Source organism: Spirillospora sp. NPDC052269 (genome assembly GCF_040679435.1).
GTDB lineage: Bacteria > Actinomycetota > Actinomycetes > Streptosporangiales > Streptosporangiaceae > Spirillospora.
The window spans coordinates 166,421-223,520 of the sequence record NZ_JBFAUU010000015.1 but is presented as its reverse complement, the minus strand read 5'-3'; the positions used below and the strand labels follow the sequence as shown (position 1 = coordinate 223,520).

The 57,100-nt window shown below is 72.6% G+C and carries 48 protein-coding genes and 1 tRNA gene (2 of these 49 cut by a window edge); 23 read left to right on the top strand and 26 right to left on the bottom strand.

Translation table 11 applies throughout. The features are described from left to right. Nucleotides 1–75, top strand: the end of a protein-coding gene (locus tag AB0L06_RS30510; protein ID WP_500234565.1) for a metallopeptidase TldD-related protein. Its footprint begins 1,308 nt before the window's first position; 75 of the gene's 1,383 nt are visible here — the last part of the coding sequence; its start codon lies beyond the left edge, outside the window; its stop codon occupies nt 73–75. Between the two features lie 225 nt (nt 76–300). Continuing rightward, nucleotides 301–633, top strand: a complete 333-nt coding sequence (locus AB0L06_RS30505) for a DUF3099 domain-containing protein (RefSeq protein WP_500234564.1) — start codon at nt 301–303, stop codon at nt 631–633. A 480-nt stretch (nt 634–1,113) separates the two neighbouring features. Here AB0L06_RS30505 and AB0L06_RS30500 read toward each other — a convergent pair whose 3' ends face one another. Then, complete coding sequence (locus tag AB0L06_RS30500) at nt 1,114–2,217, bottom strand: calcium:cation antiporter (protein ID WP_500234563.1); 1,104 nt, start codon at nt 2,215–2,217, stop codon at nt 1,114–1,116. 182 nt (nt 2,218–2,399) lie between these two features. Between AB0L06_RS30500 and AB0L06_RS30495 the strand changes: the two genes are divergently transcribed. Continuing rightward, the gene (locus AB0L06_RS30495) at nt 2,400–3,551 is read left to right on the top strand and encodes an acyl-CoA dehydrogenase family protein (RefSeq protein ID WP_500234562.1); all 1,152 of its coding nucleotides are present in this window, start codon (nt 2,400–2,402) and stop codon (nt 3,549–3,551) included. A 151-nt stretch (nt 3,552–3,702) separates the two neighbouring features. On the opposite strand, the gene AB0L06_RS30490 is transcribed toward AB0L06_RS30495, so the two are convergent. Genes AB0L06_RS30490 through icmF form a run of 3 tightly spaced genes read right to left on the bottom strand, consistent with a single transcriptional unit; the run spans nt 3,703 to nt 9,947 of the window. Continuing rightward, complete coding sequence (locus AB0L06_RS30490) at nt 3,703–5,946, bottom strand: TerD family protein (RefSeq protein WP_500234561.1); 2,244 nt, start codon at nt 5,944–5,946, stop codon at nt 3,703–3,705. 27 nt (nt 5,947–5,973) lie between these two features. Next, nucleotides 5,974–6,705 carry a helical backbone metal receptor gene (locus tag AB0L06_RS30485; RefSeq protein WP_500234560.1) on the bottom strand — a complete coding sequence of 244 codons (732 nt, stop codon included), beginning with the start codon at nt 6,703–6,705 and terminating at the stop codon, nt 5,974–5,976. 29 nt (nt 6,706–6,734) lie between these two features. After that, nucleotides 6,735–9,947 (bottom strand): fused isobutyryl-CoA mutase/GTPase IcmF, encoded by a 3,213-nt coding sequence (gene icmF, locus AB0L06_RS30480; protein ID WP_500234559.1) that lies wholly within the window; start codon nt 9,945–9,947, stop codon nt 6,735–6,737. Nucleotides 9,948–10,030: 83 nt separating this feature from the next. On the opposite strand from icmF, the gene AB0L06_RS30475 reads away from it, so the two are divergent. Beyond that, the gene (locus AB0L06_RS30475; RefSeq protein WP_500234592.1) at nt 10,031–10,609 is read left to right on the top strand and encodes a MarR family winged helix-turn-helix transcriptional regulator; all 579 of its coding nucleotides are present in this window, start codon (nt 10,031–10,033) and stop codon (nt 10,607–10,609) included. A gap of 109 nt (nt 10,610–10,718) precedes the next feature. On the opposite strand, the gene AB0L06_RS30470 is transcribed toward AB0L06_RS30475, so the two are convergent. The 3 genes from AB0L06_RS30470 to AB0L06_RS30460 form a co-directional block, all read right to left on the bottom strand. Next, nucleotides 10,719–11,552: a phosphoribosylaminoimidazolesuccinocarboxamide synthase gene (locus tag AB0L06_RS30470; protein ID WP_500234558.1), complete on the bottom strand. Its 834-nt coding sequence runs from the start codon at nt 11,550–11,552 to the stop codon at nt 10,719–10,721. Nucleotides 11,553–11,744: 192 nt separating this feature from the next. Then, entirely contained in the window at nt 11,745–12,725 is a 981-nt protein-coding gene (locus AB0L06_RS30465) for a CU044_5270 family protein (RefSeq protein ID WP_500234557.1), read from the bottom strand. Beyond that, a complete protein-coding gene (locus tag AB0L06_RS30460; RefSeq protein ID WP_500234556.1) occupies nt 12,718–13,326 on the bottom strand; it encodes an RNA polymerase sigma factor in 609 nt (202 codons plus the stop codon). Before AB0L06_RS30460 ends, AB0L06_RS30465 begins: the two co-directional genes overlap by 8 nt. 318 nt (nt 13,327–13,644) lie before the next feature. Here AB0L06_RS30460 and AB0L06_RS30455 point away from each other — a divergent pair, with 318 nt between their 5' ends. Next, the gene (locus AB0L06_RS30455; RefSeq protein WP_500234555.1) at nt 13,645–14,451 is read left to right on the top strand and encodes a tryptophan 2,3-dioxygenase; all 807 of its coding nucleotides are present in this window, start codon (nt 13,645–13,647) and stop codon (nt 14,449–14,451) included. Further along, nucleotides 14,441–15,823 (top strand): FAD-dependent oxidoreductase, encoded by a 1,383-nt coding sequence (locus tag AB0L06_RS30450; RefSeq protein ID WP_500234554.1) that lies wholly within the window; start codon nt 14,441–14,443, stop codon nt 15,821–15,823. The genes AB0L06_RS30455 and AB0L06_RS30450 overlap by 11 nt, the downstream gene beginning before the upstream one ends. A 120-nt stretch (nt 15,824–15,943) precedes the next feature. Here AB0L06_RS30450 and AB0L06_RS30445 read toward each other — a convergent pair whose 3' ends face one another. After that, nucleotides 15,944–18,496, bottom strand: coding sequence for an FdhF/YdeP family oxidoreductase (locus tag AB0L06_RS30445; RefSeq protein ID WP_500234553.1), 2,553 nt, complete (start codon nt 18,494–18,496; stop codon nt 15,944–15,946). 99 nt (nt 18,497–18,595) lie between these two features. Further along, nucleotides 18,596–20,026, bottom strand: coding sequence for an MFS transporter (locus AB0L06_RS30440; protein ID WP_500234552.1), 1,431 nt, complete (start codon nt 20,024–20,026; stop codon nt 18,596–18,598). 168 nt (nt 20,027–20,194) lie between these two features. On the opposite strand from AB0L06_RS30440, the gene AB0L06_RS30435 reads away from it, so the two are divergent. Further along, nucleotides 20,195–20,434: a hypothetical protein gene (locus AB0L06_RS30435; RefSeq protein ID WP_500234551.1), complete on the top strand. Its 240-nt coding sequence runs from the start codon at nt 20,195–20,197 to the stop codon at nt 20,432–20,434. Between the two features lie 75 nt (nt 20,435–20,509). Here the strand turns inward: AB0L06_RS30435 and AB0L06_RS30430 are convergent, their stop codons facing one another. From AB0L06_RS30430 to moaA, 3 genes are all read right to left on the bottom strand, one after another. After that, nucleotides 20,510–21,379: an NTP transferase domain-containing protein gene (locus AB0L06_RS30430; RefSeq protein ID WP_500234550.1), complete on the bottom strand. Its 870-nt coding sequence runs from the start codon at nt 21,377–21,379 to the stop codon at nt 20,510–20,512. Next, nucleotides 21,369–21,677, bottom strand: coding sequence for a DUF3467 domain-containing protein (locus tag AB0L06_RS30425; protein ID WP_500234549.1), 309 nt, complete (start codon nt 21,675–21,677; stop codon nt 21,369–21,371). Before AB0L06_RS30425 ends, AB0L06_RS30430 begins: the two co-directional genes overlap by 11 nt. 61 nt (nt 21,678–21,738) lie before the next feature. Continuing rightward, nucleotides 21,739–22,728 (bottom strand): GTP 3',8-cyclase MoaA, encoded by a 990-nt coding sequence (moaA, locus tag AB0L06_RS30420; RefSeq protein WP_500234548.1) that lies wholly within the window; start codon nt 22,726–22,728, stop codon nt 21,739–21,741. A 147-nt stretch (nt 22,729–22,875) separates the two neighbouring features. Between moaA and AB0L06_RS30415 the strand changes: the two genes are divergently transcribed. Next, entirely contained in the window at nt 22,876–23,697 is an 822-nt protein-coding gene (locus AB0L06_RS30415; RefSeq protein WP_500234547.1) for an alpha/beta hydrolase, read from the top strand. On the opposite strand, the gene AB0L06_RS30410 is transcribed toward AB0L06_RS30415, so the two are convergent. Further along, the gene (locus AB0L06_RS30410; protein ID WP_500234546.1) at nt 23,651–24,286 is read right to left on the bottom strand and encodes a hypothetical protein; all 636 of its coding nucleotides are present in this window, start codon (nt 24,284–24,286) and stop codon (nt 23,651–23,653) included. The genes AB0L06_RS30415 and AB0L06_RS30410 overlap by 47 nt on opposite strands. Before the next feature lie 373 nt (nt 24,287–24,659). Here AB0L06_RS30410 and AB0L06_RS30405 point away from each other — a divergent pair, with 373 nt between their 5' ends. Continuing rightward, entirely contained in the window at nt 24,660–25,472 is an 813-nt protein-coding gene (locus tag AB0L06_RS30405) for a MerR family transcriptional regulator (protein ID WP_500234545.1), read from the top strand. A 40-nt stretch (nt 25,473–25,512) separates the two neighbouring features. Here the strand turns inward: AB0L06_RS30405 and AB0L06_RS30400 are convergent, their stop codons facing one another. After that, nucleotides 25,513–26,319 (bottom strand): hypothetical protein, encoded by an 807-nt coding sequence (locus AB0L06_RS30400; RefSeq protein WP_500234544.1) that lies wholly within the window; start codon nt 26,317–26,319, stop codon nt 25,513–25,515. A 6-nt stretch (nt 26,320–26,325) separates the two neighbouring features. Beyond that, entirely contained in the window at nt 26,326–27,519 is a 1,194-nt protein-coding gene (locus AB0L06_RS30395) for an RtcB family protein (protein WP_500234543.1), read from the bottom strand. A gap of 237 nt (nt 27,520–27,756) precedes the next feature. Between AB0L06_RS30395 and AB0L06_RS30390 the strand changes: the two genes are divergently transcribed. Beyond that, a complete protein-coding gene (locus AB0L06_RS30390; RefSeq protein ID WP_500234542.1) occupies nt 27,757–28,728 on the top strand; it encodes an LAGLIDADG family homing endonuclease in 972 nt (323 codons plus the stop codon). Nucleotides 28,729–28,746: 18 nt separating this feature from the next. On the opposite strand, the gene AB0L06_RS30385 is transcribed toward AB0L06_RS30390, so the two are convergent. From AB0L06_RS30385 to AB0L06_RS30365, 5 genes are all read right to left on the bottom strand, one after another. Then, complete coding sequence (locus AB0L06_RS30385) at nt 28,747–29,133, bottom strand: VOC family protein (protein WP_500234541.1); 387 nt, start codon at nt 29,131–29,133, stop codon at nt 28,747–28,749. Then, nucleotides 29,130–29,417, bottom strand: a complete 288-nt coding sequence (locus AB0L06_RS30380; RefSeq protein ID WP_500234540.1) for an ArsR/SmtB family transcription factor — start codon at nt 29,415–29,417, stop codon at nt 29,130–29,132. Before AB0L06_RS30380 ends, AB0L06_RS30385 begins: the two co-directional genes overlap by 4 nt. A gap of 92 nt (nt 29,418–29,509) precedes the next feature. Beyond that, nucleotides 29,510–31,279, bottom strand: a complete 1,770-nt coding sequence (gene selB / locus AB0L06_RS30375) for a selenocysteine-specific translation elongation factor (RefSeq protein ID WP_500234539.1) — start codon at nt 31,277–31,279, stop codon at nt 29,510–29,512. Next, nucleotides 31,279–32,706 carry an L-seryl-tRNA(Sec) selenium transferase gene (gene selA / locus AB0L06_RS30370; protein ID WP_500234538.1) on the bottom strand — a complete coding sequence of 476 codons (1,428 nt, stop codon included), beginning with the start codon at nt 32,704–32,706 and terminating at the stop codon, nt 31,279–31,281. The genes selB and selA overlap by 1 nt, the downstream gene beginning before the upstream one ends. A gap of 87 nt (nt 32,707–32,793) precedes the next feature. Next, the gene (locus AB0L06_RS30365; protein ID WP_500234537.1) at nt 32,794–33,531 is read right to left on the bottom strand and encodes a MarR family winged helix-turn-helix transcriptional regulator; all 738 of its coding nucleotides are present in this window, start codon (nt 33,529–33,531) and stop codon (nt 32,794–32,796) included. Nucleotides 33,532–33,651: 120 nt separating this feature from the next. On the opposite strand from AB0L06_RS30365, the gene AB0L06_RS30360 reads away from it, so the two are divergent. Continuing rightward, on the top strand, nt 33,652–35,130 hold the full coding sequence (locus AB0L06_RS30360) for an MFS transporter (RefSeq protein ID WP_500234536.1): 1,479 nt from the start codon (nt 33,652–33,654) through the stop codon (nt 35,128–35,130). 550 nt (nt 35,131–35,680) lie between these two features. After that, entirely contained in the window at nt 35,681–37,615 is a 1,935-nt protein-coding gene (locus AB0L06_RS30355; protein ID WP_500234535.1) for a propionyl-CoA synthetase, read from the top strand. Between the two features lie 18 nt (nt 37,616–37,633). Here AB0L06_RS30355 and AB0L06_RS30350 read toward each other — a convergent pair whose 3' ends face one another. Together AB0L06_RS30350 and AB0L06_RS30345 are read right to left on the bottom strand one after the other, a co-directional pair. After that, the gene (locus AB0L06_RS30350; RefSeq protein WP_500234534.1) at nt 37,634–37,906 is read right to left on the bottom strand and encodes a GlsB/YeaQ/YmgE family stress response membrane protein; all 273 of its coding nucleotides are present in this window, start codon (nt 37,904–37,906) and stop codon (nt 37,634–37,636) included. A gap of 181 nt (nt 37,907–38,087) precedes the next feature. Beyond that, nucleotides 38,088–39,590, bottom strand: a complete 1,503-nt coding sequence (locus tag AB0L06_RS30345; RefSeq protein WP_500234533.1) for a peptide MFS transporter — start codon at nt 39,588–39,590, stop codon at nt 38,088–38,090. Between the two features lie 169 nt (nt 39,591–39,759). Here AB0L06_RS30345 and AB0L06_RS30340 point away from each other — a divergent pair, with 169 nt between their 5' ends. The 9 genes from AB0L06_RS30340 (at nt 39,760) to AB0L06_RS30300 (ending at nt 50,665) form a co-directional block, all read left to right on the top strand. After that, the gene (locus AB0L06_RS30340) at nt 39,760–41,595 is read left to right on the top strand and encodes an AMP-dependent synthetase/ligase (RefSeq protein ID WP_500234532.1); all 1,836 of its coding nucleotides are present in this window, start codon (nt 39,760–39,762) and stop codon (nt 41,593–41,595) included. A 19-nt stretch (nt 41,596–41,614) separates the two neighbouring features. Beyond that, nucleotides 41,615–41,707: transfer RNA gene (locus AB0L06_RS30335), tRNA-Sec, on the top strand. Nucleotides 41,708–41,783: 76 nt separating this feature from the next. Beyond that, entirely contained in the window at nt 41,784–42,782 is a 999-nt protein-coding gene (locus tag AB0L06_RS30330; RefSeq protein ID WP_500234531.1) for a GlxA family transcriptional regulator, read from the top strand. Between the two features lie 179 nt (nt 42,783–42,961). Further along, nucleotides 42,962–45,670 carry a helix-turn-helix transcriptional regulator gene (locus tag AB0L06_RS30325; protein ID WP_500234530.1) on the top strand — a complete coding sequence of 903 codons (2,709 nt, stop codon included), beginning with the start codon at nt 42,962–42,964 and terminating at the stop codon, nt 45,668–45,670. A gap of 77 nt (nt 45,671–45,747) precedes the next feature. After that, a complete protein-coding gene (locus AB0L06_RS30320; protein ID WP_500234529.1) occupies nt 45,748–46,722 on the top strand; it encodes an alpha/beta hydrolase in 975 nt (324 codons plus the stop codon). A gap of 245 nt (nt 46,723–46,967) precedes the next feature. Beyond that, complete coding sequence (locus tag AB0L06_RS30315) at nt 46,968–47,924, top strand: alpha/beta hydrolase (RefSeq protein WP_500234528.1); 957 nt, start codon at nt 46,968–46,970, stop codon at nt 47,922–47,924. A 26-nt stretch (nt 47,925–47,950) separates the two neighbouring features. Continuing rightward, nucleotides 47,951–48,697, top strand: coding sequence for an alpha/beta fold hydrolase (locus AB0L06_RS30310; protein WP_500234527.1), 747 nt, complete (start codon nt 47,951–47,953; stop codon nt 48,695–48,697). Further along, complete coding sequence (locus tag AB0L06_RS30305) at nt 48,694–49,404, top strand: alpha/beta fold hydrolase (protein WP_500234526.1); 711 nt, start codon at nt 48,694–48,696, stop codon at nt 49,402–49,404. Before AB0L06_RS30310 ends, AB0L06_RS30305 begins: the two co-directional genes overlap by 4 nt. Before the next feature lie 208 nt (nt 49,405–49,612). Beyond that, a complete protein-coding gene (locus AB0L06_RS30300) occupies nt 49,613–50,665 on the top strand; it encodes an MFS transporter (RefSeq protein WP_500234525.1) in 1,053 nt (350 codons plus the stop codon). Here the strand turns inward: AB0L06_RS30300 and AB0L06_RS30295 are convergent. Together AB0L06_RS30295 and AB0L06_RS30290 are read right to left on the bottom strand one after the other, a co-directional pair. Further along, complete coding sequence (locus tag AB0L06_RS30295; RefSeq protein ID WP_500234524.1) at nt 50,648–51,508, bottom strand: LysR family transcriptional regulator; 861 nt, start codon at nt 51,506–51,508, stop codon at nt 50,648–50,650. The genes AB0L06_RS30300 and AB0L06_RS30295 overlap by 18 nt on opposite strands. 64 nt (nt 51,509–51,572) lie before the next feature. Beyond that, nucleotides 51,573–52,751 carry a carboxylate-amine ligase gene (locus tag AB0L06_RS30290; protein ID WP_500234523.1) on the bottom strand — a complete coding sequence of 393 codons (1,179 nt, stop codon included), beginning with the start codon at nt 52,749–52,751 and terminating at the stop codon, nt 51,573–51,575. A gap of 166 nt (nt 52,752–52,917) precedes the next feature. On the opposite strand from AB0L06_RS30290, the gene AB0L06_RS30285 reads away from it, so the two are divergent. Together AB0L06_RS30285 and AB0L06_RS30280 are read left to right on the top strand one after the other, a co-directional pair. Continuing rightward, nucleotides 52,918–53,766 carry an MBL fold metallo-hydrolase gene (locus tag AB0L06_RS30285; RefSeq protein WP_500234522.1) on the top strand — a complete coding sequence of 283 codons (849 nt, stop codon included), beginning with the start codon at nt 52,918–52,920 and terminating at the stop codon, nt 53,764–53,766. Between the two features lie 37 nt (nt 53,767–53,803). Next, nucleotides 53,804–55,099, top strand: a complete 1,296-nt coding sequence (locus AB0L06_RS30280; protein ID WP_500234521.1) for a glycosyltransferase — start codon at nt 53,804–53,806, stop codon at nt 55,097–55,099. A 79-nt stretch (nt 55,100–55,178) separates the two neighbouring features. Here AB0L06_RS30280 and gad read toward each other — a convergent pair whose 3' ends face one another. Both gad and AB0L06_RS30270 read right to left on the bottom strand, forming a co-directional pair. Continuing rightward, complete coding sequence (gene gad, locus AB0L06_RS30275) at nt 55,179–56,594, bottom strand: glutamate decarboxylase (RefSeq protein ID WP_500234520.1); 1,416 nt, start codon at nt 56,592–56,594, stop codon at nt 55,179–55,181. Between the two features lie 207 nt (nt 56,595–56,801). Next, a protein-coding gene (locus tag AB0L06_RS30270) for a MalY/PatB family protein (protein ID WP_500234519.1) crosses the window boundary here: on the bottom strand, nt 56,802–57,100 show its 3' portion. The gene runs 901 nt beyond the window's last position; only the last 299 of its 1,200 coding nucleotides appear in the window; its start codon lies off the right edge, out of view; it ends in the stop codon at nt 56,802–56,804.

Here is a 57,100-nt window from a genome sequence, read left to right as displayed (position 1 = left end):
TACTTCCAGCGGGCGGCGATGCCGCCCGTCCGGGTGCCGGACTTCAACATGTCCACGGTCTCCCAGGCGTCCTGACCGGGGTCCTTCCGGCGGGCGGCCCTCCCCCTTGTCTTGGGGCCGCCCGCCGAGCCGTCTCCGGGGTGCTCAGGGCGTCCTGGGCGGGTCGGACAGGGGGCTCGCGCCGCCGGGTGCGGGTTTTCCGCGTTTTTGAGGTGCTCTTCAGGATTCGCCCGGGAACGGCGGTGTGTTTTGGCCTGACCTGGTGTCGCCGTTCAGCGGGTTGGGGTCTACCGTTAAAACGTGAAGGTCAAGCACCAGCGCGAGCCGCAGGTCGTCTACACGGTCACCAACGCGCCCCGTCCGCTCTCGGAGGACATCAGCCGCCGGCAGAAGCGCTACCTGCTGTCGATGGGCATCCGCACGGGCTGCTTCCTGGGTGCGGTCTTCAGCGGGGTCGCGGGAGCGCCCCTGTGGGTCGTGGGCCTGTTCGTGGTCGGCGCGGTGTTCCTGCCGTACATCAGCGTGATCGTCGCCAACGGCGGCCGTGAGCCGGTGTCCCGGGCGCGGTTCGAGACCCCCGAGCGCCCCGACCGGAACGAGGTTTCCGGACAGCGACCAGAAATCCGGTCGTGACATTCTCTTGACTCGGGCCGGGGGGTTTCGGTGTACGATTTGTACCGGCGCTCTGGTCCCCCGTCGGGGCGCCCTTGCCGGTGTTCCGGGCCCCCGTCGGAACACCGATGATGCGACGCCGGGTGGATTGCCCCCGTATCCACCCGGCGTCGCTTTTACTTTCCCGAAGGTTCCTCTTGCCTTCCCCCTGCCGCCACCTTGAGTCGCGCTTTGATCGGCCTTGGAGTGTCCGGCGGCCGGAGCGGGCTTCACCTGGGACGGGACGCGGGCCGATATCCGCCCGCCGCCCGGGACGCAAGCCCCGGCTCTGGCCGTATCAGGCCGCCGTCCGAAACCCCGCCCGCACGAACTTCCGCCACGCCCGGGGCGTCCCGCTTCGCCCGTCTCGCTCCCCGGGCCTCTGGAGCGCCCTCCGGGCTCCCGGCGCCCCGGGGTCCCGGCGCACCACCCGGCGCGCGCCCGGATCGTCCCGCTCCGTCCTCAGGGGCTGACGGCGAGGAACAGGAAGGCGGCGAAGACGGCGAGGTGCAGCCCGGCCTGGAGGAGCGTCGCACGGCCCGGGACGACGGTCAGGACGGACACGACGACCGCGATCGCCAGCAGCACCATGTGCACCGGCTCCAGGCCGAGCTTCAGCGGCCCGGACAGCCAGATCGACGCGACCGCGATCGCCGGGATGGTGAGCCCGATGCTCGCCAGGGCCGAGCCGAGCGCGAGGTTCAGGCTGATCTGGAGCCGGTCCCGGGAGGCGGCGCGGACGGCCGCGATGGTCTCGGGCAGCAGCACCAGCAGGGCGATCACGACGCCGACCACGGCCTGCGGGAAGCCCGCCGAGGCCACCGCCCCCTCGATCGTCGGGGACTCGACCTTCGCCAGCCCGACCACGCCCACCAGCGCGACCATGAGGAGCCCCACGCTGAGCAGCGTCTCCCGCCCGGACGGCCGCTCGGCGTGGGCGTCCTCGTCGATGACGTCGCCGCTGCCGCGGTCCACCGGCAGGAAGTAGTCCCGGTGCCGGACGGTCTGGGTGAGCACGAACAGCCCGTACAGCGCCACCGAGGCGACCGCGGCGAAGGCCAGCTGGGCCGGGCTGAACTCGTAGCGGGGGCGGCTGGTGGTGAAGGTCGGCAGCACCAGGCTGAGGGTGGCGAGGGTCGCGACGCTGGCGAGCGCCCCGCCGGCGCCCTCGGCGTTGAACATCACCGTGTGCCTCTGGACGACCCCGACCAGCAGTGAGATCCCGACGATCCCGGTCATGGTGATCATCACGGCGGCGAACACGGTGTCCCGGGCGAGGGTGGCGGCCTTGCCCCCGCCGCCGGAGGCCATCATGCTCACGATCAGCGCGACCTCGATCACCGTCACCGCGACGGCCAGCACCAGGGAGCCGAACGGCTCGCCGACCCGGTGCGCGACCACCTCCGCGTGGTGCACGGCGGCGAGCACCGCCCCGCACAGGAGCAGTCCCACCGCCGCCGCGACGGGGGACGACAGGGCCCGGCCCCAGGTCGCGATCAGCGCCAGAAGTCCCAGCCATGGCATCACCCTGGTCCAGGTGATCTTTCGCCCAGCGACAACGATCATGTACGGATAGTGCCCGCTCCGGGGGACGTCCATCAAAGTCCGCGCAGGTGGACAGGGGTTTTACGGCTTACGTCCAGTAAATTTCCGGCCTGCGCGGGGCGTGGGGCCGGGTGCCCGGGCCGCGGGCGGACCTAACTAGAATCCTGTTCGATGTGATCTTTCCGCCGAGAGAGGGGCCGGCCGTGCGCCGTACGCTGTACAACGAGGACCACGAGGCGTTCCGGGAGACCATCCGGGCGTTCATCGACGCCGAGGTCGCGCCGCGCTACGAGGACTGGGAGAACGCCGGCCACCCGCCGCGCGACTTCTACAACCAGCTCGGCGAGCTGGGCGTGTTCGGCATCCAGGTCCCCGAGGAGTTCGGCGGCGCGGGTGAGACCAGCTTCAAGTACCAGGCGGTCATCGCCGAGGAGTGCGCGCGCGCCGGGGTGGGCTTCGGCGGCTACAGCGTCCACGTGAACCTCTGCCTGCCGTACCTGCTGAAGTACGCGGACGAGGAGCAGAAGAAGCGATGGCTGCCCGCGTTCGTCGCCGGTGACGCCATGTTCGCGATCGCGATGACCGAGCCCGGCACCGGCTCGGACCTCGCGGGCATCGCCACCACGGCCAAGCGGGACGGCGACCACTACGTCCTGAACGGCGCCAAGACCTTCATCACCGGCGGCGTGCTCGCCGACCGGATGCTGGTCGTCGCGCGCACCGCCCCGGCCGACCCGGACAACCGCCGCTCGGGCCTGTCCATCCTGGTCGTGGACACCAGGAGCGAGGGCTACTCGGTCGGCCGCAAGCTGGAGAAGATCGGGCTGCGCTCGTCCGACACCGCCGAGCTGTCCTTCGTGGACGTCCGCGTCCCGGTGGAGGACCTGCTCGGCGAGGAGGGCCGGGGCTTCGAGTACCTGACCCACAACCTGGCCGAGGAGCGCCTCGGCATCGCGCTCAGCTCCTACGCGTCGGCCGCGGCCGCCGTGGACTTCGCCAAGGACTACGTCCAGCAGCGCCAGGTGTTCGGCAAGACCGTGTCGTCCTTCCAGAACACCAAGTTCGTGCTGGCCGAGTGCCAGACCGACGTGGAGGCGGCCCGCTCGCTGGTCGACCGCTGCATCGAGGCCCTGGACGCCGGGGAGCTCACCCCGGCCGACGCGGCCGTCGCCAAGCTGTTCTGCACCGAGGCGCAGGCCCGCGTGGTGGACAAGTGCCTGCAGCTGCACGGCGGCTACGGCTACATCCTGGAGTACCCGATCGCCCGCCTGTACGCGGACGCGCGCGTCGCGCGCATCTACGGCGGCACCAGCGAGGTCCTGAAGACCATCATCGCCAAGGACATGAAGGTCTGACCCGCGCCTCCTCCAGGTGGAAACAGACCGGGCGCGTCCGGCAAGGGACGCGCCCGGTTCCTGAAGGCAGTGGTGAGGAAAGCGAGAGGACTAGAGTCATAAGGAGTGAGAAGGAAGCCCCCTCATGGCCTCACCGCGATCACGCTAACACTCAGGCGGGGATGAGGTCACGCAGGTTTTCCGGGGTGATCACCCGGGTCCCCTCCGGCAGGCCGTCGGGACGTTCGAGGCCCAGGTAGGTGACGGGGCGGTCGTCCGCGGCGAGCACCGGCGCGGCGTCCCAGCGGACGACCTCGGCGCCGCGACCGGCCATCAGGTCCACCAGGTGCCCGACCGTGAGGTACTCGCGGTCCACGAAGGCGCGCAGCAGGGCCGAGACGGTCACGCGGCTGCCCTCGACCTGGTTGTGGCTCAGGCCGCCCGTCAGGTAGAGGTGCAGCCAGCGGGCCGTCCAGGTGCCGTCCTGGTCCCGCTGGAAGACCAGCGGCAGCGCGACCCGGCCGGGGCCTCGCAGGTCGGACTTCATCCGGACGGTGCGCGGCTCGAACGGCCGTCCCGCCTGGTCGAGGTCGCGGGTCATGAACCCGAAGAAGGACTCCTCGACCTCGTCGAACCCCTCGCCCGAGTAGATGTGCACCTGCGGCAGGACGTAGGTCCGGGTGAAGCGGGCGAGCCGCATGTTGATGAACTCGCTCGCGCCGTCCGGGGCGTCGGTGATGTCTCCGGAGTGCTCGCCCGCGCCGTCGGTGAGGTTGGTGAACGAGATCCATGCCGGGTCGCCGAAGCCACTGGTCAGCATGAGCGCCGACAGGTCGTAGTCGGTGCGGTGCGCGCGCTGCCGCCAGTAGACGAAGAAGCGCAGCACCTCGCCGTCGACGCGCGAGCGCGAGCCGCGCGGGAGGACGCCGAGTCCCGCGGGGGCGGCCCGGCCGCTGAGCGGGAGCGCCACGTCCAGCATGTCCGGGTCGACGAGCAGGCGGCCCCCGGCGGGCAGGCGGCGCGCGATCTGCGCGTCGAGGAGGGCGGTGAGCCGCGCGCGCACCGGCTCGGGGATGGGGTACCGGGTCTCCGAGGCCGTCCAGGCGCGTCCATGGCGGTTCACGAACACGCGGTGGCCGCGGTCCTTCGTCTTCTGAGGCTTCTGGACGTCCGAGGCCGCGGGCTGGACGCGGTTGTCGAGGTGTTCGCGGACGGCCAGCAGCACGCGTCCGGACACGTCCTTGGCGGTGCGCTCGGCGGCGGCGAGGACGGCCTCCTGCTCGGCCGGGTCCAGCGGCATGCGCAGGAGCCGGTCCAGGGCGCGGAACAGGCGTCCGGGCATGGTCGCCAGCAGCTCGACCGCGCCGAGGACGTCGCCGGCTTCGAGCAGCGCCTCGATCCGCGCGTCCGGGGTCGGCGCGGGCTTGTCGCCGCGCGCGACGGCGAACACGTCGGCGGCGTGCGGCCAGCGCGGGTACTCGTGCGGGTGGAGGCGTTCGCCGAGGCGCTTCCAGCGTTCGGCGTGGACGCCGGTGTCGGCGAGCTTTGCCGGGCTTCCCGCGACCACGCGGTCGAGTCCGCCGAGCAGGACGCGGCGGATCCGGCGCGGGAACGCCGGGAAGCGGGTCGGCTCCTGGAGGGTGACGTCGCCGTCCCCGAGCGCGCAGGCCAGGCGCAGCACGTCGGTGACGGTGTCGAGGAGCGGTTCGCCGCTCGCGTCCACGCGGGCGCGGTTGACCAGGGCGCGGATCTCGCGCACCGGGATCTGCTCGGGCTGCGGGCCGTCCACGCAGTACGCGGCGAGGTAGGCGAGGTCGCGGGCTTCGTCCTCGTTCAGCGGGGTGGCGCTCCCGGCGAGCGCGAGGTAAAGGTCGCGGCCCTCGGACTCCAGGTCGCCGCCGAGATGCAGGACGGTCACCCGGTCGCGGGCGGACGCGATCAGCTCGTCGTGCCGGGCCAGCATCTCCTCGTAGGTGTGCTGGTAGTTCCCGTAAGTGGAGAGCGTGAGCAGGTTGAGCATGCCCTCGCTGAGCAGGATCTCGGCCTTCTCCTGGTCGGCCGGGTCAGCGAACGTCGCGCGGACGAGGTCCATCCAGAACTCGAAGGTGTCCGGGACGTTGTCCGGGAAGTCGATGAAGTAGGAGTAGAGCCGGACGTGGTCGCCGACCGTTTCCCGGACGGTCGCCAGTGTCCGCACGGCGAGGTTCACGACCGTCTGGCCGTCCAGGCGGGAGAGCGCCGCGAGCAGGTCTCCGGAGAGCTTGTACCCGATGGCCATCAGCGCGGTATCGAACCGGCGCGCCATGGCTGCCCCATCGCCCGCCGTCTCTCTGCCTGCGCCGTCTCCGGCGGGGCCGTCCGGCAGCGGGACGCGCCGGGTTCGACGGACGACGAGGGCCTCCAGGTCGGTCTTCATCCGGCCATCGTGGCAAACCGGGATCGTCTAGGTCATTCGGTTTTCGATCCGGTCGTCGAGTTCGCGCCGCAGCACGGCGGGGGCCTCGGCGAGGGACGGGCCGTACCAGGTGAGGTGGCGTCCGCCGACGAGCGCGCAGGGCACGCCGGGGAACGCCTCCGGGCCGTCCTCGGCGGTGAACGCGTACGGCTCGTCCGGCAGGACGACCAGGTCGGGCCGGGCCGCGTTCAGCTCGTCGACGGGGATCCTCGGGTAGCGGTCGGGATGGCCGTCGTAGAGGTTCTCGACGCCGAGGCGGCGCAGGACGTCGCCGGTGAAGGTGTCGCGGCCGACGACCATCCACGGACGCCGCCAGATCGGGATCACCGCGCGCAGCGGCGGCGACGCCGGTTCGACGGCCGCCCAGGCGCGTTCCGCCTCGTCCAGCCAGGCCGGGGCGGGCAGGCCGCACCCTTCGGTGAGCATCGCGCGGAGCTGGGGGAACGCGTCGTCCACGGTGCGGATGTCGGTCGTCCAGACGCGCAGCCCGGCCGCGCGGAGCAGGTCGAGGTCGGGCGCGCGGTTCTCCTCGGCATTGGCGAGCACCACGTCCGGCTTCAGGGCCCGGACGGCCTCGAGGTCGGGGTTCTTGGTGCCGCGCACCCGCGTGACGTCGAGGTCCGCGGGGTGGCTGCACCAGTCGGTCGCCCCGACCAGGACGCCGGGCGCCGTCGCCGCGACCGACTCGGTCAGCGACGGCACCAGCGACACGACCCGCATGGCGGCCCTTCCCTCGGACGTCCCGCGCCTCAGACGTTCCGGCGGTACTGGCCGCCGACCTCGAAGAACGCGTCGGTGATCTGCTGGAGGCTGCACACGCGCGCCGCGTCCATCAGCACCGCGAAGACGTTCTCGCCGGACCGGGCGGCGTCCTTCAGCGCGGTCAGCGCCGCCTCGGAGTCGCCGTGGTGGGCGCCCTGGAAGCCGCGGACGCGGTCGAGCTGCGAGCGCTTCTCGTCCTCGGTCGCGCGGGCCAGCTCGAGGGACTTGCCGCCCTCCTGTTCCCCGTAGGGGTTGCGGAAGGTGTTGACGCCGACGATCGGCAGCGACCCGTCGTGCTTGCGCTGCTCGTACAGCATCGACTCGTCCTGGATGCGGCCGCGCTGGTAGCCGGTCTCCATCGCGCCGAGCACGCCGCCGCGCTCGCTGATCCGGTCGAACTCGGCGAGGACGGCCTCCTCGACCAGGTCGGTGAGCTCGTCGATGACGAACGCCCCCTGGAGGGGGTTCTCGTTCATCGCCAGGCCCCACTCCTTGTTGATGATCAGCTGGATCGCCAGGGCGCGGCGGACCGACTCGGCGGTCGGGGTGGTGACGGCCTCGTCGTAGGCGTTGGTGTGCAGGCTGTTGCAGTTGTCGTAGATCGCGATGAGCGCCTGCAGGGTCGTCCGGATGTCGTTGAAGTTCATCTCCTGCGCGTGCAGGGACCGCCCGGACGTCTGGACGTGGTACTTCAGCTTCTGGCTGCGCTCGTTGGCCCCGTAGCGCTCGCGCATGGCGACGGCCCAGATGCGGCGGGCGACGCGTCCGATGACGTTGTACTCCGGGTCCATGCCGTTGGAGAAGAAGAACGACAGGTTCGGCGCGAAGTCGTCGATGTCCATGCCGCGCGCGAGGTAGGACTCGACGTAGGTGAACCCGTTCGCGAGCGTGAACGCGAGCTGGCTGATGGGGTTCGCCCCGGCCTCGGCGATGTGGTAGCCGGAGATCGACACCGAGTAGAAGTTGCGAACGCCCTGCTCGATGAACCACTGCTGGATGTCGCCCATCATCCGCAGGCTGAACTCGGTGGAGAAGATGCAGGTGTTCTGGCCCTGGTCCTCCTTGAGGATGTCGGCCTGGACGGTCCCGCGGACGGTCGTCAGGACCCGCGCGCGGATCTCGGCGGCCTCGGCCTCCGACGGCTCGCGGCCGTGCTCGGCGCGGAACGCCTCCACGCCCTGGTCGATCGCGGTGTTCAGGAAGAACGCCAGGATCGTCGGGGCCGGGCCGTTGATCGTCATCGACACCGAGGTGGTCGGCGACGACAGGTCGAAGCCGTCGTAGAGCGCCTTCATGTCGTCCAGCGTCGCGATGGACACCCCGGACGTGCCAACCTTGCCGTACACGTCGGGGCTCTCGCCCGGGTCGCGCCCGTACAGCGTCACCGAGTCGAACGCGGTGGACAGCCGGGTCGCGGGCTGGCCCTCGCTGAGCAGCTTGAACCGGCGGTTGGTGCGGAACGGGTCGCCCTCGCCCGCGAACATGCGGGCCGGGTCCTCGTTGTCGCGCTTGAAGGGGAACACCCCGCCGGTGAACGGGAACCGGCCGGGCAGGTTCTCGCGGCGCAGGAAGCGCAGCAGCTCGCCGTGGTCCTCGTAGCGGGGCAGCGCGACGCGCGGGATGCGGTTGCCCGACAGCGACTCGCGGGCCAGCCGGGTGTGGATCTCCTTGTCCCGGACGCGGACGACCTGCTCGTCGCCGGAGTACGCCTCGACCGTCGCGGGCCACTGCGCGACCAGCTCGGCGGCCTCGGGCGCGACGGCGCCGCGCGCCTCGGCCAGCTTGCCGTCGATCTCGGCGGTGTCGGTCAGCTCGTCCCGGACGAGCTCGAACCGCTGCGCGCGGCGGACGGCGTCGACCTGCTTCTCGGTCTCGGCGTGGAAGCCCCGGACGGTGTCGGAGATGTCCGACAGGTAGCGGACGCGGTTCGGCGGGATGATCTGCGCGGCGCCGGTGGAGACCTTGGTGGTCACCGCGGGCAGCGTGCCCTCCTCCAGGCGCAGGCCGTGCTCGGCGAGCCGTCCGGCGAGGTGCTGGTAGAGGGCGGTGACGCCGTCGTCGTTGAACGTGGCGGCGCTGGTGCCGAACACCGGCATGTCCTCGGGCCTGGCCCCGAACGCCTCGCGGTTGCGGATGAGCTGCCGGGAGACGTCGCGCAACGCGTCCGCGGCGCCGCGGCGCTCGAACTTGTTGATCGCCACGACGTCCGCGAAGTCCAGCATGTCGATCTTCTCGAGCTGGGACGCGGCGCCGAACTCGGGCGTCATCACGTACAGCGAGACGTCCACCAGCGGGACGACCGCGGCGTCGCCCTGCCCGATGCCGGGCGTCTCGAGGATGATCAGGTCGTACCCGGCGGCCTTCACCGCGGTGATCATGTCGGCGGCGTTCTCGGGCAGCTCGCGGGCGCCGCGGGTGGCCAGCGACCGGAAGAACACGCGGTCGCCGTCCAGGGAGTTCATCCGGATGCGGTCGCCGAGCAGGGCGCCGCCGCCGCGCCGCCGGGTCGGGTCGACGGCGATCACCGCGACGCGCAGCTTGTCCTGCTGGTCGGCGCGCAGGCGCCGGACGAGCTCGTCGGTGAGCGAGGACTTGCCGGAGCCGCCGGTGCCGGTGATGCCGAGCACCGGAACCCGCCTTCCGGCCGCGGCCTCGCGGAGCGCGTCGAGGCCGTCGTAGCGTCCGGCCTGGAGGCAGGTGAGGGCGCGGGCGAGGGCGCGGCGGTCGCCGGACAGCACCTCGTCCACGTGGGACGGCTCCTCGGAGAGGTCCACGTCGGCGTCCCGGACCAGCTCGTTGATCATGCCGGGCAGGCCGAGGCGCTGGCCGTCCTCGGGGGAGAAGATCCGCACCCCGGCGTCCGCGAGCCGGTCGATCTCGCCGGGGACGATCACTCCCCCGCCGCCGCCGAACACCTTGACGTTCTCGGCCCCGGCCTCCTTGAGGCTGCGCGCCAGGAACTCGAAGTACTCGACGTGGCCGCCCTGGTAGGAGCTGATCGCCACGCCCTGGGCGTCCTCCTCCAGGACCGCGTCCACGACCTCGCGCACCGACCGGTCGTGCCCGAGGTGCACGACCTCGGCGCCCTGCGCCTGCAGGATGCGCCGCATGATGTTGATGGCCGCGTCGTGCCCGTCGAACAGGGCGGCCGCCGTGACGAACCGCACCGGGTGCACCGGCACGTGCAGCGATCCCGACATCACAACTCCTTGGACATCCAATATTTAGAAGTTAAAGTAATAACCGTGAGCGCATCAGTCAAGGGCGGCGGGTGCCGTACGGTATGCCCGTGACCGGCCAGAAGTCCCACTCCCTCGACCCGATCGCCGAGGCGCACCGCCAGTGGAGCGCCCGGTGGCCCGGCCACGCCGACCAGATGGCGGCCGTGACCTCGGTCATGCGCGCCCAGCAGCTGCTGCTCAGCCGGATCGAGGCGGTGCTGAAGCCGTACGGGCTGACCTTCGCCGCCTACGAGGCGCTGCGGCTGCTCGCCTTCACCCGCACCGGCACCCTCCCGATGGGCAAGATGGGCGAGCGGCTCATGGTGCACGCCGCGTCGGTCACCAACGTGATCGGACGGCTCGAACGGCGCGGCCTGGTCGGCCGCGGCCCCTCCCCCGACGACCGCCGGGTCGTGCTCGCGACGATCACCGGCGACGGGCGCGAGCTGGCCGAGGCCGCCACCGCGGCGCTGCACGAGGCCGACTTCGGGCTGCCGGGCCTCTCCCCGGCCCAGGCGTCGGCGATCACCGCGGCGCTGCACGCCGTCCGCGCCTCGGCGGGCGACCTTCCGCCGGACGACGCGTCCGGCGCGGACGGTTCGGCTCCCGAGGTGCCGCTGAACGGCGTCCCGGGCTCCTGACGACGCGAGATGACCGCGCCCCGGGTGCGGGGCACGGTCATCCGATGAGGCGTGGTCAGCCGGTGGGGTGTGGCCGGCTGACGGGGTGTGGCCAGCCGGTGGGGTGTGGTCAGCCGTTCCAGCGGTCGCCGGTGAGGCGCTCGTACACCTCGACGTAGCGGGCGCGGGTGGCGTCGACGACCTCGGCGGGGATCTCCGGGCCGGGCGGGGTGCGGTCCCAGTCCAGCGTGGACGACCAGTCGCGGACGAACTGCTTGTCCAGCGAGTCCTGGGTACGGCCGGGCTGGTAGGTGTCGGCAGGCCAGAACCGGGACGAGTCGGGCGTCAGGACCTCGTCGCCGAGGACGAGCGTCCCGTCGGCGGCGCGGCCGAACTCCAGCTTGGTGTCGGCGATGATGATGCCCCGCTCGAGGGCGAGCGCCGCACCGCGCCGGTACACCTCCAGCGTGGTCTCGCGCAGCTCGGCGGCGGTGTCCGCGCCGATCTCGGCGACCATCTCGTCGTAGGTGATGAACTCGTCGTGGCCCTCGGTGGCCTTGGTCGTCGGGGTGAAGATCGGCTCGGGCAGCCGGTCCGACTCGACCAGGCCCTCCGGCAGCCGGACGCCGGAGACCGCGCCGTCCTTCTGGTACTGCTTCAGGCCGAGGCCGGTGAGGTAGCCGCGCGCGATCCACTCGACCGGCAGCATCTCCAGGCGCCGCACGCGCAGGGCCCGTCCGACGAACTCGGCGGGCACGTCCGTGGCGGAGATCACGTGGTTCGGCACGACGTCCGCGAGCCGCTCGAACCACCACAGCGAGAGCTGCGTGAGGATCTTCCCCTTGTCGGGAACCTCGGTCGGCAGCACCACGTCGTACACGCTCACCCGGTCGGTGGCGACCAGGACCAGGTCGTCCCCGTCGGCGTAGACGTCGCGGACCTTGCCCGAGTGGATCAGTTCCATGCGGATCGTTGCCTCAGCTCTCGTTACCCCAGGTCGACCGTACCGGAGTCGGCCGACCTGGAGTGTATCGAGACGCCCCGGTCCCCCGAGGCCGGGGCGTCCCGCCGATCGGTTCGGCCCGATCCGGCCGGCCCGGTCAGCCCGGCCCGGTCAGCCCGGCCCGGTCAGTTCGGCCCGGTCAGTTCGGCCCGGTCAGTTCGGCCCGGTCTTGTCCGGCAGGGTGTCGGTCCACTCGGCGATGATCGAGACGGTCTTCCCCGGCTCCATGATGAGCAGTGACCCGCTGAAGTCGACGTAGCTGCGGGAACCGCGCAGCCGGCCGGTGGCCGGGTCGAGCACCACGTCCAGCCCGGCGGGGTCGTGGAACACCGGGATGTTCAGCCGCACTCCGCCGTTGACCCGGCCGCGGCTCTTCACCTCGGGGGCGTCCGCCAGAGCGCGGAAGGCCGCCGCGCGGACCTTCTGGGTCACCGGGCTCTGGGTCGACAGCACGAACAGGTCGTTGAGCACCTCGGTACGCCGCTCCTGGGCGGTCAGCTGTCCGGCGCTCGTCCGGATGTGCGCGGCCTCGACGTACCGTGCCAGCCGGGCGACCAGCGCGTCGGGGGCGGACGGCAGCGCGCGGAGCTCCTCGAACGTCAGGACGGGCCCGCCGATGCTGAAGCCGGGCTCCTGCTTGGGCGGGAGGAACGGCTTGAAGTCGGTCTTCTCGCCGCTGGTGTAGTGGCGTCCGTCGTGCCGGAACCACTCGTCGTAGCTGTCGCCCTTGACCTCCACACCCTGGGCGTCCTGGGAGAGCGTGCGCAGGTGCCAGTACTTGCCGATGCGCTCCGGGGCCTGGGCTGCGCTGTGGGCGGCGGCGAGGAACACCTGACGGGCGCTCATGGGGTCCCCGGCCTGCCCGGACGCCGTGCCCGGCTGCTGGGACGGGCCCGCCCGGTGGGTGGACGTGCCGGTCGAGCCGGTCGCGACGGCGATCGCGACGGCCGCGGCGGCGACCCCGGCGGTGAGGCCGGTGCCGCCGAGGGCCCAGTGGACGCGGCGGCGGCCGCGGGCGGGTGCGGCGCCTCCGCGCATGGTGTTCTGGAGCTGGTGGCGGCGGCGGTCCACGACATCGGCGCCGGGGTCGGGCTTGGCGAGCGTGTCGGCGAGGATGCGCAGGTCGTCATCCATGGAAGTCCTCCTTGGCGATGGTCTTGTGGAGCTTGGCGCGGGCGCGGCTGAGCCGGGATCCGACGGTGCCGTAGGAGACTCCGAGCGCCTCGGCGATCTCCTCGTGGCTGAGCTGCGCCAGCGCGACCAGCAACAGGACGTCGCGTTCGCCCTGGTTGAGGGTCGTCAGGGCGCGGGCCAGTTCGGGCCGCATGCGGCGGGCGGCGACGGCGGTGACGACGCCGTTCTCGTGACTGCCCTCCACCGGATCGGCGCCGCCGCGCGCGAGCGCCTTGTAGTGGCGGGCCTCGCGACGCCGGTGCCGGGCGATGAAGTTGGTCGCGATGCCGAACAGCCAGGGCCGCAGCGCGCCGCGCTCGGGGTCGAACCTGTCCCGGGACGCGAACGCCGCACAGAACGTCTCCGCGGCGATGTCCTCGCCGGCCTGGGTGTCGAGGCGTCCCGCCGCGTACAGGTAGATGTCGCGGAAGTACCGGTCGTACACGGCGGTGAACCGGTCGGGATCGCGCCGGAAGGCCGCGGCCAGTTCCGCGTCCGTGGGCGGCGCGGCCGGATGCTCCCGCTCGTCCGCGTCGGCCGGTGGGGCCAGGTCGGCGGTCACGCGATCAGATCCAACATGGGCGTCTCCGCATGGGGGTCGGTGATCGGACACCCATGCTTCACCGGTCGGGCCGATCACTTTCCCGGCTTTTCGGCGGAGATGGACGACGGAGTGCGGGGTGGGCCGGGTTCGTGGCATAACGAGATGGGTATAGCTCAAGGAGAAAAGGGTTGAGCTCCTCCTCTGACATGCCGTCCGCCCGCCTTCATAGAGTCTGCGGTATATCCACCCGTTGATGCCGCTACGCGGCGTCGTACCCCGGCACACCGAGGTGCCGGGAAGCGCGGGCACGGAGCGGGGACGAAGGAGGACGAGGCGATGGGCGAACCGGCCCCCGAAGCCCTCACCTACGGCGGCTACCTGCGGCTGGACAAGCTGCTGGACTGCCAGGAGCCGCGGACCGGCGCGCACGACGAGCTGCTGTTCGTGGTCATCCACCAGGTGTACGAGCTGTGGTTCAAGCAGATCCTGCACGAGGCGGACCTGCTGCAGCGGCGGCTGGAGGACGGCGACAGCGCGGGCACGCTGAGCACCGCCCGCCGGATCGTCAAGATCCTCAAGACCGTGGTCGGCCAGCTGGACGTGCTGGAGACCATGACGCCGCGCCAGTTCGCCTCGTTCCGGGACGCCCTCGGCACGTCCAGCGGGTTCCAGTCGGCGCAGTTCCGGCAGATCGAGGCCGTCCTCGGACGCCGCAGGTTCCCGGCGTCCGACCTGCGCGACGACGAGAACCTGAAGGCGGTGATCGCGCGCCGGTCCCTGATGGACTCGCTGATGCGGTACCTGTCCGTCCACGGGTTCGCGGTCCCGGAGGCGGCGCTGGAGCGCGACCCGTCCGAGGCGTGGCAGGCCGACCCGGGCGTCCAGGACGCGCTGCTGAAGGTGTACTCCGACGAGAGCGGCCCCGCCGTCGAGGTGTGCGAGGCGCTCGTCGACATCGACGAGGGCATCCAGGAATGGCGGTACCGGCACGTCAAGATGGTCGAGCGGACCATCGGCGCCAAAATCGGCACCGGCGGCTCCGCCGGGGCGGACTACCTGCGCTCCACCCTGTTCACCCCGGCCTTCCCGGACCTGTGGGAGGTCCGGTCGCAGATCGAGGAGACCGTCGTCCATGACCGCTGAACCGTCCCGCGCCCCGCAGTCCCCGGCGCCGGAGTCCCAGGCGCAGCGCGTCGCCGTCGTCGGCGCGGGCCTGGCGGGCGCGCTGCTCGCGACCCTGCTGGGCCGGCGCGGCGTCCCGGTGACGGTGTACGAACGGCGCCCGGACCCGCGGGTCGCCGGAGCCGAACGCGGCCGGTCCATCAACCTGGCGATCTCCGCGCGCGGCCTGGCCGCGCTCGAGCAGGTGGGACTGCGCGAACTGGCGCTGGGGCGGGCGCTGCCGATGCACGGCCGCATGGTCCACCCGGGCAACGGCGCGACCAACTTCCAGTCCTACAGCGCGGACGGCACGCGCGCGATCAACTCGATCAGCCGCGCCGAGCTGAACGCCGCGCTGCTCGACACCGCCGAGGCCACTCCCGGCGTGACGCTGCGGTTCGGGCTCAAGGTGACGGGCGTGGACACCGCGTCCGGCAAGCTCACCCTGGACGGCCCGGACGGCACCGTCACCGAGCCCGCCGACATCGTCCTGGCCGGGGACGGCGCGTACAGCGCGGTCCGGCGCGGCGTCGGGCCCGGCGGCGCGTTCGGCGCCGACACCGACTTCCTGGACCACGGCTACAAGGAGCTGACGATCCCGCCGCGCGACGGCGACTTCGCGCTCGACCCCGACGCCCTGCACATCTGGCCGCGCGGCACCGCCATGATGATCGCGCTGCCGAACCTGGACCGCTCCTTCACCTGCACGCTGTTCTGGCCGAAGGGCGACTTCGAGGCGCTCGGCACGCCCGAGGCGGTGACCGCGCACTTCCGGCGGCACTACCCGGACGTCGCCCCGCTGATGCCGGACCTCACCGACGACTTCGCGCACAACCCGATCGGGTCGCTGGTGACCGTCCGGGCATGGCCGTGGGTGCGGACCGGCGAGGGCGCGTCGGTGGCACTGCTCGGCGACGCCGCGCACGCCATCGTCCCGTTCTTCGGGCAGGGCGCGAACTGCGCGTTCGAGGACTGCGTCGAGATCGACCGCTGCCTGGACGAGACGAACGGCGACTGGACGGCCGCGCTGGCCCGCTACCAGGAGCGCCGCAAGGCCAACACCGACGCGATCGCCGAGATGGCGCTGGAGAACTTCGTGGAGATGCGCGACAAGGTCGCCTCCCCGGTGTTCCGGGCCAAGCAGGCGGCCGCGCACGCGCTCGAGCGGCGGCTCGCCGGACGGTACGTGTCGCGGTACGAGCTGGTGTCGTTCTCGACGCTGCCGTATGCGGAGATCCCGGCCCGGATCAGGCGTCAGAACCTGGCCGTCGCGGGCGCGGCGGCCGCCGGGACACTGCTCGCCGCCGGAGCCATCCGCACCGTCCGGGCCGTCCGCAGACGCTCCCGCCGATAGGCGGCCCGCGGCGCAGGCCGTGCGAGGCGCACGCGCCCGAAGGGCCGGTGAGCAGCGGCTCGCGCGCCGTGTCGGCGGCGGGACGTACGCGGATGCTCCCGTCGCTGGGCCGGGCCGTGGTCAGGCGGGAGCGGGGCGGACGGGGGCCGAGAGGCGCTCGCCTGAGGGCGTGCGTTCGGCCGTCCGGCTGCGGACGACCTCGACGGTGATCTGCTTCATCAGCGGCTGGTCGCTCTGCGGGCTGAAGTCGCCGATCGGGCACAGCACGTTCAGCTCCGGCATGTAGCCGGTCGCGCAGCCGCGCGGGATGTCGTAGGCGATCGCGCGGTAGCCGTGGACCGAGCGTTTCGAGCCGTCCTTGGCGATGGACGTGATGTCGACGAGGTCGAGCTCCTTCAGCCCGCGGTCGTCCATGTCGGCGCGGTTCATGAAGACGAGCGTGCGCAGGTTCCGGACGCCCCGGTACCGGTCGTCGTCGGAGTAGATCGTGGTGTTCCACTGGTCGTGCGAGCGGACGGTGCTGAGCATGAGCCGTCCCACGCCCGGGGTGACGTCGCCGAGCGCGGCCAGGGAGAACTCGGCGGCCCCGGACGGCGTCCCGAACACCCGCTCGCGCGCGGCCTGCCGCAGCCGGAACCCGAGCGGCTGGCGGACGCGCCGGTTGAAGTCCTCGAACCCCTCGAGGCACCGGGCCATGGCGTCCCGGATCCGGTCGTAGTCCTCGGCGTACTCCTCGTAGGGGGTGGTGCTGCCCGGCAGCGTCGCCCGCGCCATCCCCGCGAGGATCGCGATCTCCGAACGCAGCCGCCCCGACGCGGGCCGCTTCATGCCCGTCGACCGGTGCACCATGCTCATCGAGTCCTCGACCGTGAGGCTCTGCGGGCCACTGGCCTGCCGGTCCCTCTCGCTGCGGGTCAGCGCCGGCAGGATCAGCGCCTTCCTCCCGTGGACCAGGTCGCTGCGGTTCAGCTTCGTCGAGACGTGGACGGTCAGGTCGCAGCGGCGCAGCGCCTCGAAGGTGTAGGCGGTGTCGGGGCAGGCGAGCGCGAAGTTCCCCGCCAGCGACACGAACACCTTCACCTGCCCGTCGTGCATCGCCTTGACGGTCCGGACGACGTCCAGGCCGGGCTTGCGGGGTGGGGTGAAGTCGTAGATCTCGTCCATCCGGTCGGACAGGAACGGCGGCGGATGGTGGTCGATGCCGCAGGTGCGGTTGCCCTGGACGTTGCTGTGCCCGCGCACCGGGCAGACGCCCGCGCCCTCGGTGCCGATGTTGCCGCGCAGCAGCAGCACGTTCACGATCTCGCGGATGGTGTCGACGGCGTGGTCGTGCTGGGTGATGCCGAGGCACCAGGCGACGATCGTCCGCTTGGACCGCAGGCACACCGCGGCCAGCTCGCGGATCCGCGCCTCCCGGACGCCCGACACGCGCTCCAGGTCCGCCCACGCGGTGTCCTTGACGATCTTCGCGTACGCCTCGAACCCGGCGGTGTGCCGGTCGAGGAAGTCACGGTCGATCGCGCGCGGGTCGGTCTCCGCCTTCTCCAGGACGGCCTTGGCGACGCCGCGCAGCAGCGCCATGTCGCCGCCGATCCGCACCTGGACGTCCATCGTCCCCGTCGGGGTGGACTTGTTCAGGCCCATCGACACGAACTCGTGCGGGACGATCGTCCGCCGCGCCGCCCCCTCCACCAGCGGGTTGACGTGGACGATCGCCGCGCCCCGCCGGTACGCCTTGGCGAGCGCGGTCAGCATGCGCGGCGCGTTGGACGCGGCGTTGTTGCCGAGCAGGAGGACGGCGTCCGCCATGTCCCAGTCGTCCAGGTCGACGGTGCCCTTGGGCGTGCCGAGGGACGCGTTCAGCGCCAGCCCGGTCGCCTCGTGGCACAGGTTCGAGCAGTCCGGCAGGTTGTTGGTGCCGAACTCGCGCACCCACAACTGGTACAGGAACGACCCCTCGTTGCTGAGCCGCCCGGAGGTGTAGAACGCCGCCCGGTCCGGGTCGTCCAGGTCGCGGAGGGCGCGCCCGACCAGCTGGAACGCCTGCTCCCACGAGATCGGGACATACCGGTCGGACGCCTCGTCGCACACCAGCGGCTCGGTCAGCCGCCCGGCGTCCTCCAGCGCGAAGTCGCTCCAGGTCGAAAGCTCGGACACGGTGTGCGCGGCGAAGAAAGCGCGGTCGGCGCGTTTGTGCGTCATCTCCCACGCGACGTGCTTGATCCCGTTCTCGCAGATGTCGAGCTTCAGGCCGTCGCGCGCGTCCGGCCAGGCGCAGCCCGGGCAGTCAAACCCGCCGTCCTCGTGGTTCATCCTCAGCAAGGCACGCGGCAGCTCCGTGAACTCGCGCGTCTCGGCGACCGCCTCACCGACCCGCCTGGCCGCGCCCCAGCCGGCGGTCGGGTGCGTGTACGGCACGCGGGACGGCGGCCCGCCGCTCCCCGGCCCGAGCCCGCGCGCGGGCACGCCCGGCGCGCCCTGGCTCCTCACCACGTCCCGGCTCCTGACCGCTGCCGGGCCCCTGTTCGCAGCCCGGCCCGAACCCGCGTCCGGGCTCTTGTTCGCGGCCGAGCCCCCACTCGCGTCCCGGCCCGAACCCGCGTCCCGGCCCGTGCCCGCGTTCCGGCTCCGGTTCGCGTCCCGGTCCCTGGACGAGTCCTGGTCGTGCGCCATGAGCTGCCCCCTTCTCGGGAACCCTTGCCGGGCGGTGTTCCGGCTAGTCCCCGTCCCCGGTCCACGTTCGGTAAACCACCCGGCGCGGCCCCGGCCGGGTCAGCCGGCGTGCCGCCGGACGGCCGTCTTCCAGGAGTGGCCGAACAGGTCGAGCAGGCTCAGCGCGAACGCCGCGAGGACGAACCCGAGCACGACCACCAGGCCGTCCCGGAACGCCGCCGCCCAGTCCCCGCGGAGGTTCGCGACCGTGGCGAAGAACACCGCGCCGACGCAGGCGATGCCGACCGCCGTGCCGACCCGCTGCCCGGTCTGGAGCACGCCCGCGGCGCTGCCGCCCTCCTGGAACGGCACCTCCGACAGCGTGATGGTCTGGTTCGGCGAGATCACCAGGCCGCTGCCGAGGCCCGCGAACAGCAGCGGGACCGCCGTCCACCAGGCCGCGCCCCCGCCCGGGTGCACCGCCACCGCGATCCACGTCAGCACCAGCCCGACGGCGACCACCGCCAGGCCGCCGCACACCAGCGGGCGTCCGAGCCGTCCGACCAGGCGTCCGCCGACCACCGACGCGACACCGGACCCGACGGCGAACGGGGTGATCGCGACGCCCGCGCCGAGCGCGCTGTAGCCCAGACCGTTCTGCAGGTAGAGGGTGAAGATGAAGAAGATCGAGGTGAACCCGGCGAAGTACAGCAGCGCGATCCCGGAGCCGAGCGAGTACGAGCGCAGCCGGAACAGCCCGAGGTCGACCATCGGCGCGTCCGTGTGCCGCTCCCACGCCACGAAGACGACGAGCAGGACGAACCCGGCGACCAGCAGCAGCCACTTGGCATGCCCGTGCCAGGTCCGCTCCTGCAGGAACGGCAGCATGATCGCGATGATCGCGGCGCCCAGCAGGAACACGCCGACCGGGTCCAGGCCCCGGCTCTCGCCGTAGACCGGCTCGGGCAGCAGCAGGCGCGCCAGCACCAGCGCGACCAGCCCGATCGGGATGTTGATCAGGAAGATCCAGCGCCAGCCGGTCTCGGTCCCGGCGATCTGGATCAGGACGCCGCCCAGCACCGGCCCGACCGCCGTCGCGATCCCGATGACCGCGCCCAGCGCGCCGAACGCCCGGCCCCGGTCCGCGCCCTGGAACAGCTGCTGGATCAGGCCCGCGACCTGCGGGTTCAGCACCCCGCCCGCGACGCCCTGGACGAACCGGGCGACCACCAGCCAGAGCATCGTCGGCGCGAGCCCGCACGCCGCGCTCGCCAGCACGAACAGCGCCAGCCCGGCCATGAACGTCGCCCGCCGGGACCGCGCGTCCCCGATCCGCCCCGCCGCGACCAGGACCAGGCCGAACGTCAGCGCGTACCCGGACAGGATCCACTGCAGCTCGCCCTCGGAGGCGTTCAGCCCCGTCCGGATCGACGGCAGTGCCACGTTGACGATGCTGACGTCCAGAAGCGTCATGAACGCCGCGACGAGGCAGACCGACAGCGCTCGCCACGGATGGGCGCACGGCCGGGGCGCCGCCGTCTCGGTCGTCACACGACGAATCCTTCACCTGCCCTGGACCAGGCAAACACCGGGCGCCCGGAGCGCGACCGATACCGGTCCCGCTCTTGCCCGGCACTTGAGCCGGACGCCCGCTGCCCGGCCGCCCCGTCGGCCCGCCCGGACGACGGGCCCGATTCGCCGGGTGACTACTCTTGGGACGTGACCGAAACCCATCCCGGCGACCCGGCGGACGAAGCACCCCAGTGCTCGGCCAAGGGCTGCCGAGCCCCCGCCGTATGGGCCCTGCGCTGGAACAACCCCAAGATCCACACGCCGGAGCGGCGCAAGGTCTGGCTGGCCTGCGACGCCCACCGCGAGCAGCTCTCCCAGTTCCTGGACCGCCGCGACTTCCTCAAGGACGTCGTCCCGATGAGCGAGCTCACCCCGTCGGACGGCTAGCCCCTTCGGACGGCCAGCCCTGTCGGTCGGCCGACCCGCCCGGCCACGCGGACGCGCCGCCGGGCAGCCGTCCGGCTACTCGTCCGTGTCGGTCTTCCGGGCCAGGGCCATCTCGGCGACGCGGGCGGCGGCGTCCCGCGCGGACATGCCGCGCCCGACCGCCAGGCCGAGCAGGTAGGCGGTCAGCGGCGCGGCCGGACGGGCCACACCGTGCGCGACGTCCCGCGCCAGGTCCAGGACCAGGTCCCGGTCCAGGTCCGCGCGTTCGACGCCGAGCTCCAGGCACACCGCCTCGATCCACTCCTCCAGCACCGTCATCTCCCCTTTCACCGGATCCCGGCTCCGATCGTACGGGCCGGACGCCGCCCGCTCCGCCTCGGCCAGTGCCTCCGGGGTGTCGCAGTCGAACCACGGCGGCCGCTCCCCCGCGTCCCTCATCGAGACCGCGAGCGGACGCAGCCCCCGCAGAACCCCGCGCAGCCGCTGCCCCTCGTACCCGCCGAGCGCCCGCCGGAGGGCCGCCGTCCGCCACACCCCGGTGAGCCACTGGGAGCGGCCCTCGTCGTCCACGAACACCGCCCCGTCCGCGTCGGCGCGGCCCGCCGCCCCCAGGAGCGCGGCGACATGCTCCGGGCGAAGGAACGGCAGGTCGGCGGCCAGCAGGACCGTCCAGGGCGCGCGGACCTCGGCGAACCCGGCACGCAGCGCCGGAACGGGCCCGGAGCCCGGCGGATCCTCGCGGACGTACGTCGCGTCCGGAAGATCCGGATGCGTGGGGCCGACGACCACGACGCGTCCGGCGGCCTCGACCGCGCGCGCCGTCAGCACGAGCAGCGGCGTCCCGCCGACGGTCAGCGCGGGCTTGTCCACCCCGCCCAGCCGGCGCGCCAAGCCCCCCGCCAGCAGAATCGCGTCGAACCCGCCCGCCGCGCCGTCACTCGCCATGCTTGCTCGAGCCGCGCTCGCGCTCATAGGCGCTGAGGTTCTTCTCCAGCGCCCGCATCAGCTCCCACACCTGCCCTGGCGGGATCCGGACCCGCGCGACCACCCGGGCGGGCACGTGCACGTACCGCTCGCCGGTCGCCCGGTCCTCGGCGACCTCCGGCGGACGCACCTCGGTGGCGAAGTCCAGAACGAAACTGTCCTGGGCCCGCCAGACCGAGGCGAACCCGGCGAACGCGCCGACCTCCTCCTCGGGCGGGACGGTGATCTCGACACGGGTGTCCAGCGGCTCGTCCGTCACCCCGCCATCGTCGCACGCCCGCCCCACCCGCCCGCGCCGCCCGGGCACGGGCGGGGGCAGGTCAGCCGCCGATCGCCGACATCGGACGCGCCGGCTGCAGGAACGACGGATCGTCGATGCCGTGCCCGGCGCGCTTCCGCGCCACCGCGGCCCGCCACCGCTCGGCCAGGACCTCGTCCGAGGCGCCCTCGCGCAGCGCGTCCCGCAGGTTGGACTCCTCGGTCGCGAACAGGCAGTTGCGGACCTGGCCGTCCGCCGTCAGCCGAACCCGGTCGCACGCCCCGCAGAACGGCCGCGTCACCGACCCGATCACCCCGACCGTCCCCGGGCCGCCGTCCACCAGGAACGACTCGGCCGGGGCGCTGCCGCGCTCGGCGGCCTCCGCCGGCGTCAGCGTGAACGCCTCACCCAGCAGCGCGAGGATCTCGTCCGCCGTGATCATGTCGTCACGGCTCCAGCCGCGCTGGGCGTCCAGCGGCATCTGCTCGATGAACCGCAGGCGGTACCCCTGCTCGAGGCACCAGCGCAGCAGCGGCACCGCCTCGTGGTCGTTCACCCCGCGCATCAGCACCGCGTTCACCTTCACCGGCAGCAGGCCCGCGTCGCGCGCCGCGGCGAGCCCCGCCAGGACGTCCGCGTGCCGGTCCCGGTGCGCGAGCCTCTTGAACGTCTCGGGGTCGAGTGTGTCGAGCGACACGTTCACCCGGTCGAGCCCGGCGTCCGCGAGCGGCCCCGCCAGCCGGGCCAGGCCCACCGCGTTCGTCGTCAGCGACACCCGCGGCCGCGGCGACAGCTCCACCGTCCGGCGGACGAGATCGGGCAGCCCCCGGCGCAGCAGCGGCTCACCGCCGGTGTACCTGACCTCGGTGATCCCGAGCCGCTCCACCCCGATCCGGACGAGCCGGACCACCTCGTCGTCGGTCAGCAGATCCGGCTTGGGCAGCCATTCCAGGCCCTCCGCCGGCATGCAATACGAACACCGCAGGTTGCACCGGTCGGTGAGGGAGACCCGCAGGTCCGTCGCGGTCCGACCGAAGCTGTCGACAAGCACGGGCGCCCCTTCCTGCCGTCTGAACGTCTGGACGCCCAGCCTATTGCGCCGTTTGACGATCTCGCGCACCGCGGGAGACCGTATCCGCGCGATCATCGGCCCCCGCGTCCGGACTCCCCCGGACGCCCGCCCCCCCCCGGAGGTTCCATGACCACCGCCCACCAGTGGGAGTTCGCCGGAGCGAACGGCGCCGTCACCGCCCACATCTGGCCCCACGACGCCCCCCGCTACGCCGCCGTCCTCGTCCACGGCTACGGCGAGCACCTCGGACGCTACGGGCACGTCGCCGCCGCCCTGCACGAGCACGGCGCCCTCGTCTGCGGCCCCGACCACGCCGGACACGGCCTCTCCGCGGGCGACCGCGTCCTGATCCACGACGTGGACGACCTGGTCGCCGACCTCCACACCGTCGTCGAATCCGCCCGCGACGACCTGCCCGGCGTCCCCATCGTCATGATCGGCCACTCCATGGGCGGCCTCATCGCCACCCGCTACGCCCAGCTCCACGGCCCGCAACTCACCGCGCTCGTGCTCTCCGGGCCCGTCCTCGGCCGCTGGGACGCCCTCGCCGCCCTGCGCGACCTCCAGGAGATCCCCGACGTCCCCATCGACACCTCCACGCTCTCCCGCGACCCCGAGGTCGGCCGCGCCTACGCCGCCGACCCCCTCGTCTGGCACGGCCCGTTCAAACCCGAGACCGTCCGGGGCCTCCTCACCTCGATCGAGACCGTGAACACCCACGGCTCCCTCGGCGACCTGCCCGTCCTCTGGCTCCACGGCGAGGACGACCGGCTCGTCCCCGTCTCCGGCACCCGCGCCGGCATCGACGCCGTCCGCGGCACCCGCCTCACCTCCAGGCTCTACCCCGACGCCCGCCACGAGATCTTCAACGAGACCAACCGCGACGAGGTCCTCACCGACGTCACGACCACCATCGACGACTGTCTCGCAACCACGCCCCCTCGCTGAGCACCAACCCCGCCGACAACCGGTGCGGCACATCGTCCTCCCAACGCCCCGAACGCCCCGGACGCGCCGCCACCCCCTGCCCCCACGCCAGATACCGCCACACATGCTCATGGACGGGCACCAGCGGCACCGGCAACTCCGGATCGTCATCCGGGACGACCCGGAGCAGCAGCACGCCCGGCTCGTGCGCATACGACGGCTCCATGAAAGGACGCTCCGGACTGTCGAGATCGCACACCGCCAGCGGCACGTCCGCCGGACGGCGCCCGTCCAGGGGCAGAGGGCGCAACCGGTCCGCACATGGCGTGTTGCCTAGCAACCCGAGAAGGAAGATGCGCAACAGCTCGGTCGCCGGGGTGAAGTACAGCGGGAGGCTCTCCGATCGCGCGAGCAACTCGTCCGCTCCTACCGACAGGCGCCCGAACCACAACCAGTCGGCCCCGCCCTCGTCGTCGATCGGGAAGCGCCCGAACCACTCGTCCGGGTTCTCCCACGGTTCGTCATCGGTCGGCTCGTCCCACGTCCGAACGGCCCCGCGCAACAGAACGGTGCGCTGCCAGCTGTTGCAGTCATCCGTCCGTTCGCCCACATCGGCTCCACACGTGGCGCACACCAGGTTGGGCTCCTCACCTGGGACGACACCCAGGCAACCATCACCGCAACGTTCCGGGACGAGCCGCACCCCGAACACGTCCCCCGGCGCCAGAACGAACCCTCGCGGATCCTCGGCGCACGTCCCCGCCGCCATCAGCACAGGACAGGTGAAGTGCATCGGCGGCTGGGTTCCAGGACGCGGCATCCTCACCCTGAGCAGGGCCTTCGTCAGACCGGCACCACAGGCGCGGCACTCGAAGGTGGTCCGAACGTTCAGCGACATACCTCCTGAATATGAAATGACGTTCTCGGCCGGGAGTAGCGTGCTTGACCCTCACACCGTGTCAGGCGCTGGACTCGGAGACACCATGTTCACCATCGGAGAATTCGCCCGCCACGGCCGCGTGTCGATCCGGATGCTGCGCCACTACGACGCACTCGGACTGCTCCGTCCGGTGCGCGTGGACCCGGACAGCGGATACCGGTACTACGAAGCCGGGCAACTGGCCCGCCTCAACCGCGTCATCGCGCTCAAAGACCTCGGATTCACCCTCCAGCAGGTGCGGGACATCCTGAACGACCAGGTCACCACCGAGGAACTGCGGGCCATGCTCCGGCTGCGGCGCGCCGAACTGGAGACCGCGATGACGACCACCGCGGCCCGACTCGTCCAGGTCGAGGCGAGGCTCCGATCGATCGAGAGGGAGGGCCAGATGCCCGACGAGGACATCGCGGTCAAGAGCCTGCCGAAACTGCGGGTGGCGGAGGTCTCGGGGGTGACCACCGGCTTCGACGCCATCACACCGGTCATCCAGCCGCTGTACGGAGAACTGTTCCAGCTGCTGGAGAAGGCCGGCATCACCCCGTCCGGACCCGGCGTCGCCTACTACGAGGACGCCCCCGACGGCGGCGTCCTCATCCACGCCGGCGTCGAGGTCACCGCCCCGGTCATGGACGGCGACCGGCTCCGGATCGTCGACCTGCCGCCCATCGAACGCGCTGCGACCGTCCTGCACCGCGGCTCGCCCGCCGCCATGCTCCCGGCCGTCCAGACCCTCGGACGCTGGATCGAGGCCAACGGCTACCGCTCCACCGGCTACCCCAGGGAGATCTCCCTGGAATGCCCCGAGAACCAGGACGACTGGCTCACCGAAATCCAGGAACCCGTCACCCCGGCCTGACCCGGCGGACGAGCCGGTCAGCGGTCGGCGCTTCAGCGCCTCAGCGCCTCAGCGCGTCGGCCCGGTCCCAGATCAGGGGCCGCAGAACCTCGGGCTCGACCGGCTCGTCCAACCCGGCCAGCACGTCCGCGCGGGCCCGGCGGGCCACCGACACGTCCCGGCGGAAGTCCTGGAACACCTGCACCTCACCGGACGCGTAGTGGCACATGCCCTGACCCAGATAGGTGTAGTCCATGCCGTGAGGGTGCGGATCGAGCCGGCCGGAACGGACGGCCCACTCCCGCATCTCGTTCGGCGACTGGACACGGAGCACGATCAGGCCGTTCAGGTACTCGATCCGGCCGCGACGCGGGTCGTCCCAATCCCAGTTCTCCTCGAACCATTCCCTGGGATCGACCAACGCCGCGTCCAAACCGTGTGTGTGCCAGCGGACCGTGCCCTCCGGCCCGGACGCGAACGGAAGCCGCGCCTTCAGCGCACCCGCGTGCCGAGCGGTGAACGGCGTCTCCCAACCCGGCACCAGAACGATCCGATCGGCCGGATCACCGTCGAACGGCGTGGTGGTGATGAACTCACGATCGATCACCACCAGCGTCCCCGGCCGCGACTGGTACGACAGACCCCACAACAGCCGCCCCAGCACCCGCGCCCCATGCCGGTCCGACAGCACATGCCACGTGTCATGGAACAGGTTCGCGCTGAACCGCACCGCCGTCCCCGGACGCAAGGACACGACCGTGTGAGGGCGGCCCGCCAAGCGCACCTCACGGCGATGCAGCTTCATCCCGTCCGCCGCGGACCGCGCGGTCGCGGGCCGCTGCCTGCGGCGGGCCGTCCTCACCGACATCCCGCATCAACCCTTCACGCAGATCAGCTGACGCAGGTGCGCGACGACCTCGACGAGGTCCGTCTGCGCCTCCATCACCGACTCCAGGTCCTTGTACGCGCCCGGGATCTCATCGAGCACGCCCCCGTCCTTCCGGCACTCGACTCCCCTGGTCTGCTCCTCCAGGTCCTGAACGGTGAAGGTCTTGCGCGCCTTGTTCCGGCTCATCCGCCGCCCCGCGCCATGCGACGCCGAGTTGAAGGCGAGCTCGTTCCCGAGGCCCCGCACGATGTACGTCCCGGTCGCCATCGACCCGGGGATGATCCCCAGGTCGCCCGTCCCGGCGCGGATCGCGCCCTTCCGGGTGACCAGCACGTCCACGCCGCCGTAGGTCTCCTCGGCCACGTAGTTGTGGTGGCACGAGATGACCTCGCCCCACTTGCAGCGCTTCTCACCGAACCGCCGCGTCACCACGTTCTGCGCGAGCGCCATCATGACCGCCCGGTTGCGCCGCGCGTACTCCTGCGCCCAGAACAGATCGTGCCGGTAGGCGTCCATCGCGTCCGTCCCCGAAAGGAACACCGCAAGGTCGGGATCCGGAAGGTCCTGGTTATGCGGAAGCCGCCGAGCCACCTCGACATGCCGCTCCGCAAGCTCCTTCCCAATGTTCCGGGAACCAGAATGCAAAACCAACCAAATTGCCCCGTCATCATCGGAACACAATTCCCAAAAGTGATTTCCTCCCCCAAGTGAGGCAATTTGGACACGAGCCTTGCCGAAACGACTCTGGACGGCCGGATGTAGGTTCTCGAACTCCTTCCAGAACTCGTACCATCCGCGCTCCTTCAGCCCTGGGACACCGGACGGATCCACCGGCTCCTTGTGGGCCGCACGGCCGACCGGGATGGTCGCTTCGATGCGACGCCGGATTCCAGCCAAGTCGTCAGGCATGTCCTCGACCGTCAGAGTCGACTTCACCGCCGTCATCCCACAGCCGATGTCCACACCAACGGCGGCCGGCGACACCGCATCCCGCATCGCGATGACCGAACCGACGGTGGCCCCCTTGCCGTAATGGACGTCCGGCATGACGGCCATGCCTTCCACCCACGGCAGCGCCGAGACGTTACGCAGCTGCTCGAGCGCCTGATCCTCGACGGTGGACGGGTCGGCCCACATCCGGATCGGAACGCGCTCACCCTTCAACTCCCGATACGGCACCGCGTACCCCTCTCCGACCTTGATAGCGAACTGAACCGGGCACTATGACGCCAGATCACCACAATCCGGTTCAACCCATTTTTCGGTGCTACCGATCGAGCCAGATCCTTGTCACTCAGAGCAACCGGACACTTGCTTCGCGTTACCCCAATTTTGGCTCAATGACGCCCCCGATCGCGCAACAATCAATTCAGGCGTCGAACTGAAGTTCGACAGATGGACTTCGAAAGGAGTGGTATGGCCCCCACGGAATGCTCCGACCCGTACTGCGCCAGGCCGGTCAAAGCTCGCGGCATGTGCAGCCGCCACTACAAGCGATTTATGAGGGTGACCCCGAAGAGCTCACGCCCTCCGGTCCAGCTCGGGGCGCCACCGAAGGAGGTCGATCTGGCCAGAGGCCACCGCACCTTCGACCTCGCGCAGCCGGATATGGCCTACCTTTTCGGATTCCTTCAGACAGACGGAACCCATTCCAGCCTGTCCCGCAACCGAGGCCGTGTCTCCGTCGAGCTCTCGCGCCGCGACCTCTCTCTCCTGGAACGTTTCCAGCGGCTCGTCCCCTACCCCTCCACGATCACCTTCAGGTCGCGGTCGACGAACTTCACCGCTGGCAGGCAGCACCAGACTGCCGTCTGGTGCCTCTTCGACCTGGAAGCGCGGCGCGCCCTGGAGAGCTTGGGGCTGCCGCCCGGGAAGAAGTCGGCCATCATCGAGCCCCCGAGGCGCCCCTTCAGCGAGCCGGACTACGTGCGCGCGCTCATCGACGCCGACGGATCGGTGGGCTACACCGGCAAGGGGCTTCCGTTCGTCAGCTTCACGACGGCCAGCCCGCGGCTCATGGCCTATGTGTGCGACAAGGTGTTCGAGGTGACGGGTGTTCGCCGGACGGTCAGGCCGAACAAGCGCGACGACATCTACAACCTGCTCCTCACCTGCGACTCGGCGGTGAAGTTCGCACGCTGGATCTACTACGAGGGATGCCTCGCGCTCGAGCGCAAGTACGTCAAGGCGGTCGAGGTCATCGCGTGGGCCCGTCCGCCGGACATGAAGAGAGCGGCCCCTCGCCGCTCGTGGACTTCGCGCGAGGACGAAATGGTGCTGGCGATGTCGACCGCAGAGGCGGCCGAGAAACTCGGACGCACCGAGAAGAGCGTGAACATCAGGCGGTATCGGCTCATCCAGGGGATCACCGGGGTTCCTCGCTACTGACTTCGCTCGCGGCGCCGTTTACTCGACCTGGGTGAGTTGGATGAGGTTGCCGCAGGTGTCGTCGAGGACGGCGGTGGTGACGGGGCCCATTGGGAGGGGGTCCTGGGTGAAGCGGACGCCGAGGCCCGTGAGGCGGCGGTGTTCGGCCTGGACGTCGTCGACGGCGAAGGAGGCGGCGGGGATGCCGTCGGCGACGAGGGCGTCCTTGTAGGGCTTCACGGCGGGGTGGCCGTCGGGTTCGAGGAGGAGTTCAGTGCCGTCGGGCTGTTCGGGTGAGACGACGGTGAGCCAGCGGGCGGCGCCGACGGGGACGTCGTGTTTCTTCTCGAAGCCGAGCGTGCCCGTGTAGAAGGCGAGGGCCTTGGCCTGGTCGTCGACGAAGACGCTGGTGATGTTGATCCTCATGGTGTGTCCTCCGGGTGGTCGAGCCATCGGCGGGCGATGTGCTCGAGCGGTTCGGTGTTGAGGTCGTGGAACTTGTAGCGGCCGTCGCGGCGGGTGCGGACGAGGTCGGCGGCCTCGAGGACGGCGAGGTGCTGGCTGACGGCCTGCCGGGAGAGGGCGAGTCCGTGCCTGGTGATCAGGCGGGTGCAGATCTCGAACAGGGACTGTCCGTCGCGGTCGGTCAGTTCGTCCAGGATCAGCCGCCGTGTCGGGTCCGCGAGGGCCTTGAAGAGCTCGTCCTCCACTACTCCATGTTAGGCAAGTGACGGCTTGCCTATCAAGGCGGGGGTGGGGTTCCGGATGGTGGGAGCGCCGCCTCAGGGCGAAGTTCGGCTGGTCAGGTGCCTGCGGCGTCCTCGGCTGCGGGGACGCGGTGGCCTTCGGGGAGGCGTTCGGTGCGGCCCTGGCGGTGGAGGTGTTCGAGCAGCGCGATGGTGACGCGGCGTGGCGCGTCGAGGGCCTCGCGGGCCTGGCCGACGGTGAACGGCTGCGGGAGTTCGTGCAGGACCCGCAGTGCGGCGCGGTCGCCGCCGGGGAGCAGGACGACGTCGCCGGGGAGGCGGAGGACGGCTCCGGCGCGTTCGGCGACGGCGAGGATCGGCGGGGTCAGGCCGATCTCGCCGAGCCGGTCGGCGGTGGGGGCGCGGAAGGGGGTGGTGGCGAGGTCGGCGCGGAGGCGGTCGACGGCGGCGACGACGGGGGGTGGGAGGCCGGGTCCGTGGACGCGTCCGGCGTCGAGGCGGAGTGGGGGGCGGACGAGGGCGGTGACGAGGTCGCGGGCGGGGAGGGAGAGCCGTAGGCGGGCGGTCTCGACGGGCAGGCCGGGGGCGAGGGGCCGGTCGGCGGCGTGCCGGGCGGCCTCGTCGGCGAGGCGGCGGTGGAGGGCCTCCCAGTGGGCGGGGTCGGCGAGCCAGTCGCCGTCGAGGGTGACGGCGCCGGGGGGTGGTTCGCAGCCCATGACGGTGAGGTCGGTGCGGCGCAGGACGCCGTGGCGGCGGAGGACGTGGGCGCCGTCGGGGCGGTCGGGCCAGGTGGCGAGTTCGCGGGCGCGTTCGGTGCCGGCGCCGCGGCGGACGAGGGTGGGCGGCCGGACGTCGAGGACGCTGACTCCGGCGACGGCGCGGCGTCCGGGGTCGCGGAGGAGGGCGGTGTCGCCGATGTGGAGGGCGAGGCGGTGGTTGAGGGTGAGGCGGGCGGTGTCGGGTCCGAGGGGGCGGAGGCGGACGGGGACGGCGGCGGAGCCGATGTGGAGGGTCATCTGGCGGGCGAGGCGTCCGGAGGCCTCGCCGAAGTGGGTGCGGACGTCGACGGTGGTGGCGGTGGTCCAGGCTCCGGGGGTGACGAGGGCCATGCCGCGTGCGACGTCGTCGCGGGGGATTCCGCGGAGGTTGAGGGCGACGCGGGCGACGCCGGTGGCGTTGTCGACGCGTTCTTTGGTGGTTTCGACGGCGCGGACGCGGACGCGTCGTCCGGCGGGCATGAGGAGGAGTTCGTCGCCGGTGCTGATGGTGCCGGCGGGGAGGGTGCCGGTGACGACGGTGCCGCTGCCGGGGACGGTGAAGGCGCGGTCGATCCAGAGGCGGACGGGGGTTTCGGGGTCGGGGATGGGGAGGCGGGAGGCGAGGCGGTCGAGGGCGGCGGTGAGTTCGGGGACGCCTTCGCCGGTGGTGGCGCTGACGGTGACGGCCTCGGCTGCGGCGAGGCCGGTGGTGGCGAGGCGGGTGCGGGCCTGGCGGAGGGCGTGGCGGGGGTCGGCGAGGTCGGCGCGGGTGACGGCGAGGACGCCGTGGCGGACGCCGAGGGCGTCGAGGGCGGCGAGGTGTTCCTCGGTCTGGGGCATCCAGCCTTCGTCGGCGGCGACGGTGAGCAGGACGGCGGGGACGGGGCCGACGCCGGCGAGCATGGTGGTGACGAAGCGTTCGTGGCCGGGGACGTCCACGAAGGCGAGGCGGGTGCCGGAGGGCAGGTCGGTCCAGGCGAAGCCGAGGTCGAGGGTGAGGCCGCGGCGGCGTTCTTCGGCGAGGCGGTCGGGTTCCATGCCGGTGAGGGCGTGGACGAGGGTGGATTTGCCGTGGTCGACGTGCCCGGCGGTGGCGACGACCTGCATCAGTTCCCTTCCGTGGCGGCGTTCGGGACGGCAGGCGGTCCGGTGGGCGCGTCGGGGTCGGTGTCGGGGTGGGTGGGGGTGAGGGCGGTGAGCACGGTGGCGTGGAGTTCTTCGTCGTCGTCGGGGTGGAGGGATCGGAGGTCGAGGAGGAGGCGGTCGTGGTCGAGGCGTCCGATGACGCGGGCGGCGCGGAGGGCGGGTTCGGTGGCGGCGGGCAGGGACACGGCGTGGCTGGGCAGGGGGACGCCGGGGGCGCCGCCTCCTCCGACGACGGCGGTCGTGGTGGTGACGTGGGCGTCGGTTCCGGGGAGTCGCGTGGTGAGGGCGGCGGCGAGGGTCTCGGCGCGTCGGCGCAGGTCGCGGGTGTCGGCGTCGAGCATGGCGCGGACGGGTGGGACGGGTCCGCGGAGGGTCGCCTCGAGGGCGGCGAGGGTGAGTTTGTCGACGCGCAGGGCGCGGTAGAGGGGGTGGCGGCGCAGGCGGGTGAGGAGGGCGGGGTCGCCGAGGAGGAGGCCGGCCTGGGGGCCGCCGAGGAGTTTGTCGGCGGACGCGGTGACCAGGTGCGCGCCGTCGCGGAGGGCGGTGCGCGCGTCGGGTTCGTCGGGGAGGGCGGGGTGGGGGGCGAGCAGGCCGGAACCGATGTCCACGATCAGGGGGACGCCGAGGGTGGCGAGCTCGTTGACCGGTGGGGCATAGGTGAAACCCTCGATCGTGAAGTTGGAGGGGTGGACCTTGAGGACGAATCCGGTGTCGGGGCCGATGGCGGTGGCGTAGTCGGCGGTGGTGGTGCGGTTGGTGGTGCCGACCTCGCGGATGCGGGCGCCGGTGGCGGTGAGCAGGTCGGGGAGGCGGAAGCCGTCGCCGATCTCGACGAGTTCGCCGCGGCTGACGATGATCTCGCGGCCGGTGGCGAGGGCGGTGGCGGCGAGGGTGAGCGCGGCGGCGTTGTTGTTCACGATCTGGACGTCGGCGCCGGGTGGGCAGGCGTCGCGGAGGGCGGCGAGGGCGCCGGCGCCGCGTGGTCCGCGGTGTCCGGTGGCGAGGTCGTATTCGACGTCGGCGCATCCGGTGGCGGCGGTGAGGGCGTCGCGGGCGGCGGGCGACAGTGGGGCGCGGCCGAGGTTGGTGTGGAGGAGGACGCCGGTGGCGTTGAGGACGGGCCGGAGGGTGGTGGCGTGGTCGGGTAGGGCCGCGAGGACGGCTGTGACCAGGTCTTTCGCGGCGAGTTCGCCGGTGCGGACGCGTTGCTGGGCGTCGGTGACGGCCGTTTTCACGAGGCGTCGGCCGAGTCGGTGGAGGGCGTCGTGAAGAGCGGGGTCGGCGAGGACGGCGTCCGTGCGCGGGACGGTGCGGCGGGGGTCGCCGGTGGTCGCCGTGGCGGCGCGCGGGCCGTCGGCGGGGGTGGGGGTGTGCGGCCGGGGGTCCACCGACATCACCCTAGGGAGGGTGGACCGGTCTAGGAAGTCAACCCGGCCCGCACTGTGAGACGAATGACATCGGCGGGATTCGGGATGTCAGCGTGCCTCGGCCGTGGCAGGGGTGTCGGCCCGGCCGCCGGCGGGGGCTGCGGGGCGGCCGGTGGCGGGGGCTGCGGCCCGGTCGGTGGCAGGGGTGGCAGGCCGGTCGGTGGCAGGGGTGGCGGGCCGGATGGCGGCGGGGGTGGCGGGCCGGTCGCTGGCAGGGGCGGCGGGCCGGATGGCGGCGGGGGTGGAGGCGGGGTCGGCGCAGCGGCCGCCGGTGGCGTCGGAGTGGGCGACGAAGTCGTCGACCATGCGGTGGACGAGGCGGGCGAGTTCGCGCAGCTCGTCGGGTGACCAGCCGGTGAGGGCGTCGTTCATCCAGGTGCGGCCGACGGCGCGGATGCAGTCGACGGCGTCGCGGCCGGTGTCGCTGAGCCGGACGCGCTGGGCGCGGCGGTCGTCGGGGTCGGGGACGCGGTCGACGTAGCCGGCGCGTTCGAGGCGCTGGACCTGGCGGGTGACGTGGGGGGCCTCGACGACCAGGCGGGCGGCGATCTCGCTCGGGCGCATCGGCCCGTCGTTGTCGGCGAGGAGGCGGAGGAGCGGGACGGCGGCGCGGTCGACGGCGATTCCGGACTCGGCGACGAGGCGGTCGTGCTGGCGTGCGCGGGTGAGCAGGTGCGCGACGCGGGTGAGCGCCCGTTCGATCTCCATGATCTCGTCGGCCGCCGGGGGGGCCGGGGCGTCCGTGGTCGCCGGAACGGCCTGGTCGGGGCGCTGCGGGGAGGTCATGTGACTCACCTTACAACCTAGTTGCTTAACTTAAGTAAGTATAATCGCCCGGTCGGACGAACCACTCCCCCCGGGCGCGCTCCCCAGGCGCCCCCCGAACCACGGAAGGCCACGACCTCCATGACCCGCGCCACCGCGGCGCCGCCCGGCACCGCCGAGCGTTCCGCTCCCCCCGCCCGCACCGGGCTCGTGCTGTTCGCACTCGCCATCGCCGGGATGGTGGTGTCGGTGCAGCAGACCCTCGTCATCCCGCTGCTGCCCCGGCTGATGCGGCACTTCGACGTCTCGGTCACCTCGGTGACCTGGGTGTTCACCGCGTCCCTGCTGGCCGGGGCGGTCGCCACGCCGCTGCTGTCCCGGTTCGGCGACATGTACGGCAAGAAGACGATGATCCTGCTGGCGATGGGGCTGCTCACCATCGGCTCGGTGGTCTGCGCGCTGTCGTCCTCGCTCGCCGTGCTGGTCGCCGGGCGGGCGCTGCAGGGCGTGTCCTCGGCGATGATCCCGCTGGCCATCGGCATGATCCGCGACACCTTCCCCCGGGAGAAGGTGACGACCGCGATCGGCCTGGTCAGCGCGACCATGGGCGTCGGCGGCACCGCGGGCATGATCGTCACCGGGCTGATCGCGGACCGCACCGAGAGCTACCGGCCGGTGTTCTGGATCGCCGCCGGGCTCGCCGCGGCGGGCATGGTCCTGGTCGCGGTCGCCGCGCAGGACCGGGGCGCCCGGCACGGCGGACGGCCCGACCTGGTCGGCGCGGTGCTGCTGGCCGGGTTCCTGGTCAGCCTGCTGCTCGGCATCAGCGAGGGCAACGCGTGGGGCTGGACGTCCGGGCGGGTGCTCGGGCTGTTCGCCGCGGCGGTCGTGCTGTGCGCGGTGTGGGCGGTCGTCGAGCTGCGCGTCCGGGAGCCGCTGGTGCGGCTGAACCTGCTGGTCGGGCCGAAGTCGCTGACCGCGAACGTGGCGTCGATGCTGCTCGGCTTCTCGATGTTCGCGGCGTTCACGCTGATCTCCAACTTCGTCCAGTCCCCCAAGGACAAGATCGGGTACGGGCTCGGCGGGTCGGTGCTGGACGTCGGCCTGTACATGCTGCCGAGCACGGTCACGATGCTGGTCTTCTCCGCCCTGGCCGGACGGCTCGCCGCGCGCCTCGGCCCGGCGTTCACCCTGGCGATCGGGTCGGTGTTCGCGGGCCTCAGCTACGTGTGGCTGGCGGTGTCGAACGAGCACGTGTACGACGTGCTGGCGTTCAGCGCGATCCAGGGCATCGGGTTCGGCGTGGCGTACGCGGCGCTCGGGACGCTGGCGGTCCAGCACGTCCCGATGAGCCAGAGCGGCATCGCGTCCGGCATCAACTCGCTGGTCCGGACGGCGGGCGGCAGCATCGCGGGCGCGGTCACGGCGTCGGTGCTGACCAGCCGCGTCATCCCGCACACCCCGGTCCCGACGCTGGACGCCTACGTGCTGTGCTTCTGGATCGTCGCGGCGGGCGCGGGCCTGGCCGCCGTGGTGGCGCTGTTCCACGGGCTGCGGCACGGCGCGCACCACCACCCGGAGGAGACGACGGCCTCGGTGGTCGTCGACGCGAAGGACTGACGCCTCCGCCCGGCCTCCCGCCGACCCCGCGCACGACCTCCTCGGGCCGCGTCCGCATCGGACGCGGCCCGAGGCGTTCGCAGGGGCCAAGGCACGTTCCCAGGACTCCCTGCGTTCAGGGACACGGGCCGCGGCCGGAGGCGTTCCCTGGGTCCTGGAGGCACGTTCCGAGGCGTTCCCCGTGTTCTCTGCCGCGCAGCCGAAGCCGTTCCCGGGTTCCCTGCTGCGCGGCCGGAGGCGTTCGCTGGGTTCCGGCGGCGCGGGCCGAGGTGTTGCCGGGGTTCCGGTGGCGGGTCGTGAGGGTTCCTTGGGTTCCCCGTGGCGCGACTCGAGGTGTTCTCGGGTTCCGGTGGCGCCGCCGCCGGGGTTGCGGTCGTCCGATGGTGCGGCCGGAGGGGTTTCGGTCGTCCGGTGTGCGCCCGGCGCGGCGATGGCGACTGATCACCCTGGCCGGACGGTGTGGGGCCCTTGACGAGAGGCGTCCGGGCCGTCCCTTATAGGGAGGCGCCCCGAAACAAGCTTTGGGGCCGGGGAGCCGACGGAGGACGACATGGGCGCTTACGCCGCTGCGTTCGAACGCAGCATCTCCGACCCCACGCGCTTCTGGGGGCTGGCGGCGCGCGACATCCGCTGGCTGGTGCCGCCCGACCGGGTTCTGGACGACGGCGCCCCGCCGTTCTACCGGTGGTTCACCGGTGGCGAGTTGAACACCTGTGACAACGCCCTGGACCGGCATGTCGAGGAGGGTCGCGGCGACCAGCCCGCGCTGATCTACGACTCCCCCGTGACCGGGACCGTCCGGACCTACACCTACCGGGAGCTGACCGACCAGGTCGCGCGGTTCGCCGGGGCGCTGCGCGCGCAGGGCGTGGACCGGGGGGACCGCGTCGTGGTCTACCTGCCGATGATCCCCGAGGCGGTCGTCGCGATGCTCGCGTGCGCGCGGATCGGGGCGGTGCACTCGGTGGTCTTCGGGGGTTTCGCCGCGCCGGAGCTGGCGGCGCGCATCGACCATGCCCGTCCGAAGGCCGTGGTGTCGGCGTCGTGCGGGATCGAGGGGTCGCGGCTGGTCGCCTACAAGCCGCTGCTGGACGAGGCTCTGGAGTTGGCGTCCCACAAGGTCGAGCGGTGCGTGATCCGGCAGCGTCCGCAGCTGCACGCCGATCTGACGCGTCCGCGCGACGTCGACTGGGACGAGGCGGTCGCCGCGGCCGCCCCGGTCGGGTGCGTGCCGGTCGCCGCGACCGATCCGCTCTACATCCTCTACACGTCCGGGACAACGGGCCGTCCGAAGGGCGTCGTCCGCGACAACGGCGGGCACGCGGTCGCGCTGCGCTGGTCGATGGAGAACCTGTTCGGGGTGGGGCCGGGCGACGTGTTCTGGGCGGCGTCCGACGTGGGATGGGTCGTCGGGCACTCCTACATCGTGTACGCGCCGCTGCTGACGGGCTGCACGACCGTCCTGTACGAGGGCAAACCGGTCGGTACGCCGGACGCGGGGGCGTTCTGGCGGGTGGCGGCGCGGCATCGGGTGAAGGTGCTGTTCACGGCGCCGACCGCGATCCGGGCGATCAAGAAGGAGGACCCGGACGGGCGGCTGCTGGCCCGGCACGACCTGGCCGCGCTGGACACGCTGTTCCTGGCGGGTGAGCGCCTCGACCCCGACACCTACCACTGGGCGGCGCGGATGCTGGGGCGTCCGGTCGTGGACCACTGGTGGCAGACCGAGACGGGCTGGCCGATGGTGTGCAACCCGCGCGGGCTCGAGCCGCTGCCGGTCAGGCCGGGGTCGCCGTCGGTGCCCGTCCCCGGCTACGACGTGCGGGTGCTGCGGCCGGACGGCTCGCCGGCCGCGCCGGACGAGGAGGGCGACCTCGTCGTCCGGTTGCCGCTGCCGCCGGGCACGCTGCCGACGCTGTGGCAGGACGACGCGCGGTTCGTCGAGTCGTACCTGACCCGGTTCCCCGGCCACTACCTGAGCGGGGACGGCGGGCGGATCGACGAGGACGGCTACGTGTGGGTGATGGGCCGCACCGACGACGTGGTGAACGTCGCCGGGCACCGGCTGTCCACGGGCGTGATGGAGGAGGTCGTGGCGTCGCACCCGGCCGTGGCCGAGTGCGCGGTGATCGGCGTCCGGGACGCGGTGAAGGGCCAGGTGCCGCGCGGTCTGGTGGTGCTCAAGAGCGGCGTGGACACCGCGCCGGAGACGGTGTGCGCGGAGCTGGTCGCGATGGTCCGGGAGCGGGTGGGACCGGTCGCGTCGCTGAAGGAGGTCACGGTGGTGGCGGCGCTGCCGAAGACCCGGTCGGGGAAGATCCTGCGGGGCGTGATGCGCGGGATCGCCGACGGCCGGGACGTCCCGGCGCCGTCGACGATCGAGGATCCCGCGGTGCTGGAGGAGCTCCGGCCCGTCCTGCGCGGCTCCGGCCCCGGCACGGACCTCGGGCCCGCCGCGTCCCCCGGGGCCGGTGCGAGCTCTTAGGGCCGGATCCGGTTCCGGCTAGTGCTGCGAGGTCCTCTTGGGCCAGAAGGACGCCACCAGGTAGACGCCGATGACGGCGAACACGATCTGGAACAGGGTCTCCCAGAAGTTCCAGCCGCGGGTGTGCAGGCCGAACAGGTGGGCGACGCCGGTGCCGAGGAACGCGGCGATGATCCCGACGACGATGGTGAGCCAGATCGCCATGTGCTGCTTGCCGGGCACGATCAGGCGGCCCAGCCCGCCGATGATCGCCCCGAAGATGATCGCGGTGAAGAATCCCCCGATGGTCATGTCCGCTCCTCCGGTGGAGAATGGTCCCGCTCCGTAGCGGAACCGTCACAGATCAGATACCCCGCGAAGGATCATTGACACGACCCGCGATCATCCGGCGGCGGGACGGCGACGGCCGCCGCCCGCGGTCGTTCCCCGACCTCGGGCGGCGGCCGTCGGAGCCGTCCTGGGGCGGGTCGCCTCAGTGCCGGGTGGTGATCAGCTCGCGGCCCTCGCCCATCAGCCGCCGCAGCGTCTTGACGAACAGGAAGAGCAGCACACCCGCGGCGACCGAGAACAGGCCGAGGACCAGGAAGTAGGTGACGTCGCCCCAGACGTGCTGGAGCCGCGCGACCTGGCCGCCGACGGCGTCGCCCGCGGCGGCGGCGAGGAACCACACGCCCATCATCTGGCTGGCGAACGCGGCCGGGGCGAGCCGGGTCGTGACCGACAGGCCGACGGGCGACAGGCACAGTTCGCCGAGGGTCTGCAGCAGGTAGACGGCGACGAGCCAGAGCAGCGACACCCTGACCGTCCCGCCGTGGGTGGCGTGCGAGGCCAGGGACATGACGACGAACGACAGGCCGCTCAGGACCAGCGCGACCCCGAACTTCATCCCGGTGGACGCGCGGTTGCCCAGGCGCAGCCACAGCCAGGCGAAGAACGCCGAGAAGCAGATCACCAGGATCGGGTTGATGTTCTGCGTCCAGGACGCGGGCATGTCCCAGCCGAACACGCTCAGGTTCACGTTGTCGTTGGCGAAGATGTTCAGCGGCCCGGCGGCCTGGTCGAAGATCATCCAGAAGAGGGCGGCGGCGAGGAACAGCCACACGTAGGCGCGCAGCTTCACGCGCTCGGCCGCGGTGACCTCGTGGCTGCGGAACATGTAGCCGAAGTAGAGCGCCGGGACGACGATCGCCAGGATCGTCAGGGCGACGGTCACCGAGTCCACGCTGAGGGTGCCGGTGGCGATCGCGATCAGGACGATCGCGACGACGACGGCGGCGACCGCGGCGAGGATGCGCAGGAACCGGGTCCGCTCCTCCGGGGTGAGGCGGTGGCCGGGCTCGTCGCCGACGCCCTGCAGGTGCTTGCCGCCGAGGATGTACTGGACGAGGCCGAGGGCCATGCCGATCGCGGCGGCGCCGAACCCGAGGTGCCAGTTGATGTTCTGGCCGAGATAGCCGACCACGAACGGGGCGAGCGAGCCGATGTTGATGCCCATGTAGAACAGCGAGAACGCCGAGTCGCGGCGGGCGCTGTCCTCACCCTTGTAGAGCTTGCCGACCATCGTGGAGATGTTCGGCTTGAGCAGGCCGGTGCCGACGATGATCAGCGCGAGGCCCAGGTAGACGAAGCCGGACCCGGCGGGGATGGCCATCGAGATATGGCCGAACATGATCACGAACCCGCCGACCAGGACGGCCTTGCGGGCGCCGAGGATCCGGTCGGCGACCCAGCCGCCGGGCAGGGCGACGAAGTAGACCATCGACATGTAGACGCCGAGCAGCGCCTTGGCCGTCCCCTCGGCCATGCCGAGGCCCGACTCGGCCGGGGGCGCGATCAGGAACAGGACCAGGATCGCGCGCAGCCCGTAGAAGCTGAACCGTTCCCACATCTCGGTGAAGAACAGCGTGGCCAGCCCCCACGGGTGGCCGAAGAAGGTGCGCCCCCCGGGAGAGGGTTCCGACGTCGTTGTCGCCATGCGGTTTCGTTGTCCCCCCACAGTCGCCGCGACCGGCACGACCGGTCCTCACCGGCACTCCTCGCGGAACGTACCCGTGTGATCGCGGAATGAAAGACCGGACAAAAGAGTACTCCGGTGACATATGTGCAGAATCCGACCTTGATCGAGGCGTGTTTCACATGATCCGATGGCCGTCTGCAAGTACTTACTGACGAGCGGGGGCGCGATGAGCACGATCTGCACGGCGCTGGCCGGCACCGCCGGACGGCACGGCGACCTGCCCGCCTACTCCGACCGGGTGGACGGCGCGTGGCGGACCCGCACGTGGTCGGAGTTCCGCGACGACGCCCTGGTGGCCGCCGCCGGGTTCGCCGCGCTCGGCCTGGCGCCCGGCGACGTGGTCGCGCTGATGATGCCGAACCGGTCCGAGCACGTCCTGGCCGACCTCGGCGCGGTGCACGCGGGCGGCGTCCCCACCACCGTCTACGCCACCCTCGCCGCCGACCAGATCGGGTTCATCGCCGCCGACTGCGGCGCCCGCCTCGCCGTGCTGGACGGGCGCGACCAGCTCGACCGCTGGCTGCCCGTCCTCGACCGGCTGCCGGACCTGCGGCGCGTCATCGTCGTGGACGCCGACGCCTGCCCGTCCGGCGACCGGTTCCTGACCTGGGACGCCTTCCTGGACCTCGGACGCGACCGCCTCGCCGCGGACGCCGCGGGCGTCGAGGCCCGCTGGCGCGCGGTCCGGCCGTCCGACACGCTGACCCTGCTCTACACCTCGGGCACCACGGGCGAGCCGAAGGGCGTGCTGATCACGCACGCCATGGCGCTCGCCGAGACCGCGATGGTCGACGCCGCCTCGATCCTGCCCGAGCACAACGCGGCGATCTCCTACCTGCCGTTCGCGCACATCGCCGACCGGGTGCTCAGCTACTACCAGGCGATCCGGCGGGCCGCGCACGTCCACTTCTGCCCGGATCCGGCGCAGCTCACGACCGTCCTGCGGGACGTCCGGCCGCACGGGTTCTTCGGCGTGCCCCGCGTCTGGGAGAAGATCATGGCGGGGATCCAGGCCGTCCTGGCGGCCGAGCGGGACGAGGGCAGGCGGCGGGCCGTCGAGGCGGCGCTCGACGCCGGACGCGCCCACGTGACCGCGCAGGAGCACGGCAACGTCCTCACCCCCGAGATCGAGGAGGCGTTCGCGCGCGCCGACGCGGCCGTCCTGGCGCCGATGCGCGGGCTGCTCGGGCTGGACCGGGTCGTCCAGGCGTCCAGCGCGGCCGCGCCGCTGCCGGTGGAGGTGGCCCGGTTCTTCGCCGGGCTCGGCCTGAAGATCTTCGACGCCTACGGGATGACCGAGACGACCGGCGCGGTCACCGCCAACCTCGACGACCGCTTCAAGCTCGGCACCGTCGGCCGCCCGTTCCCGGGGGTCGAGCTCCGGCTGGACGACGACGGCGAGATCCTCGTCCGCGGCGCGACCGTCACCCCCGGCTACCTGGGCCGTCCGGACGCGACCGCCGGCGCGTTCACGCCCGACGGGTTCCTGCGCACCGGCGACATCGGCGCCCTGGACGCGGACGGCTTCCTGCGCGTCGTCGACCGCAAGAAGGAGATCATCATCACGGCGGGCGGCGAGAACGTCGCCCCGTCCCTGGTCGAGAACCTCCTGAAGGAGCACCCGCTGGTCGGGCAGGCCCTCGCGTTCGGCGACCGCCGCCCCCACCTGGTCGCCCTCATCACCCTGGACGCCGAGGTCGCCCCCGTCTGGGCCGCCGCCCACGGCGTCGACGCCACCGACACCGCCGCCCTCGCCGAGCACCCCCTGGTGCTGGAGGAGGTCGGGCACGCCGTCGCGGACGCCAACACGCGGCTGGCCCGCGTCCAGCAGGTCAAGCGGTGGCGGCTGCTGTCCGCCGAGTGGACGGCCGAGTCCGAGGAGCTCACCCCCACCCTGAAGCTGCGCCGCCGCGTCGTCCACGCCAAATACGCCGACGCGCTCGCCTCCCTCTACACCCCCTGACACCGCTAGGCTCCCGCCCGGAGGCGGATGAGCGCCTGGTGGCCTCCCCTGCCTTCAAAGCAGGTGGTCCCGAGGACCTCGGGACGGCGGGTTCGATCCCCGCCCGCCTCCGTCCCCCAGCTCCGCCCGCTTCGGGCGGAGATCTGCCGTTTTGAGATCTTCGCAGGTCAGATCCATAATCTCTGCTCATGAACCGCCTCTCCCCCGCTCGGCGCAGGGTCGCCCTCCTCGTCTTCGACGGGGTCAAGCTGCTCGACTTCGCGGGGCCCGCGGAGGTGTTCGTCGAGGCGAACCAGTCCCTCGGGGGCGGCTACGAGATCGTCCTGCTGTCCGCCGACGGACGCGACGTCATGACCTCGATCGGCGCGCGCGTCGGGGTGTCGGGCGCGGCGTGCGACGCGGGCGACTTCGACACGGTGATGGTCCCGGGCAGCGAACTGCCGCCCGGCGCGTTCGTCACCCCGCAGGTGAAGGAGGCCGCGGCGTGTCTGGCCCGGCGCACCCGCCGGCTGGCCTCGGTCTGCAGCGGCGCGTTCGTGCTGGCCGACCTGGGCCTGCTCGACGGGAAGCGCGCGACGACCCACTGGAAGTTCACCGCCGACCTCGCGCGCCGGTATCCGGCGGTCACCGTCGAACCGGACTCCATCTTCGTCCGGGACGGCCGCACCTACTCCTCGGCCGGGGTGGCGGCGGGCATGGACCTCGCGCTGGCCCTGGTGGAGGAGGACCACGGGGCGGACGTGGCCCGGCGAGTCGCGCAGTCCATCCTGGTGTACATGCAGCGGGCGGGCGGCCAGTCGCAGTTCTCGGCGTCGCTGCGCGGGCCGGTGCCGCGCAGCCCCCTCGTCCGGGACGTCGCCGACCTGATCCGCGCCGATCCCGCGCGGCCCTACACGGTCGCCGGGCTCGCCGCCCACGCGCGGGTCAGCCCGCGGCACCTGACCCGGCTGTTCCGCGTCGAGCTGGAGCGCTCCCCGACCGAGTTCATCGCGGAGATGCGGTTCGAGCGGGCCACCGAGCTCCTGGACGCGGGCCACTCGGTCACCGAGACCGCCGAGCTCGCCGGGTTCGGCAGCGCGGAGGGCATGCGCCGCGCCTTCGTGAACCGGCTGGGCATCTCGCCGAAGAAGTACCAGCAGCGGTTCCGGTCGACGGGCGACGGACGCGGCCGTCCGGCACACGTCTGACGGCGTCCGAGCCGGTCGCGGCTCGGGGGAACGTCCGGCATGTCCGATAGCGGGCCTGGCGTGTCCGATGAAGTGGGGTATGTCTGACAGCAGGGGTTTCGTGGCCTGTGGAGAGGGGCGATCGGAGCGTCCGGCGGGGAAGACTGTGTGCCGCGTCAAGTACACAGGAGGCCGATGTGATGTCCGGGAGCCCCTTCGGCCTACTCGAAACGCCCGTGCTCCTGGGGCGCCGGGCCGAGCTCGACCGCGTCCTGCGCGTGGTCGAGCTCGGGGAGCCGCCCGCCCTGCTGGTCACCGGCGAGGTGGGGACGGGCAAGAGCGAGCTGCTGGGCCAGGCCGCCCGGCATGCCCGTGACCAGGGCATGCTCGTGCTGGAGGGGCAGGGCGACGGCGTCCCCTTCGGCTGCCTGAACCAGGCGCTGCACCCTCTCCTGGACGACCTCGGCGAGCGGGACCGGGCCGACCTCGGACCGGTGCTGGACGTCGGCGCGGACGCCGCGTTCCCTCCCGCGGCGGTCGGGACTGCCGTCCTGCGGCTGCTCGCGTCGCGCTTCGCGACACGTCCCGGGCTGCTGGTCGTCGACGACCTCCACCTGGTCGACCGGCACTCCCTGCACGTGCTGGACTTCGTCGTCCGGCGCGGCGCGCACGCCGGGGTGCGGGCCCTCGCCGCGGGCGCGCCCGGCAGCGCCGACCGGCTCGGCCCGCGGGCCCCGGTCATGACGGTCGGCGGGCTCGGCGACGCGGACGCCGCCCGGCTGCTCGACGCCCAGCCGAAGCCCCCGGCGGCACGCGACCGGACGTGGATCCTGCGGCACGCGGGCGGCAACCCCCAGGCGCTCATCGACCTCGCGGCCGGGGTTCCGGCGGGCCGCACCGGCGGTGTGCCGGACCTCGACGCGCGGTTGCGCGCGCTCCCCGACGTCCCCGCGCGGCTGCTGCTGCTCGCGGCGGCCGATCCGGACGGCGCCGACCTCCCCACGATCATGGCCGCCGCCGGGACGGCCCCGCACCTGGCCGACTGGCGGGCGGCCGAGGACGCCGGACTCGTCTCGATCATCGACCAGCGGGTCGTGTTCACCCATCCGATGGTCGGCGCGGTCTGCTACCGGCGGGCCCCCGCCGAGGCGCGTCGACGCGCCCACCACGACCTCTCCGCGGTCATCGACGAACCGGCCCGCCGGGCCCGCCACCTCGCGGCGGCCGTGGTCGGCTACGACGAGGACGTCGCGAGCATGCTGGAGGCGACCGCCGCGGGCGCGGCGGACATGGTCGCGGCGGCGCGGGCGCTGGACTCGGCCGCCGACCTGTCCCCGTCCGCCGGGGACCGCGCCCGCCGCCGGGTGAAGACGCTGGTCGCAGCCGCCATGACCGGTGAGCGGGCCTGGGTGCACGAGCTGCACACGAAGGTCGCCCACCTCACCACCGAGCCGGAGCCGCTGGGCGTGGCGGTGGCCTGCGAAGGGATGGCCTCGTCCCTGACGGGACGGCAGCTGGAGGCCCGGCGGCTCGCGCTCTCAGCACTGGACCGCCTGCCGGACCCGGCGGGCGCCACCGGACTCGCCCTCCGCGTCGTGGCCGCGACCGCCGGATACCAGGCCGGTATCCGTCCTGAACCCGCGGAGCCCCCGCAGGCGGACGGAGCCGGTCAGGCCTTGGAGGAGCTGGCCGCGGTCATCGCGGATCCGGGGTCGGCGGCCGGGATCGTCCAGCGCCGGGGGGTCGAGCGGCACGTGCGGGACGAGCCGATGTGGCTCGCCGCGCGCGGGTTGGTCGCCTGGTTCGCCGACGAGCCGGAGCGGTGCGTCGACCACCTCGAACGCCTCCGGTGCGCGGCGCCCGGGAGCCACGGCCCGCTGGCCCTGTGCGCGGTGCCGCTGGCGTCGGCCCTGATCGACACCGGACGCTGGGACCGGGCGGCGGAGGTCCTGGCCGAGGCCGGACGGCTCGCCGCCGTCCACGGCCTGACCAGGCTGGACGGGGAGGCCGCCGCGCTCGGCGTCACGCTGGACGCGCTGCGCGGACGCCCCGCCCCGCCGCCGGAGTGGCCGGCGTTCTGCCCCGAGGAGAACCGCGCGACGCACGCGCTCCAGCTGCACGCGGTGGGGGCGCAGGCGGCGGCCGCCGGTGACCACGAGGAGGCGTACCGGCGGTTCCGCGCGCTCTGGGACGCCGACGGCCGCGAACCGCTGCACCACGTCCTGTCGGCGCGTTCGATCGTGGAGCTGGCCTCGGCGGCCCGCCACACCGGACGCACCGAGCAGGCGGCGGACCTGCTCGCCGCTGCCCGCGAGGCGGCCGGGCCGGAGCCGACGACCCGCATGACGCTGCTGCTGCACCACGCGGCCGCGCTGCTGGACGACTCGGCGGCGGCCGAGCACCACTACCGGCTCGCCGTGGTCAACCCGGCCGGGGAGCAGTGGCCGCTGTCGCGGGCGCGGGCCCGCCTCGACTACGCGCAGTGGCTGCGGCGGCGCCGACGTCCCTCGGAGGCCCGGCCGCTGCTGGCCGCGGCCCGCGACACCTTCGCGATGCTCGGCGCGGACCCGTGGACGCTGACCGCCACGGACGAGCTGCGCGCCGCCGGGGTCGGACCCGCCGCCGCCGGAGCCCCGGCGTCCGCCGCCGGGCGCGACGGGCTCACCGCCGGGCGCAGCGGTGTCGCCGCCGGGCGTCAGGGGTTCGCCGACGAGCGCGCGGGGTTCGACGCCCTGACCGCGCAGGAGCTGCGGATCGTCCGGCTGGCCGCGCAGGGCCTGGGGAACCGGGAGATCGGCGAGCGGCTGCACCTGTCGCCGCGCACCGTCGGCTCCCACCTGTACCGCGTCTTCCCCAAGCTCGGGGTGAGCAGGCGGCACCAGTTGCGGGACGTCCTCGACGGTGAGTGACGTCCTCCGCCCCTCGTACCGCGCGGTCCTACCGGCGGGTACGGCCGCTAGGCTGCGTCCGAACGGAGGTGGGCGACGTGGACGCGCGGGACTCTGAGACAGGCGAGCCGGTGGTGCTCGACCCTCTCGTCCAGCGTCTTCGGGACGCCGCCGCCGCCCCGCCGTACCTCCACCAGCTCGGCCCCCAGGACGGCCGCCAGGCGCTGGCCGAGGCGCAGGGGCACCACACGCTGCCGCCCGGGGTGCGCGCCGAGTTCAAGGTCGCGCCCGTCGGGCCGTCCGGGCTCACCGGGTTCTGGCTCGTCCGCCCCGAGCGGGCGACCGGGCCGCTGCCGGCCGTGCTGTACGTCCACGGCGGCCGGTGGATGCTGGGCGACCTGCACACCCACGGCCAGGTCATCGGCGGGCTCGTGCTCGGCTCGGGCGCGGCGCTGGTCGTCCCCGAGTACACCCGCACGCCCGAGGCGCGGTACCCGATCGCGCTGGAGGAGTGCTACGCGCTGCTGCTCTGGGCGCTGGACGAGGCCGGAAGCCTCGGCCTCGACGCGCGCAGGGTCGCGGTCGCCGGGGACTGCGCGGGCGCCACGATCGCCGCCGCGCTCGCCCTGGTCGCCAAGCAGCGCGGCGGTCCGCGGCTGCGCGGCCAGCTGCTGTACTACCCGCTCACCGACCCGGCCTGCTCCGGCGCGTCCCACCGGGAGTTCGGCGGCGACCCGCTGCTGCCGGACGAGGCGGTGCGCTGGTACTGGCGGCAGTACAGCGACGACGAGCGGCAGCTCGCCGAGCCCTTCGCCGCGCCGCTCCGCGCCACCGCCGAGGAGCTGGCCGGACTGCCCGACACGATGATCGTCTCCGCCGAGGCGGACGTCGCCCGCGACGACGGCGAGCAGTACGCCCGCAATCTGCGGAACGTGGGCGTCGCCGTCACCGCCGTCCGCTACCTGGGCACCGTCCACGACTTCGCCTCGCTCACCGCCCTGCGCGACAGCCCGCCCACCCGCGCCGCGCTGCGCCAGGGCGGCGCGTTCCTCAAGGACGCCCTCTCCTTCTGAGGCACGCCCGCCCGACCGCTCCCCGGACGGCCTGGCCCCCTCCTTCTCTGACACGCCTGCCCGGCCGCCAGGCCGCCCCCGGGCGGTCTGGCGTCCTCACCTTCTCTGACACGCCTGCCCGCCGCCGCGCGCGGGTCTGTTCGCATGCCCTTCGGCGGCTTCGGACGATGACTGCGACGACTGCATCGCGGTGGTGCAGTCGACTGACTGATGTCGCCTGGGCGGAACGCCGGGAAGCTGGCTTCATGAGCGAAACACGACCTGTTCTCGAACCCGCCGCGCAGGAGTTCGTCGAAGCCACCGCCAACCCGCCCTTCCTCTACGACCTCGGCCCCGTCGAGGGACGCAAGACCGTCGACAGCGTCCAGGACGGCGACGTGCCCGTCCCGGACGCCGACGTCGTCGACCTCACCGTCCCGGGCGGTCCCACGGGGAACGTCCGGATCCGCGTCCTGCGTCCGGCGGGCAGCACGGAGACCCTGCCGGTCGTCCTGTACATCCACGGCGCGGGCTGGGTGTTCGGCAACGCCCACACCCACGACCGGCTCGTCCGCGAGCTCACCGTCCGGGCGAACGCCGCGACGGTGTTCGTCGAGTACAGCCTCTCCCCCGAGGTCAGGTACCCGACGGCGATCGAGGAGATCTACGCCGCGCTGGAGTGGATCGCGGCGAACGGCGCCGAGCACGGCCTGGACGCGTCCCGCATCGCCGTAGCCGGCGACTCGGTCGGCGGGAACATGGCGGCGGCGACGACGCTGCTGGCCAAGCGGAACGGCGGCCCGGCCCTGGCCGCGCAGGTGCTGTTCTACCCGGTCACGAACGCGGCCTTCGACACCGGCTCCTACGAGCGGTTCGAGAAGGGCTACTTCCTGAGCCGCGAGGGCATGCGCTGGTTCTGGGACCAGTACACGACCGACCCGGCCGAGCGCGCCGAGATCACCGCGTCGCCGCTGCGCGCGTCCCTCGACGACCTCACCGGGCTGCCGCCCGCGCTGGTCATCGTCGCCGAGGCCGACGTCCTGCGGGACGAGGGCGAGGCGTACGCCGCCCGGCTCCGCGCGGCTGGGGTGCCGGTCACGGCCGTCCGCTACCAGGGCATCATCCACGACTTCGTGATGCTCAACGCCCTGCGCGACACGCACGCCGCCAAGGCCGCCACCCGGCAGGCGGGCGAGTTCCTGCACGACGCCCTGCACGCCTGACCCGTCCCATCCACCGGAGACTCCCCATGAACGAATCCCCATCGCCGCCCACCGTCGTCCTGGTCCACGGGGCGTTCGCGGACGGCTCCAGCTTCGCGCGGCTGATCCCCGAGCTGCGGGCGGACGGCATCCCGGTCGTCGTGCCCGCCGTGCCCAACCGCAGCCTCTCCGGCGACGCCGCGTACGTCGCGTCGATCGTCCGCGCGATCGACGGCCCGGTCGTCCTGGTCGGCCACTCCTACGGCGGCGCGGTGATCACGGTCGCGGGCGTCGAGGAGAACGTCACCGCCCTGGTCTATTTGGCCGGATACGCACTGGAGGAGGGCGAGAGCCTGGGCGTGCTGCAGGGCGGCTTCCCCGACTCGGCACTGGCGTCCGCGCTGGTCCAGCGGCCGTACCCGACCGGGAACGGCGACGAGACGGGCGTCGACGTCTACGTGGACCCCGAGCGGTTCCACGCCGTGTTCGCCGCCGACGTCGAGGAGGACCTCGCCCGGGTGCTGGCGGTGACCCAGCGCCCGCTGGCCGCCGCCGCGTTCGGCGAGCCCGCCCCGGCGGCCGCCTGGCGGACCAGGCCCGCCTTCGGGATCGTCGCCGCGGCCGACCGGACCATCAACCCCGACGTCGAGCGGTTCGGCTACCGGCGCGCCGGCATCGAGGCCGTGGAGCTCGACTCCTCGCACCTGGTGATGCTGTCGCGGCCCCAGGAGGTCGCCGCGCTGATCCGCGACGCGATCCGCGTCACCACCACCACTACGGAGGAATCCGCATGACCGAGCCCACCGTCGTCCTCGTCCACGGGGCGTTCGCGGACGGTTCCAGCTGGCGGCCCGTCGCCGAGCGGCTGCGCGACGCCGGCACCCGGGTCCTGGCCGTCGCCAACCCGCTGCGCGGGCTCGCCCACGACGGCGACTACGTCGCCTCGGTCGTCGCGCGGATCGACGGCCCCGTGGTGCTCGTCGGCCACTCCTACGGCGGCCCGGTCATCACGCACGCCTCGTCCTCGGCGGACAACGTCGAGGGCCTGGTCTTCGTCGCCGCGTTCGGGCTGGACACCGGCATGAGCGCGCTGTCGTCGGTGGAGGGCTTCCCGGCGCCCGAACTGGGTTCGGCGCTGGTCCCCGGCACCTACCCGGACGGCTCGGGCGCGGCCACCGAGTTCACCATCGACGAGGCCCGGTTCCACTCGGTGTTCTGCGCCGACCTGCCGTCCGACACGGCCGCGCTGATGGCCGCCTCGCAGCGCCCGGTCGCCGAGCGCGCGCTGGCCGAGCCGCTCGCCGTCGAGCCCGGATGGAAGCGGCTGCCGTCCCGGTTCGTCGTGGCCGGGGCCGACCACGCCATCGACCCCGGCGCCCAGCGGGCCGCCGCCGCGCGGATCGGCGCCGAGACCGTGGAGCTGGCGGGGGCCTCCCACGCGGTCGCGCTGTCGCATCCCGAGGCGGTCGCCCGCGCCATCACCGCGGCCGTCCTCGCCTGACCGTCCCCGGCTGGCCATCCCGGCCGACCGTTGTGGCCGACCGATGCCGCGCCCGCACAACGGGCGCGGCATCGGTCATCACGAACAGAGATGACTGTCGTCGTCGATCATCGCCGTCAGGTGGGAAGCGATCCGAGGGCGCGAACGCTCTCAGGGACGTGCGGCACTTCCGCCGCACGAACGGATCCGAGTCCCATAGAAGGTGGCCATGACAACCCAGTCCAGTTCCACGACTCCGGCGACGGACGTGTCCCGCGTCACCGGCGCCGGCCGCGGCGGGGTGCCGGGATGGCTGGTGGCGCTGCTCGCCTTCGCCACCGGCGCCACGGTCGCGAACCTCTACTACGCGCAGCCGCTGCTCTCCACCCTGGCCGGGGCCTTCCACGTCGGCACCGCCACGGCGGGCGCGATCGTGACGGTCACCCAGATCGGCTACGTCATCGGCATGCTGTTCCTGGTGCCCCTCGGCGACCGCTTCGAGAAGCGCGGGCTGGTGACGCTGCTGCTGGCGGTGACCAGCGCCGTCCTGGCGGCCGCGGGCGCGGCGACCGGGTTCCCGATGCTGCTGCTCGCCTCGCTGGTCAGCGGCGCGACCTCGGTCGTCGCCCAGATCCTCGTCCCGTTCGCCGCGAGCATGGCGCCCGACCACGCCCGCGGACGGGTCGTCGGACGGGTGATGGCCGGGCTGCTCACCGGCATCCTGCTCTCCCGGACGATCAGCGCCCTGGTCGCCGACGCCGCCGGATGGCGGGCCGTGTACGCCGGTTCGGCCGTGCTGACCGCGCTGCTGGCCGTCGCCCTGCGGCTGACGCTGCCCGCGCACGCGCCGACCACGTCCCTCCCCTACCACCACGTGCTCCGCTCCACCGTGCGGCTGGTGCGCACGCACCCGGCGATCCTGCGGCGCGGCCTGTACCAGGCGGCGATGTTCGGCGCGTTCAGCGCGTTCTGGACGACGGTCTCGTTCCTGCTGACCGGCCCCCACTTCCACTACGGCTCCACCGGGGTCGGCCTGTTCGCGCTGGTCGGCGCGGCGGGCGCGGCCGTCGCGCCGCTGGCGGGGCACTGGGCCGACCGCGGTCTGGGCCGCCGGATGACCGGGGCCGCGCTGGCGGCCGGGGCGCTCGCCGCGCTGCTCGCCGGGATCGGCGCCCACGACATCGTCCTGCTCGCCCTCGCCGCCGTCCTGCCGCTGCTGGCCCTGCTCTACTGGACGACCGAACTCCGCGCCGCCCGGACGGCCTCAGGTGAGGTGGCGTAGCAGCGCCGCCACCGCCGGGGCCGGGTCCCCGCCGGGACGCACCACCGTGACGTCCCAGCGGGGCGGACGGCCGGTGAACCGGCGCAACGCCAGGCCGGGGAACCGGGCGGCGATCGACTCCGGCATCACGCAGACGCCCAGGTCGTGCTGGACGAGTTCGGCGGCCGCCACGATGTCGTTCGCCTCGAACACCGGGGTGCGCTCGACGGCCGCCGCACGGTACGCCCGGTCCACCGCCGCCCGGATCGCCCAGCCGGGGGCGAAGTCCACGAAGGGCATCCCGGCCGTCTCCGCGAACGTGACCGTGTCGTCCTGTTGGAAGGCACGGGCGGGGGCGGCGGCCAGGACCATCTCCTCGCGCGCGAGCGAGCGGACCTCCAGGCCGCGCCGCTGCTGGCGGTCGAACGCCACGACCGCGACGTCCACCGAGCCGTCCCGCAGCGCCGTCCGGATGTCGGCGACCGCCGCCTGACGCAGCCGGACCGTCAGCTCGGGATGCTCGGCGCGCAGTTCCGCCAGCGCCCGGCCGAGACCGAGCCACACGCCCTGCATCGTCCCGACCGTCAGCACGCCGCGCAGGCGGCCCCGCGCCTCGTCCGCCGCCGCCCGCGCCGCCTCGGCCGCCCGCAGCGCGTTGCGCGCGGCGGGCACGAACGCCGCGCCCGCGCTCGTCAGCGTGACCCGGTGCGTCGTCCGCTCGAACAGCTTGACGCCGAGTTCCCTCTCCAGCGCCCGGACCGTCCCGGACACCGCGGACTGCACGACGTTCAACCGCCGCGCGGCGGCCGTGAACCCGCCCTCCTCGGCCACCGCGACGACGACCTCCATCTGCCGCAGTTCCATCCCGCTCCAGCCCCTCGAACGCTCCTCCCCCGATCATCTCAGGGGGCCGTCGGGCGGCCGCCGCTCAGGCGTCGCAGGCGAGGGGGTCCTCGACGCCGCGGAGGGTCTCGGTGAGGACGGTGTCCAGGGCGGTCGCGGCGTCGGGGCCGGGACGGGTGCGGCGCTGGCGGTCCGCCCCGTTGCCCCGCATGAGGAGGTCGCGGAGCAGGGCGCGGACCCGGACGGTGTCACCGAGATCGTCCAGGGCGGGGGTGACGTGCCGGAGCAGGGCGGCGATCATCCCCGGGCCGTCCAGCGGACGGCCGGTGCGGGGATCCAGGGCGCGGGTGAGGCCGTGCCGGGCGGACGCCCAGAGACCGGCGGACGTGGTGGCGTGGGCGGCCAGGGCCGTGGTGGGGCAGGTGCGGCCGTGGCGCAGGTCGGTCAGCGCCGTCCGGACCAGGCCGCGCGCCAGCGCCGCGTACAGGACGGCGTCGTCCACGGTGGCGCAGGCGTCGCCGACGCGGACCTCCAGGGTGGGGTAGCGGGACGAGAGCCTGACCGTGTGGAGGGAACCGGTGCCCGCCGTCCAGAGCCCGGCCTCGACCATCCGGTCGTACTCGGCGTCGTATTCGGCCGACGAGGCGTACCAGGGCGGCGGGCCGGAGCAGGGCAGGCGCGTGTAGACCTGGTGGCGCCAGCTGTGGAAGCGGGTGTCGGTGCCGTGCAGGTAGGGCGAGTTGGCGGTGACCGCCAGCAGGACGGGCAGCCAGGGCGTGACCAGGTTCAGGACCGCGACGCCGACGTCGCGGTCGGGCATGCCGATGTGGATGTGCGTGGCGCAGAACTCGGGGCCGCTCACGACCGGGGTGAACCTGTCCAGGCAGTCCAGGTGATGCGGGTCGTCACTCGACACGGGTTCCGGGGAGGGCGTGACCGGCAGGCCCACCGAGGCGATGCGCGTCCCTTCGGCGCGGGCGGCGTTCGCGAGGCGGCTCCGCCCGGAGACCAGGTGGTCGCGCAGCTCGTCGAGTCCGGTGCAGATGCCGGTGGTGCTCTCCACCTGGCTCTTCCACATCTCCCCTAGCAGGGCGCACGGGCCCTCGGTCTCCGCGCACGCACGGCGCAGGACGGCCGACGCCCGGGGCACCGGCTGGAGCGTCTCGGCGTCCAGGAGCAGGAACTCCTCCTCCACGCCCATCGTCATGCCGGGTTCCGGCGCCACCGCGCTGGTGCCGGCGGCCGTGTCCGCGCTGGTGTCCATCAGTCCCCTCGGGGAGATCTTCCCCCACCCCCACCTCTGCACTCATTGTCATGACTTATATACGGTAAGTAGTGCAACGAGGTCAGGTGGCCAGGAGGCGACGAGAACCGGCGCGGGTCGCGTGCGGGCCGCTCCGGCCGGAGGGGGCATCGGGGAGGAACCACCCATGGAACTGCAGTTCATCGGGACCGGATCGATCATCAGCGACCGGATGAGCTCGTCGGCGCTGGTCGACGGCGCGATCCTGATCGACGCCCCGAACGGGTCGATGAAGGCGATGCGCCGCCGCGGGCTCGACCCCGCGGCCGTCGACCTCTGCCTCATCACCCACTTCCACGCCGACCATTTCTGGGACGTCGTCTTCCTGCTCCTGGAGCAGGGACTGCTGCGGCGGCGCGACACCGACCTGGTGCTGATCGGCCCCGCCGGCCTCGCCGACCGCGTCCGGCAGCTGGTCGAGCTGGCCTACCCCGGCGCCTGGAAGGGGCTCCGGCCGAAGACCAGGCCGTCCTTCGTCGAGATCGGCGGCAGCGGCGGCGAGTGGGAGGGCAGCGCGGGCGGCCGCCGCTACGAGATCAAGGCGCGGCCCGTCCGGCACACCGTCCCCGGCCTGGGCTACCGCGTCACCGACGACCAGGGCACCACGCTGGGCCTCACCGGCGACACCGCCTACTGCCCGGCCGTCGAGGAACTCGCCTCGACCAGCTCGACCCTCGTCGCCGACACGACCTTCCCCGCCGAGGGCAGGGCCGGCCACATGGGCCTGCGGGACGTCGAGGCGCTCGCCGCCCGCCACCCGGGGCTGCAGGTCCTGGCCACCCATCTCAGCGACGACGTGCCCGCCCCCACCCGTCCCAACGTCACCTTCCCGGACGACGGGCAGAGGTTCACCCTCGACTCCCGCCCCCTGCCCGTGCGGACCGCCTGGAGAAAGGGACCCGCCGCCACGACACCGGGAAGGGACAAACCACCTGAACCGGTCACCGGCCCCCTCTCCGGCGACCTCCTGACCTGACCCGAACCGAGATCATGGCCGTGGGCGGAGCACTAGGTTGAGAACGCGCGCCGGAAGAACCGAACCGCTGACCGTCGTCTGGATCACCGCCAGCTTCCCCCCGGAGGTCAGCGGTGTCTCGCTGGGGAACGTGGAGCGGGCCCACTGGTTCGCCGGACGGCGGGACGTGCGCCTGTCCCTGCTCGTCCCCGAATCCCCCGACGGCGCGGCGGAGGCCGCCAGGGTCGTCGCGGAGGCCGGAGCCGGGGGCGTCCCCCCGACCGGGGCCGACACGTGCGGCCTGGAGGTGCGGGCCTACCCCGCCAAGCGGTGGCTGCCCTACCGGATGATGCTCGTCCCGCGGCGTTCGGCGCTCGCGCGGATCGACGCGACGCTGGAGCGGATCGCGCCGGACCTGGTGGTCGTCACCAACCCCGAGCGGTGCTTCATGTTCGCCTCGTGGGGATTGCCGGGCCGCCGCTACGCACGGCGGCACGGCGTCCCCTATGTCGCCCAGTACCAGAGTGACTACTACAACTTCGCCCTGAGCTATCCGCTCCTGCGCCACCTGCGGGTGCCGGTCCTCCGGCCCGTCATGCGCTTCGTGTACCGGCACTTCGACGCCGCCGTCTGCGCGAGCCCGCACGCCGAGGCCACCCTGCGCGAGTTCACCGGCATCCCGATCGAGCAGGTGCCGTTCGTGGGGGTCGACCTCGACGCCTTCAGCCCGGACCGCGCCGACCCGGCCGTCCTCACCAAGCTGGCGCCGGAGTACGAGGGAGGCGGGAAACGCATCCTCTACCTGGGACGACTCGCCCGGGAGAAGCGCCTGGACCTCATCATCGGCGCCTACCTCAGGCTGAACGCGCACCCCGGCAACGAGGACCTCTCGCTCTTCATCGCGGGCGAGGGGCCGGACGACATCACCGGGCAGATCGCGAAACTCGCCGCCATCTCACCCCGGATCCATATGCTCGGCTTCGTTCGCGGCGCCGACCGCGGCGCGCTCTACGCGTCCTGCGACGCGTTCTGCACGGCGTCCCCGTACGAGACGCTCGGACGCACCGTCGTCGAGGCGATGGCCTCGGGGACCCCGGTGGTCGTCCCGTCCAGCGGCGGCATCACCAACGTCCTCGTGGACGGGCACAACGCCTACCTCTTCCCGCCCGGCGACCGCGACGGGCTCATCGACGCCCTTCAGCGGGCCCTCGACGACAAGGGGCACGTGACCGCCGAGGCGCGCGCCGAGGCCGCGGAGTTCACCACCGAGAACGGCTGCGCGCGACTCCTCGCCTGCTACCGGCGCCTCGCCGGCCACGACGGCGCCGCCGCGGAGACCGCACCCGTCCCCTGAGGACGAGCCGCCCGGACGACGCGTCCGAGCGGACGACGCGTCCGAGCCGGTACGAGGCGTCCGAGCCGGTACGAGGCGGTCAGTGGTGGAAGGACGGGCGGGCGGGCGCTCCGGTGGTGCCCGTGGACAGGCGCTGCAGGCAGCGTTTCATGTCCTCGACCAGCAGTGACGCCTCGTCGCGGCCGATGCCGTGGCGGACGAGGACGCGCTGGACGACCGTGCCGTCCCGCCCCGCGGGCAGCGGGTAGGACGGGACCTGCCAGCCTCGGACGCGCAGCTGCTCGGTCAGGTCGTAGAGGGTGAAGCCGGTGTGGCCGGGTTTGAGTCTGTAGGAGACGGCGGGGAGGGCGCCGCGGCCGTCGTAGACGAGCTCGAAGGGGCCGAGGACGGAGATCTGCTCGCCGAGCCAGCGGGCGGTCTCGGCGCAGGCCTCCTGAACGCGCCGGTAGCCCTCGCGGCCCAGACGCTGGAACAGGTAGTACTGGGCGACGACCTCGCCGCCGGGGCGGGAGAAGTTCAGGGCGAACGTGGGCATCTTGCCGCCGAGGTAGTCCACGGAGAACACCAGGTCCTCCGGCAGGTGCTCGGCGTCGCGCCAGACCACCCAGCCCACGCCGAGCGGCGCCAGGCCGTACTTGTGGCCGGACGAGTTGATCGACACGACGCGGCCCACCCGGAAGTCCCAGTCCAGGGCGGGGTGCAGGAAGGGGGCGACGAAGCCGCCGCTGGCCGCGTCGACGTGGATGGGGACGTCCACGCCGGTGTCGTCCTGGATGCGGTCCAGCGCGGCCGAGATCTGGGCGACGGGCTCGTAGTCGCAGGTGAACGTGACGCCGAGGATGGCGACGACGCCGATGGTGTTCTCGTCGACGTGCTCGGCGAGCTGGTGGGGGCGCAGGCCGGTCGCGTCGTCCTCCAGCGGGATCTGGCGGAGTTCGACGTCGAAGTACCGGGCGAACTTCTCCCAGCAGATCTGCACCGGCCCGCACACCAGGTTCGGCTTATCGGCGGGCTTCCCCTCCCGTTGGCGGCGCTGCCGCCAACGCCATTTCATCGCCAGGCCGCCCAGCATCGCCGCCTCGCTGGACCCGGTGGTGGAGCAGCCGATCGTGGTCGCCTCGGCGGGCGAGTTCCACAGGTCCGCCAGGATCCGGACGCACCGGGCCTCGATCTCGGCGGTCTGCGGGTACTCGTCCTTGTCGATCATGTTCTTGGCGACACAGTCGTCCATCAGCCGGCGGACCTCGTCCTCGGACCAGGTCGTGCAGAACGTCGCCAGGTTCTGGGACGCGTTGCCGTCCAGCTGCAGCTCGGCGCGGACCATCTCGAAGACGGCGCGCGGATCGGTGATCCGCTCGGGCATCCGCCCCTTGGACAGCACCCCCTCGGACGACGGCTCGGCGAACAGGTCGTCCCATGCCGTGGGCGCGTCACGCCAGACGCCCGTGCCCGCTTTGACCTCGGTCGTGCCTTTCGCGCTCTCGTGCAGCGCCACGCCGTCCTCCTGGGTCGATGGAGAATCCCTGACCTACAAGGAGCAGTTCCGGCGATGCGGTATCGCTAAAGCCCGGAGAGGTTCGCGGTTCGGTGAACTGCTGGGGAAACGCGCACCTCAGGACGTCTCGGGCCTGCGCCTCAGAACGTCCTGAGGTGCGAACCTCAGGACGTCCGGGCGTGCCTCAGGAAGTCCCGGGCGCGAGCCTCAGTCCGTCGGCGGCGCGAGCTCCTGGATGGTGGCCGCCATGCGCTGGACGGCCTCGGTGAGCAGGTCGGGACGGGTCCCGAAGTTGAAGCGGACGAAGCCCCGCCCGACCTGGTCGGAGTCGTCCTCGGGGGCGAATCTCGGACCTGCGGAAAGGCCGACCCTGCCGTGCTCGAGGAAGAGCCGGGCGGGCTCGCCGGGCAGGCGCAGGGGACGGCAGTCGATCCACGTGAGGTAACTGGCCTGCGGCAGGTGGTGCCGGACGGCGGGCAGGTGCTTGTCCAGGAGCGACGCGAGCA

What these genes read in the sequence shown, in the direction of transcription:
- AB0L06_RS30500 (WP_500234563.1), bottom strand. Translation starts at nt 2,217, where the DNA reads ATGATCGTTGTCGCTGGGCGAAAGATCACCTGGACCAGGGTGATGCCA.
- AB0L06_RS30490 (WP_500234561.1), bottom strand. Translation starts at nt 5,946, where the DNA reads ATGAAGACCGACCTGGAGGCCCTCGTCGTCCGTCGAACCCGGCGCGTC.
- AB0L06_RS30485 (WP_500234560.1), bottom strand. Translation starts at nt 6,705, where the DNA reads ATGCGGGTCGTGTCGCTGGTGCCGTCGCTGACCGAGTCGGTCGCGGCG.
- icmF (WP_500234559.1), bottom strand. Translation starts at nt 9,947, where the DNA reads ATGTCGGGATCGCTGCACGTGCCGGTGCACCCGGTGCGGTTCGTCACG.
- AB0L06_RS30475 (WP_500234592.1), top strand. Translation starts at nt 10,031, where the DNA reads ATGCCCGTGACCGGCCAGAAGTCCCACTCCCTCGACCCGATCGCCGAG.
- AB0L06_RS30470 (WP_500234558.1), bottom strand. Translation starts at nt 11,552, where the DNA reads ATGGAACTGATCCACTCGGGCAAGGTCCGCGACGTCTACGCCGACGGG.
- AB0L06_RS30465 (WP_500234557.1), bottom strand. Translation starts at nt 12,725, where the DNA reads ATGGATGACGACCTGCGCATCCTCGCCGACACGCTCGCCAAGCCCGAC.
- AB0L06_RS30455 (WP_500234555.1), top strand. Translation starts at nt 13,645, where the DNA reads ATGGGCGAACCGGCCCCCGAAGCCCTCACCTACGGCGGCTACCTGCGG.
- AB0L06_RS30450 (WP_500234554.1), top strand. Translation starts at nt 14,441, where the DNA reads ATGACCGCTGAACCGTCCCGCGCCCCGCAGTCCCCGGCGCCGGAGTCC.
- AB0L06_RS30445 (WP_500234553.1), bottom strand. Translation starts at nt 18,496, where the DNA reads ATGGCGCACGACCAGGACTCGTCCAGGGACCGGGACGCGAACCGGAGC.
- AB0L06_RS30430 (WP_500234550.1), bottom strand. Translation starts at nt 21,379, where the DNA reads ATGGCGAGTGACGGCGCGGCGGGCGGGTTCGACGCGATTCTGCTGGCG.
- AB0L06_RS30415 (WP_500234547.1), top strand. Translation starts at nt 22,876, where the DNA reads ATGACCACCGCCCACCAGTGGGAGTTCGCCGGAGCGAACGGCGCCGTC.
- AB0L06_RS30405 (WP_500234545.1), top strand. Translation starts at nt 24,660, where the DNA reads ATGTTCACCATCGGAGAATTCGCCCGCCACGGCCGCGTGTCGATCCGG.
- AB0L06_RS30400 (WP_500234544.1), bottom strand. Translation starts at nt 26,319, where the DNA reads ATGTCGGTGAGGACGGCCCGCCGCAGGCAGCGGCCCGCGACCGCGCGG.
- AB0L06_RS30390 (WP_500234542.1), top strand. Translation starts at nt 27,757, where the DNA reads ATGGCCCCCACGGAATGCTCCGACCCGTACTGCGCCAGGCCGGTCAAA.
- AB0L06_RS30385 (WP_500234541.1), bottom strand. Translation starts at nt 29,133, where the DNA reads ATGAGGATCAACATCACCAGCGTCTTCGTCGACGACCAGGCCAAGGCC.
- selB (WP_500234539.1), bottom strand. Translation starts at nt 31,279, where the DNA reads ATGCAGGTCGTCGCCACCGCCGGGCACGTCGACCACGGCAAATCCACC.
- AB0L06_RS30365 (WP_500234537.1), bottom strand. Translation starts at nt 33,531, where the DNA reads ATGACCTCCCCGCAGCGCCCCGACCAGGCCGTTCCGGCGACCACGGAC.
- AB0L06_RS30360 (WP_500234536.1), top strand. Translation starts at nt 33,652, where the DNA reads ATGACCCGCGCCACCGCGGCGCCGCCCGGCACCGCCGAGCGTTCCGCT.
- AB0L06_RS30355 (WP_500234535.1), top strand. Translation starts at nt 35,681, where the DNA reads ATGGGCGCTTACGCCGCTGCGTTCGAACGCAGCATCTCCGACCCCACG.
- AB0L06_RS30350 (WP_500234534.1), bottom strand. Translation starts at nt 37,906, where the DNA reads ATGACCATCGGGGGATTCTTCACCGCGATCATCTTCGGGGCGATCATC.
- AB0L06_RS30345 (WP_500234533.1), bottom strand. Translation starts at nt 39,590, where the DNA reads ATGGCGACAACGACGTCGGAACCCTCTCCCGGGGGGCGCACCTTCTTC.
- AB0L06_RS30340 (WP_500234532.1), top strand. Translation starts at nt 39,760, where the DNA reads ATGGCCGTCTGCAAGTACTTACTGACGAGCGGGGGCGCGATGAGCACG.
- AB0L06_RS30330 (WP_500234531.1), top strand. Translation starts at nt 41,784, where the DNA reads ATGAACCGCCTCTCCCCCGCTCGGCGCAGGGTCGCCCTCCTCGTCTTC.
- AB0L06_RS30325 (WP_500234530.1), top strand. Translation starts at nt 42,962, where the DNA reads ATGTCCGGGAGCCCCTTCGGCCTACTCGAAACGCCCGTGCTCCTGGGG.
- AB0L06_RS30315 (WP_500234528.1), top strand. Translation starts at nt 46,968, where the DNA reads ATGAGCGAAACACGACCTGTTCTCGAACCCGCCGCGCAGGAGTTCGTC.
- AB0L06_RS30310 (WP_500234527.1), top strand. Translation starts at nt 47,951, where the DNA reads ATGAACGAATCCCCATCGCCGCCCACCGTCGTCCTGGTCCACGGGGCG.
- AB0L06_RS30305 (WP_500234526.1), top strand. Translation starts at nt 48,694, where the DNA reads ATGACCGAGCCCACCGTCGTCCTCGTCCACGGGGCGTTCGCGGACGGT.
- AB0L06_RS30300 (WP_500234525.1), top strand. Translation starts at nt 49,613, where the DNA reads ATGACAACCCAGTCCAGTTCCACGACTCCGGCGACGGACGTGTCCCGC.
- AB0L06_RS30295 (WP_500234524.1), bottom strand. Translation starts at nt 51,508, where the DNA reads ATGGAACTGCGGCAGATGGAGGTCGTCGTCGCGGTGGCCGAGGAGGGC.
- AB0L06_RS30290 (WP_500234523.1), bottom strand. Translation starts at nt 52,751, where the DNA reads ATGGACACCAGCGCGGACACGGCCGCCGGCACCAGCGCGGTGGCGCCG.
- AB0L06_RS30285 (WP_500234522.1), top strand. Translation starts at nt 52,918, where the DNA reads ATGGAACTGCAGTTCATCGGGACCGGATCGATCATCAGCGACCGGATG.